The organism is Tessaracoccus yangjingae (genome assembly GCF_055326235.1).
On the sequence record NZ_JBUZNN010000001.1, the window covers coordinates 509999 to 566381 of the forward strand.

Below are 56383 nucleotides of genomic sequence, written 5' to 3' on the forward strand. Positions count from 1 at the left end.
GACGAGGGGGTCCTCGTCGAGGTGGTGTACTCCGACCTCAACTACAAGGACGCCCTGGCCGTGACCGGCAGGCCCGGGGTGGTGCGGCAGCGGCCGCTCATCGCAGGCATCGACATGGTGGGCCGCGTCGTCGAGTCGCCGGACGAGCGCTGGAACCCGGGCGAATGGCTCGTCCTCAACGGCGCCGGCCTGTCCGAGAGCCGGCACGGTGGTTACGCCGACCTCGCCCGCGCAGACGCGGACCTCGCCGTCCGGATCCCCGACGGGCTCACCCCGGAGCGGGCGGCCGCCCTCGGCACCGCCGGCTACACGGCCGCGTTGGCCGTGCTGCGGCTCGTCATGGAGGGGGTCACCCCGGACGCCGGGCCGGTGCTGGTGACCGGGGCGACGGGCGGCGTGGGGTCGATCGCGACGATGCTGTTGGCGTCGGCGGGATTCGGGGTCGCGGCGGTCACCGGGCGCCCCGACGAGCTGGGCGACTACCTGCGTGAGCTGGGGGCGGACACTGTCCTGCCGCGCGAGGCCCTGGCGGACCCGGGCCGCCCCGTGCAGAAGGCCGTCTACGGCGGCGTGATCGACTCGGTCGGCGGCCAGACGCTCGCCAACGCCATCGCGCAGACCCAGCCCCACGGGGTGGTCGCCGCCTGCGGGCTGGCGGGCTCCGCCGAGCTGCCGGCCAGCGTGCTGCCGTTCATCCTGCGCGGGGTCACGCTGGCGGGGATCGATTCGGTGTGGGCGGACATGGAGGACCGTGCCGACGCGTGGCGTGTGCTGTCGCGGGGAGTCGACGTGGACCTGCTGGACGCGATGACCACCCGGGTCGGCCTCGACGGCGTGATCGCCGCCGGTGAGGACCTCCTCGCCGGACAGCGCCACGGCCGCACCCTCGTCGAGCTCTGAGCTTCGGCGGCCCTTCCCGCTGGTTGAGCCGCGCCGAGCCGCCTGCGGCTCCGCGCGTGTCGACTTGGGTTGAGCCGGGCCGAGCCGCGAAGCGGCCCAGCCCGCGCCGAAACCAACCGACGTACGCCTGTCCATGGACCGGGTCGCGGTTCCCGCTCCGGGTGCCGGGAGCCCTGAGTCGAGGCCCGTGCGGCCCGTGTCCACCGCCTGCTTGTCGGCCGCGTGCTGGGCTGTGGTCGGGTAGTTGAGGCCGCCCGGGCCTCGTCTCACGTCTCCCGTCACTCGTCTGCCCATGGCGTGGTCCCCTCCGGGCGTGCGCCGGCAGGGCGGCCCTGGCTCAAGCCTGCTTCAGGCGGGTTCCTCTGGGTGCCCCTCGGGCTGGGCATCCCTGCGCCTAGCCGCCCTCCCGTCACCCACCCTCCTGCGCACCTCGCGCATCCCTGCGCGCAGCCGCCGTCATGGGTGGGAGTGGCTGGGAGAGAACGCGCCGGCGAGGGGTCGAGGTTCAGTCGGTCTGAGCGTGGAGCTCCTGGTCCGACTTGAGCTTCGCCGGCCACCACACAGCTGGGCCGATGTCGTAGGCCAGGGCCGGCACCAGCAGCGTGCGCACCAGGAAGGTGTCGATGAGCACGCCGAACGCCACGATGAAGGCCAGCTGCAGCAGGAACAGGATGGGCAGCACGGCCAGGGCCGCGAAGGTCGCGGCCAGCACCAGGCCGGCCGACGTGATCACGCCGCCGGTGACGGCCAGGCCGCGCTTGATGCCCTCGCGGGTGCCGTGGATCAGCGACTCCTCCCTGACGCGGGTCATCAGGAAGATGTTGTAGTCGATGCCCAGCGCCACCAGGAACACGAAGCCGTAGAGCGGCACCGACGGGTCGGCGCCCGGCAGGTTCAGCACGTGGTTGAACACCAGCGCGGCGGTGCCCAGGGCGGTGCCGAAGGACAGCACGGTGGTGAGGATCAACAGCACGGGCGCCAGGATGCTGCGCAGCAGGATGATGAGGATCACCAGGATCACCAGGAGCACGATCGGGATGATGACGTTGCGGTCCCGGATCGACGTGTCGCGGGTGTCGACGTTGGTGGCGGTCTCGCCGCCGATCTGGGCGGCGCCGTCGAGCTCCGCGCGGAGGTCGCGCACCGTCTCGGATGCCTCGTCGCTGTCTGCGGCGTCCGTCAGGGTGGCGAGCAGCATGACCTGGCCGTCGCTGACGGTGGCGGCGGGGGCGGGCGTCCCGGGCGGGCCGAGCGGCTGGATGCCGTCGGCCGTGACGGGGGCGGTGCCGGCGGGGGAGTCTGCCGCGACCACGGAGACGGAGTCCACTCCGTCGTTGGCCAGCAGGAGGTCGGTGACCTCCTGGAGCCGGTCCTCGTCGGTCAGGACGCGGGCCGGGCTGCCGGAGCCGGCGGGGAAGTGCTCGGCGAGGGCCGCCTGGCCGTCGCGGGCCTCCGAGGCGCCGAGCACGAACTCGCTCGGCGGCACGCCGTCGGCCTTCAGCGTGGGCACGAACGCGGCGCCCGCGGCCAGGGCGATGGCGCACACGATCCACACCGTGCGGGGACGCCGCGACACCAGACCGGCCGCCTTGGCGTAGATGCCGGTGGTCATCTGGGCGTCGTCGCCGCGGTTGGGGTCGAAGCGGGGGCGGCGCGGCCAGTAGGAGGCGCGGCCCATGAGGAACAGCATGCTGGGCAGCAGCGTGAGCGCGCCGAGCATCGCGAAGATGATGCCGATCGCGGCGACGGGGCCAAGCGAACGGCTGGAGCCGAGGTCGCTCAGCAGCAGGCACATCAGGCCGGCGATGACGGTGCCGCCGGAGGCCAGCACCGGCTCGATCACGCCCTTGAGTGCGGCGCGCGTGGCGTCAGCCTTCGAGGCGCGCCGCTTCAGCTCCTCCGCGTACCGCGCGGTGTACAGCAGCGAGTAGTCCGTGGCCGCGCCGATGACGAGGATGAACAGGATGCCCTGCGTCTGCCCGGTCAGCGTGACGATCTCTGCCTTGGCCAGCCACCAGTTCGCCAGAAGCGCGACGGCGAGGGCCGAGACGCTGGTGAACAGCACGGCGAACGGCAGGATGAGCGAGCGGTAGACCACCAGCAGGATCACCAGCACCACGGCCAGTGTCACGGCCAACAGCAGGCCGTCGATGCCGCCGAAGGCCGCCGTGATGTCCGCGGTGAACCCGGCCGGGCCGGTGACGAAGTGGGTCAGGCCGTCGGGCAGGTCTGACTCCAGCTCGGCGCGTAGTTCCTCGACCACCTCGGCGATCGGTGAGTCGGAATCGACGCCGGCGAACGCCTGGGCGGCCTTGCCGTCCTCGGACTCGATCAGCGGCGAGACGCTCTCGACCCCTTCGATGTCGGCCAGGGAGGCGGTCTTCTCGCCGAGCGCCGTCAGGTCATCCGGGGTCAGCGCCTCGTCCGACGTGAAGATCACGATGGCCGGAATGGTCGAGGTGTCGACGAAGTCCAGGTAGCGCTCGCCCACCACGGTGGCCTCGGCGTTGGTGGGGAGGAAGGTGGCCTGGTCGTTCGTGGCCACCTCCTCGATGCGGCCGAAGTAGGGGCCGCCCACGGCAGTGCCGGTGAGCCAGATCAGGATGAGGGCGACGGGGATGAGGATGCGCGCGAGACGGGTCTTTGACACGGGGCAATCCTAGGGACGCGATTCAGGCAGTGGAGTGTCGCGGGGTCCGTCGAACGGTTGATGCCGGGGGTGCATCCAAACACGGCAGTGGCCCCCGCCCCTGCGGTGCAGGAACGGGGGCCACTGTCTCGGCTGGGCTCAGAGCGCGTAGTACAGCTCGAACTCGTGCGGGTGGGGGCGCATCGCGATGGCCTGGATCTCGGCGCGCTTGAGCTCGATCCACGTCTCGATGAGGTCCGGGGTGAACACGTCGCCGGCGAGGAGGAACTCGTGGTCCGCCTCGAGGGCGTCGAGCACCGAGCCGAGCGAGCCGGGAACGGTGGGAACCTGCGCGTGCTCGTCCGGGGGCAGCTCGTAGAGGTCCTTGTCGATCGGGGCCATGGGCTCGATGCGGTTCTGGATGCCGTCGATGCCGGCGAGCAGCATGGCCGCGAACGCCAGGTACGGGTTCGACGACGGGTCGGGGCAGCGGAACTCGATGCGCTTGGCCTTCGGGTTGGAGCCCGTGATCGGGATGCGGATGCAGGCCGAGCGGTTGCGCTGCGAGTAGACCAGGTTGACCGGGGCCTCGAAGCCGGGGACCAGGCGGTGGTAGGAGTTCACCGACGGGTTGGTGAACGCCAGCAGCGCCGGGGCGTGCTTGAGCAGGCCGCCGATGTAGTAGCGGGCCATGTCGGAGAGGCCGGCGTAGCCGTTCTCGTCGTAGAACAGCGGCACGCCCTCGTTCCAGATGGACTGGTGGCAGTGCATGCCGGAGCCGTTGTCGCCGAAGATGGGCTTCGGCATGAAGGTGGCGGTCTTGCCGGCCTGCCAGGCGGTGTTCTTGACGAGGTACTTGAACTTCATCACGTCGTCGGCGGACTTCAGCAGCGTGTCGAAGCGCCAGTTGATCTCGGCCTGGCCGGCGGTGCCCACCTCGTGGTGCGCGCGCTCGACCTCGAGGCCCGCGGCCTCCATGTGGCGCACGATGTCGTCGCGGAGGTCACCGAAGTGGTCCACGGGGGCAACCGGGAAGTAGCCGCCCTTGTAGGTGACCTTGTAGCCGCGGTTGCCGCCGTCCTCGACACGGCCCGTGTTCCAGGCGCCCGCCTCGGAGTCGATGTGGTAGTACGACGAGTTCGACGAGGTCTCGAAGCGGATGTCGTCGAACACGTAGAACTCGGCCTCGGGGGCGAAGAAGGCGGTGTCGCCGATCCCGGTGGAGGAGAGGAACGCCTGCGCCTTGCGCGCGATGTTGCGCGGGTCGCGGGAGTAGGGCTCCTTCGTCAGCGGGTCGTGCACGAAGAAGTTGACGTTGATGGTCTTCGACTTGCGGAACGGGTCCACGTAGGCCGTCGTCGGGTCGGGGAACAGCGACATGTCCGACTCGTGGATCTTCTGGAAGCCCGTGATCGACGAGCCGTCGAAGTTGAGCCCGTCCTCGAAGACCTCGCGGCCGAAGGCTGAAGCCGGAACGGTGAAGTGCTGCATGACCCCGGGCAGGTCGCAGAAGCGGACGTCGACTGTCTCGATGCCTTCTTCCTTGATGTAAGCCAGCAGGTCGTCTGCGCCTTGGAACATGGGCGTGTCATTCCTAACGTGTCGATGTGGTGAGGCACACGCTACGGGTAGATCTTTGCCCGGCAGTTGCCGGAAGGTAACAGCGCTGTTACAGCTTTTCCGGACGGGACCTGGCCGGGGGACTCAGCGGGTCTGCCGGGGCATCGACGCGGACGCCAGCACGAGCATCCCCACGACGAGCGCGGCCAGCAGGCCGATGCCCACCCAGGTCTGCGAGGACACCTCGGCGTTGGCGGTGATGTCCAGGACGGCGTCCGCGGCCCACGTCATGGGCAGGATGCGGGCGAACGCCGCCAGCGCGTCGGGCATGTGGTCGACGGGGGCGAACAGCCCGCACAGGAAGATCTGCGGGCCGATGAACAGCGGCATGAACTGCACGGCCTGGAACTCCGTGCGCGCGAAGGCGCTGGCCAGCAGCCCGAAGGACACCCCCACCAGGGCGTCGAGCAGCGCGACGACGAGCAAGGCCCAGATGGGCCCCTCGATGTCCACGCCGTAGACCCCGAGCACGAAGGTGGCCAGCAGGGAGGCCTGCGCCACCCCGAGCAGGCCGAACACCAGGCCGTAGGAGGACAGCAGGTTCCAGCGACTGAGCGGCGTGGTGAGCAGCCGTTCCAGCGTGCCGGTGGTGCGCTCCCTCAGCATCGCGATGGACGTGACCAGGAACATCAGCATCATGGGCAGCACCGCGAGCATCGTGGGGCCGATCTGGTCGAACGCGGGGTCCTGCCCGGGCGGGGTCGGCAGATCGATCATCACGAAGTACAGCAGCGAGATGAAAACCAGGGGGAGGAACATCACCAGGCCGATGGTGCGCGGGTCGGCGTGCAGCTGGGCGAGGATCCGGGCGACGGTGGCCAGCGGTGCCACCCGGCCGCGGTCGACGGCGTGCCTCGGGGCGCCCGCGCCGTGCGCCGGCCTGACTGCCGCGGGGGCGACCTCGATCGGGGCGCCGGCATGCAGGGGCGCGCTCATGCCGCCGCCTCCCGCCGGACGAGCGTGAGGAACGCCGCCTCGGGCGTGGCGGCGCCGGTGGCCGCCTGCAGGTCGGCCATGGGGCCGCTGGCGAGGAAGTGGCCGTCGCGCATCAGCAGGACGGAGTCGCAGCGGCTGGCCTCGTCCATCACATGGCTCGAGACCAGCAGCGTGGTCCCGCCGCGGGCCAGCGCCCGGAAGTGCTCCCAGAGCGACTCCCGCGTCAGGGGGTCCAGCCCCACCGTCGGCTCGTCGAGGATCAGCACCTCGGGCCGGCCGACCAGGGCGCACGCCAGCGACGCCCGGCTCGCCTCGCCGCCCGACAGCGTCTCCACGCGGCGGTTGGCCAGCGGGGACAGCTCCACGTAGGCGATGGCCTCGTCGGCGTGCGCGTCGGGCATGCCGTGCAGGCGGGCGAACAGGAGCACGTTCGCGCGGACCGAGATGTCGCGGTAGATGCTGAGCGACTGGCTGGTGTACGAGACCCGACGGCGGAGCTGCGGGTGCCCGGCGGGCAGCCCCAGCAGGGTGAGGGTGCCCGACGTGATCCGCTGCACGCCCACCATGGCGCGCATCAGGGTGGTCTTCCCGCACCCGGACGGGCCGAAGAGCCCGGTGACGGAGCCGGGCGGAAGGGTGAGGTCCACGCCGTGCAGGATCTCGTTCCTGGCCCGGTGGACGACGAGGCCGCGGGCCTCTGCGGCTGGATGCGCCATGGTCTGGAATCTACTCCCGGCCGGGTGGTCGGGGGCCCGGGGGCGGGCAGACGCGCCGACGCCCCGCGCCTCGGGGGAGGGCGGGGCGTCGGAGGGTGGGATCAGGCGCTGAACACGGGCTCGGCGTCGTAGGTGTCCTGGTCGAGGATGCCCTCTCGCTTGCCGACGATCGCGGCCACCAGCGCCTGGCCGGTGACGTTGAGCGCGGTGCGGCCCATGTCGACGATGGGCTCGACCGCCAGCAGGAGGCCCACCCCGGCCAGCGGCAGGCCGAGGGTGGACAGGGTCAGCGTGAGCATCACCGTCGCGCCGGTGGTGCCCGCGGTGGCCGACGAGCCCAGCACGGCGACGAACGCGATGAGCAGGTAGTGGGTGACGTTGAGGTCGATGCCGTAGAACTGGGCCACGAAGATCGCGGCGAGCGCCGGGAACACCGCGGCGCAGCCGTCCATCTTGGTGGTGGCGCCCAGCGGCACGGCGAAGCTCGCGTACTGGCGGGCCACGCCGAGGTTCCGCTCCACCACCTGCTCGGTGACCGGCATGGTGCCCATCGACGAGCGGGTCACGAAGCCGAGCGAGATGGCCGGCCACACGTTGCGGTAGAACTGGCGGACCCCGAGGCCGTTCAGCTTGAGGATCGCGGGGTAGACCACCAGCCAGACGATGATCAGCCCGATGTAGAGGGCCACCACGAACGCCCCGAGCGAGGCCAGGGAGCTCCACCCATAGGTGGCCACGGCCTTGCCGATGAGGGCGGCGGTGCCGATGGGGGCGAGGCGGATGATCCACCACAGCACCTTCTGGGTGACGGCCAGCGCCGACTCCATGAAGCCCACCAGCGGTGCGGCCTTGTCGCCCACCTTGACCGCCGCGATGCCGAAGAGGATCGAGATCAGGAGGACCTGGAGCACGGAGAAGTTCGCGGCGGCTGTGAACCCCGCCTCGGCGTCGCCGGAGACCCGCACGCCCAGTCCGAGGAAGTTCGAGGGGATCAGGCCGAGCAGGAACGCCGACCACGAGCCGACGCGGCTGGGCTCGGCGGCCGCCTCGCCGTTGACGCCGGCGGTGAGCCAGGGTGCGGAGATGAGGCCGACGGCGATGCCCACGACCACGCTGGCGAACGCGGTGATCGCGAACCAGACCAGGGTCTGGACGGCGAGCCGGGCGGCGTTGGCCACCTCGCGGAGCCGGGCGATGGAGGAGATGACGGCGGTGACGACGAGCGGCACCACGAGGAGGGTGAGCAGGCTGACGTAGGCGTTGCCCACCTCGTAGAGGAGGGTGGCCAGCCAGTTGCGCTCCTCGCCGGCGGGGCCGATGGCGACGGCGATCAGCCCGAGGATCAGGCCGACGACGAGGCCCACGACGATCTGGAAGCTGAGCTGGGTGTAGAAGGGCTTGCGCGGCTGCGGCGTCGCCTCGACGGCGCGTTCGGACGTGGCGGTAGACATGAGGGTTGCGTTTCCTTTGCTGGGGGGTGGGAACCGGACGGGCGCGGTCAGCGACAGACGCCGGCCTGGACGCGGCAGAGGTCCACCCACAGGCGACCGACGAGCAAAGGCATGGCTCCACCCTGTCATGCGGCTGCGGCAACGGCCAAAACCGTTCGCCGACGGCAGACTCCCGGGCCGCTGCTAGGCTCGCGGCCGTGACCACCACCCCCGCTGAGTACCCCGGCTCCTCGATCGGCCTGCCCGTGTCCGGGGCCGGATCCCTGGCCTCCTGGCGCGCCAGGGTGGCGGCCATGATCGGCGACTGGGCCGCCAGCATGATCGTGGCCATCGCCCTGTTCGGGTTCGACGTGATGACCGGGTCCGGGTGGGAGTCGTTCATGATCCTGGCCGTCTACTTCGTCGAGGCCAGCATCCTGACCGCGCTCACCGGCGGCTCATTCGGGCAGCTCATCGCGCGCATCGGCATCACGCGGTTGGACGGCCAGCCGCTGGGCTGGTGGCGCCCCGTCGTCCGCACCGCGCTCAAGTGCCTCGTCATCCCCGCGCTGGTGGTCGGCGCCGAGCGCCGGGCGCTGACCGACATCCTGCTCGGCACCGTCGTCGTCAACCGGCGCTGACGCTCAGCGCCGGCCCCACTCCCACGGCGGCCGGCTGAGCAGCCCCTGCCCCTCGACGACCGTCTCACCCAGGTCCTTCAGCAGCTCCACCACCTCCAGATCCTCCCCGGGGACCGCGGCGGAGAGCTCCTCGACGAGGGCGAGGGAGTGCGTGACCACGACGATCTGCGTGTCCGCCGACGCGCGGGCGATCAGCCGGGCGAGCGGCGGGATGAGGCTGGGGTGCAGGCTGTTCTCCGGCTCGTTGACCGCCATCAGGGGCGGCCGGACCGGCGCCAGGAGGGCGGCCAGCCACATGAGGTAGCGCAGGGTGCCGTCGGAGAGCTCCGCGGCGCGCAGCGGGCGCAGCATCCCCGGCTGCTGGAGGGTGAGCTCGAACACCCCGTCGCGCACCTCCACCGCCATCCGGCTGCCTGGGAACGCGTCCGCGATGGACTCGGGCAGCCGCTCTTTGCCGCGCTCGATGATGGTCTGGAGCGCGGCGGCCACGTCCGAGCCGTCGGAGGCCAGCGCCCAGGTGCGGGTGCCGACGCGCGGCTGCCGGGAGGGTGCGTCGGCGTCCGTGCGGAGGGCGTCGTAGAACCGCCAGGCGGCGAGGTCGTCGCGGAGGGGGCGCAGCTCGGGCACGTCCGCCAGCATCGAGGCGTGCGGGGCGAGGGTGAACGGCAGCTCGGCCCAGGGACCGTCGTCGCGGACCAGGGCGGCGGCCCGGAGGCGCTTGGCGACCATGGTGCCCGGGCGCATCACGGGCCCGGCCCAGGCGGCCTCGCGCTTGATCTCGGGGTCCCTGTCGAAGGCCGAGTTGCCCGGCACTGGCAGCCCGAGGTCGATGAGGTAGGACAACGCGTCCGAGCCGATGCCCAGCCGCAGCGACACCGGACCAGCGCGACGCGTGCCCTCCACCGGGTTCCCCCGGCGGGCGCCGGCCAGCGACTCGGGCCCGGCCCACAGCGCCGAGCTGAGGCCGCCCTCGCGGGCAAGCGAGCCGACGGCATCCCCGAGCGCGCAGCCCGCCAGCAGCCTGAGCGACCGGTACAGGCTCGACTTGCCGGACCCGTTGGACCCGGTGACGACGGTGACACGGCCGAGCCTGACGGACAGGTCGCGCAGGGAGCGGTACCCGGCGACGGCGAGGGTGCGGTACATGGCCGCCACCCTAGGGGCGCCCTCCGACAGACATCACCACAGTTGCGACCGGCCGATGTGGAGAAGTTGAGCCGATGGATGGGTTCGACGGCAGCCCCACGCGTGACCCGAGCGCAACCCGCGCCGCGAACCCATCCATCGGCTCAACGCGAGACCCGGGCGACGGGTCAGTCGGCCGTCTCGAGCCAGGCTTCCTCGAGGCGCTCGTTGCGGGTCTCGGCGTCCCTCAGCTGACGGTCCAGGTCCGCCAGGCGTGCGAAGTCCGTGGCGGCCTCGGCCATCTGGGCGTGCAGGCGCTCGATCTCGGCGGCCACCTTCTCCAGCTGGCCCTCGATCCGCGTGAGGTCCTTCTTGCGCTGCCGCTCCGCCGCCGCGTCCGGCCTCGGCGTGTCCGCGGAGCCGACGGCGGCCTGGGCGCCGCCCGAGCGCCGCGCCTGCGCCGACGCGGCCTTCGACCTGGCCCGGCGCTCCAGATACTCCTCGACCCCGCCCGGGAGCAGGGCGCAGGACCCGTCGCCCAGCAGCGCGTAGGTGTAGTCGGTGATGCGCTCGAGGAAGTAGCGGTCGTGGCTGACGACGATCAGGGTGCCCGGCCAGCTGTCGAGGTAGTCCTCGATGATGGTGAGGGTGTCGATGTCCAGGTCGTTGGTGGGCTCGTCGAGGATCATCACGTTGGGCTCGGCCAGGAGCAGCCGCAGGAACTGCAGCCGCCGCCGCTCGCCGCCGCTGAGGTCGCCGATGCGGGCCACCAGCTTGTCCCCGGTGAATCCGAACTCCTCCAGCAGGGACGACGCGCTGGCGTCGCGCCCGGTGGCGAGCTTCGTCTCCTCCTTGAGCCGCTTGACCGAGTCCAGCACCCGGTCCTCGTCGTCGAGCTCGCCGACGGTCTGGGACAGGTACGCCAGCCGCAGCGTCTTGCCACGCTTGATCTTTCCGCCCTGCGGCTCCCGGTCCCCGGAGAGGAGGTCCAGCAGCGTGGTCTTGCCTGCGCCGTTGACGCCGACCAGCCCGATCCGGTCTCCAGGCCCGATGGACCACGTCAGCCGGTCCAGCAGCGTCCGGTCCTCGACGGCGTAGCTCACGTTGATGAGGTCGAACACGTCCTTGCCCAACCGGGTGACCGCGAACTGCTGGAGCGCCAGCTTGTCGCGCGGCTCCGGCTCGTCGGCGATGAGCACGTTGGCCGCGTCGATGCGGAACTTCGGCTTCGACGTGCGCGCGGGGGCGCCGCGACGCAGCCAGGCGAGCTCCTTGCGGGCCAGGTTCTTGCGCCGCGACTCGTTGGCCGCGGCCTGCCGGTTGCGCTCCACCCTGGCCAGCACGTAGGCCGCGTAGCCGCCGTCGTAGGCGTCCACCACGCCGTCGTGCACCTCCCAGATCCGGGTGCAGACGGCGTCGAGGAACCAGCGGTCGTGGCTGACCACCAGCATGGACAGCCCCGCCCGGGTGCGTGCCTGCAGGTGGGTGGCGAGGAACGCGATGGCCTCGACGTCGAGGTGGTTGGTGGGCTCGTCGAGGACGATGAGGTCGTGGTGGCCGAGCAGCACCGCCACCAGCCCGACGCGCCGCCGCTCCCCGCCTGACAGGGTGTCCAGCCGGCGGTCGAGCTCCATGTCGGCGATCAGGGCCTCGACGACGGCGCGCTTGTCCGCGTCCGCCGCCCACACGTGGTCCGGCTCGCCGTCGACGATCCAGTCCCGCACCGTCTGGGCGTCGTCGCCGACGGTGGCCTGCGTCAGCACGCCGATCGAGGCGTTGGTGGCCACCGTGACGCGGCCCGCATCAGGCACAAGGTCCCCGGTGAGGATGCGCAGCAGGGTGGTCTTGCCGTCCCCGTTGCGGCCCACCACGCCGATCACCTCGCCGGCGCCGAGGCCCAGTGAGACGGAATCGAGCAGGATGCGCGTCCCGAAGCCGTGCGTGACGGCCTCGAGGTTGACCAGATTCGCCACCCGTCAGCGGCCGCGCATGGCGGACCGGGCGCCCTTCGTCTGGATGGGGCCCTTCGGGATGGGGGCCTTGGGGCGCATCGCGTCGAGGGCGCGGATGCGCTGGTTGACCTCGGTGATCTTGGCCGGGGTGAGCTTCTTGGGCAGCTTCTTGATGGTGGTCGCGAGCTGGTCCAGCGGCACCTGGCCGGCGTTCTTGCCCATCTGGATGACGGTGACGTCGACGCCGTAGGCCACCTGCTCGTGCTTCTTCTTCTCCGCGGCCAGCAGCGGCTTCAGCCGGCCGGGCTCGCCCTCGCCGATGAGGACCAGCCCGCCGGGGCCGAGCGTGCGGTGCACGGCGTCGAGGCTCCTGGTGGCGGTGATGACGGGGGTGGAGATCCACCCCTTGGGCAGCATCTGCAGCGCCACCTCGGCGGAGCCGGCCTGGCCCTCGAAGCGGCGGTAAACGGCCTTGCGCGCGCGCCAGGTGAACACCGACAGCGCGCCGAGCAGGCCCGCCGAGATGCCGACCATGCCCCAGATCAGCCAGGCGTTGAGCACGAAGCCCAGGATCAGCAGGGCGGCGAAGGGGACCAGGAAGCCGGTCAGCATCAGCCAGGGCAGCGCCTTGTCGTACTTCACCGTGACCTTGTAGGTCTCCCGCAGCTGCTTCCACCAGCCCCAGTCCTTGGGGTCCGTGGAGTTCTTCTTGGCCGCCTTGGCGGCCTTCAGCTCGGCCTTCTGCTTCTCAGCTAGCGCCTTGGCTCTCTCGCTGGCCATGTCTGGTTCTCCGTCTCAGCCGATAGTGATGCGGGCGTCCGCGCCGCGGGCGTCCATGGCCGTCCGGTACAGGCGGCCCGCCCGGTACGACGAGCGGACCAACGGCCCGGACAGCACGCCAGAATATCCGATCCCGCGGGCCTCCTCCGCCAGGTCCTCGAACTCCTCCGGGGTGACCCACCTGTCGATGGGGTGGAGGGTGGCGTTGGGGCGCAGGTATTGGGTGATGGTGATCAGTTCGGTGCCCGCGTCGTACAGGTCTCGCAGCGCCTGGCTGATCTCCTCGCGGGTCTCGCCCATGCCGAGGATGAGGTTGGACTTGGTGACCAGGCCCGCCTGCCGCGACATCGTCAGCACGCGCAACGAGCGGTCGTAGCGGAAGCCCGGGCGAATGCGCTTGAAGATCCGCGGCACCGTCTCGACGTTGTGCGCGAACACCTCGGGGCGGGCGTCGAACAGCTGCTGCAGCAGCTCGGCCTTGCCGGAGAAGTCCGGCGCCAGCATCTCGACGCCGACGCCCGGGTTGAGGGCGTGGATCTGTCGGATGGTCTCGGCGTAGAGCCAGGCGCCCTCGTCCGGCAGGTCGTCGCGGCAGACGCCGGTGACGGTGGCGTAGCGAAGCCCCATCTTCTTCACCGACGCGGCCACGCGCAGCGGCTCGGAGGGGTCGTAGTTGTCCGGCTTGGCGGACTCGATCTGGCAGAAGTCGCAGCGACGGGTGCACTGGTCCCCGCCGATGAGGAAGGTGGACTCCCGGTCCTCCCAGCACTCGTAGATGTTGGGGCAGCCCGCCTCCTGGCACACCGTGTGCAGGTCACCGGTCTTGACGATGTTCTGCAGGTCCGTGTAGTTGGGGCCCATCTTGGCCGTGGTGCGGATCCAACTGGGCTTGCGCTCGATCGGGGTCTCGGCGTTCTTCGCCTCCACGCGGAGGAGGCGGCGTCCATCTGGCTGCACTGCGGTCACCCGGCCCAGCCTACCCGCTGCCGCCCGGGGCGCCGTCGTCGGCGGGATAGGGTGAGCAGGTGCTCACGGCTCCCGCCCACCCGGCCGCAGGCGTCGTGGCCCTGGTGGTCGCCGGAGTGGCCTGGGGCACCTCGGGCACCCTCGGCACCCTCCTGACGGCCTCCTCGGGCCTGGGATTCCTCGCGGTCGCCGGCTACCGGATCCTCGTGGGCGGCCTGCTCCTCCTCGTCGCCGTCGTCCTGACGGGCCGCGTGCGCCGGCCGCGGTCGCGGGCCGGGTGGGGCAGGGTCGCGGCGATGGCGGCCTGCTCCGCGGTCTACCAGTTCGGGTTCTTCAGCGCGGTGGGCGTCCTCGGGGTCTCCGTGGCGACGCTGATCACCGTCGGGTCCGCGCCCGTGATGGTGCTCGTGGTGGACCTGGTGACGGGCCGGCAGCGGCTCACGCGCTCCCTGGCCGCAGCGCTGGCGTGCACCGCCGTCGGCCTGCTGCTGTTCATGGGCGCACCGCCGGCGGGCGTCTCCCCGGCCGCCGCGCTGCAGGGCGCGGGCCTGGCGCTGCTGGCGGGCGCCGCGTTCGCGGTGATCAGCCTGCTGGGTGCCCGGCCGGTGGGCGACTACCACGACGCGACCGGCTCCGCGCTCGCCTTCCTCCTCGCGGGTGCGGCCGTGCTGGCGTTCGCGCTCTGGCGCGGCGAGCCGGTGTGGTTCGAGCCGACGCCCTCCACCGTCGCGCTGGTGACCGCGCTCGGGCTCATCCCGTCCGCCGTGGCCTACCTCGCCTACCTGCGCGGGCTGCGCACGCAGAGCTCGACCATGGGGGTGATGGTGGCCCTGCTGGAGCCGGTGACCGGGGCGCTGCTGGCGTTCCTCGTGCTGGGGGAGCGCCTCGGGCCGGCCGGGCTGCTGGGCGGAGCGCTGCTGCTGGGGGCCGTGGTGCTCTCGTCGTGGCGGGCGGGTGCCCCGCAGCACGCCGTGGAGTGATCAGTCGAGGATGGGCTCCAAGGCCCGGGCGAGGTGGGGGCGCAGGTCGTCGGCGACACCCTTGACGCTCCACCGGCCGTCCAGCTCCTCGACGATGGAGGTCACGCCCGCGTCGGTGATGCCGCACGCGATGATGTTGCTGAACCGCTCTGCCGAGCTCAGCACGTTGAGCGCGAAGCCGTGCATGGTGGTGCGCTTCGCCACCCGGACGCCGATGGCGCAGATCTTCCGCTCGGGCCTACCCGCGGAGGCCGGGAGCCACACCCCGGTGCGGCCCTCCACGCGGCCGCACTCCAGGCCGTATCCGGTGAGCAGGTCGATGATCGCCGTCTCGAGCGCGCGCACGTAGTCCACGACCCCCACGCCCTCGCGCAGCCGCACGATCGGATACCCGACGAGCTGGCCCGGCCCGTGGTAGGTGATGAGCCCACCTCGGTCCACGTCGATGACCGGCGTGCCGTCCTGGGGCCGCTGCTCGGGGGTGGTGCGCCGCCCCGCGGTGTAGACGGGAGAGTGCTCCACGTAGAGGACGCACCCCGGAGCGCCGGCGGAGACCTCGTCGTGCATGCTGCGCTGGAGATCCCAGGTCTGCCGGTAGTCCGCCAGCCGCTCGCCCAGCCCGTGGTCCTCGAACGTGATCATGCCCGCGATGCTAACCCTCAGAACAGGGTGGCGGTGAGCGAGACCAGCGGCGGCGCGAGCAGCAGCGCGGGCAGCAGGTCCCCGACCGGGATCTGCTTGAGGTTGAGCAGCCGCAGGCCCAGCGCGAGCAGCACGACGCCGCCCGTGGCCGTCAACGCGTCCACCTGGGCGGTGCTCAGCACGTCTCCTGCGAAGTAGCCGACGGCGGTGAGCGAGCCCTGGATGAGCGCGACGGCGCCCGCGGAGGCGAGCACGCCCCAGCCCAGCGTGGAGGCGAAGGCCATGGCCGCGAATCCGTCGAGGACCGACTTCACCAGCAGTTGCTCCGCGCCCCGGCCCAGCCCGTCGGACAGCGAGCCCAGGATGGCCAGGGGGCCCACGCAGAACAGGAGCGTGGAGGTGACCATGCCGTCGACGAAGCGTGCCGCGTCGCCGGAGGCGGTGAAACGGCCGCGGAGCCAGGCGGCCCCCTGCTCGAGGCGGTCCTCGACGCGCAGCCAGGACCCGAGCAGGGCGCCGACCAGCAGCGAGGCCAGGACGATGAGCATCGCGGCGCCGTCGACCTCCACCTGAAGGGCGTCCGATCCCATGGCCACCACCGACAGGCCGCCGAGCACCATGGTGACCAGGCCGAGCACGGAGGTGACGGTGTCCTTCGTCTTCTCGGGGATCCGGTTGCCGAGCGCGATGCCGACGAGGGCGCCCACCACAACCGTGATGACGTTGACGACCGTCCCGAGCCCGATGAACACGCGGCCATCCAATCAGATCGGCGCATCGTCGGCGCCATGGGGCCTGCCCTGGCAGAGTCGGGAGGGACCCCTCCGCGACTTGTTCAAACTTTGTCTAACCTTTAGGCTGGGGGAGGCCGGAGAAGGAGGGTGACGTGCGCCGATTCATCGACGAACCGCGTGCCTTCCTGGCCGCGGCCCTCATCAACCCCGTCGAACGCGTCCGGACCGAGACGCCCGCAATGCGCCGCCGGCGCCGGATCGTGGTGGGCGTGACGGTGGCGGTGGGAGCGGTGGCGCTCGGCCTGGCGCTCGACATCCGGCCCGGCGCCCCCGAGTTCTACGCAGCGACACTCGGCGTGGCGGGTCTGTGGATTCTCGGCGCCCTGGCGTCCGGCCCCCTCTATCTCGGTGAGGGCCGCACGCGCGACGGCGGCCGCAGTCGGGGGGTGCTGCAGGGCTTCCTGCTGGGCCTGATCCTGCTCGCGATCTTCGTGGCGGGCGCGCTGGTCGTGGTGCGCATCCCCCTGCTCGCCGCGCCGGTGGAGGACCTGCTCGACCACGCCCGGCTCGGCACGCTGTGGCTGGTGGCGCTCATCACCGCCGTCAACGGGGTGGCCGAGGAGCTGTTCTTCCGCGGCGCGGTCTATGCCTCCCTGGACCGCCGGTTCAACGCCATCGGCTCCACGGCGCTGTACGCGGCCTCCACCCTGTTCACCGGCGTGCCGCTGCTCACCTTCGCCGCCGTGTGCCTCGGCACGCTCACCGCCGCCCAGCGACGGGTCACCGGTGGGGTCCTCGGACCCATCACCTCCCACCTGACCTGGTCACTGGGCATGCTGTTCCTGTTGCCGCCGATCCTCTCCCTTGGAGGCTGACATGCCCACCCGTACCGCGCTCGTCACCGGGGCCACCGGCCACGTCGGCGCCCGACTCGTGCCCGCACTCCTCGACGCGGGGTGGACCGTGCGCGTCCTGGCCAGGCGGCCGGAGCGGCTGGACCAGTCCTGGCGCCACCGGGTGCAGGTGGTCTCCGGCGACGCCAGCCACCCCGACGACGTGCTCAGCGCACTCGACGGCGTCTCCGTGGCCTACTACCTGCTCCACTCGATGGACGGCCACGGCGACTACCGGCGGCGGGACCGCGAGCTGGCCGCGACCTTCGCCTCCGCCGCCCGGACCGCCGGCGTGGACCGGATCGTCTACCTGAGCGGCCTCCACCCCGAGGGTGAGCTGTCCGAGCACATGGCCTCGAGGGTGGAGGTGGGGGAGATCCTGCTCGGCTCCGGCGTGCCGACGGCGGTGCTCCAGGCCGGCGTGGTGCTGGGGGAGGGCTCGGCCTCGTTCGACATGCTGCGCCACCTCTCCGAGCGGCTCCCCGTCGCAGTCGGGCCGAAGTGGCTGCGCAACCGGATCCAGCCCATCGCCGTCGACGACGTGATCCACTACCTCGTCCGCGCCGCGGAGCTGCCGCCCGAGGTCAACCGTGCCATCGACGTGGGCATGGACGAGGTGCTCACCTACGTCGAGATGATGCACCGCTACGCCACCGCCACCGGGCTCCAGCCGCCGTTCGTGGTCACCCTGCCGGTGCTGACCCCGCGGCTCGCCTCCCTGTGGGTGGGGCTGGTCACTCCCGTGGATTCCGGGATTGCGCGCCCGTTGGTCGGTAGCCTCATCCATGACGCCGTCAAGCGCGACGACGACGCAACGGACCTTCTCGGGGACCCGCCAGGGGGGCGGACCGGCTTCGACGAGGCCGTCCGGAAGGCCACCGCCCAGGTGGATCCGGCGCGTCCCCGCCGCACCTACGCCCGCCTCGGCGTCGCCTTGGTGGTCATCGCGCTCGCGTTCACCGCCGTCAGGACCATGACCCGTCTCGTGAAGGGAGGCCGCCAGAATGCATGATCACTATCGCGCCGGAAGCGTGACCACGACGGAGGCGTTCGACCGCGGCGCCGGCCACTACGACCTCATGGTGGCCCTCAACCCTGGCTACCATCGCGAGCTCCGCCGGGCGGCAGGCACGCTCGTCGAGCGGGTGGGAGACGGGCGGGGCCTCAGCTTCATCGACCTCGCGTGCGGCTCCGGCGCCTCGACGCGGGCGCTGGTGGGCGCTGCCCCGGTGGACGCCGAGATCCTCGGCCTCGACGCCTCCTCCGGCATGCTGGCCGAGGCCCGCGGCAAGGAGTGGCCGGCGGGGGTGAGCTTCGCGCAGGCCGTGGCCGGCTCCCTGGACCTCGACGCCGTCGGCGGGGACCGCGACGGCATCCTCACCTGCTACCTGTTCCGCAACGTCCCCCCGCTGGCCCGGGACCGCGCCGTGGCGGAGGTGTTCGCCCTCCTGCGGCCGGGCGGCTGGCTGGTGGTCCAGGAGTACTCCGTGGCCGGCGACCGGCGTGCGGAGCGCGTCTGGGACGCGGTGTGCCGGGGCGTGATCATCCCGCTGGGCGCCGTCGTGGACCGCGACGTGGACCTCTACCGCTACCTCTGGCGCAGCGTGACGGCCTTCGACTCCGTGGACCGCTTCTCCAGCCGTCTCACCCGCGCAGGATTCACCGACGTGGCCCACCGCACCGCCTCCGGATGGCAGCGCGGCATCCTGCACACGTTCGTCGCCCGCAAGCCAGAGGAGCATGCATGACTCAGCGCCAGTACCCCGGCCGCGACCCTCGAGCCGTCCGGCACCCCGGGCCCGTGGGATCGGCGAAGGTGCGCGACCAGCGGACCGCCGCCGTCGTCGGAGGGGGGATCGCCGGCATCGCAGCCGCGGCCGGACTCGCCGAGCGGGGGGTCCAGGTCACCCTCGTGGAGGCCTCAGACCGGCTCGGCGGCCGGGTGGCGGCGTGGCCGCTGGGCGACGGCCGCACCATGAGCCGCGGCTTCCACGCCTTCTTCCGGCAGTACTACAACCTGCGGGGCCTCCTGCGCCGGGTGGACCCGGAGCTTCGGCACCTGGTGCCCATCGACGACTACCCGCTCCAGCGGCCCGACGGCATGCGCGACTCCTTCACGGGCCTGGCCACCACCCCGCCGTGGTCGGTGATGCAGTTCGTGATGCGCAGCCCCGCGTTCACCGCGAGGTCGCTCGCGAAGGTCAACGTCCCGGCGGCGGTGGAGCTGCTCCGGGTGAAGTTCCCGGAGACCTACTCCGCCTACGACGGCGAGTCCGCCGCCGCGTTCCTGGACCGGCTGCGCTTCCCGGAAGAGGCGCGCGCCCTGGCCCTGGAGGTGTTCGCGCGCTCGTTCTTCGCGGACCCGTCGCAGTTCGGCGCGGGCGAGCTCGTCGCCATGTTCCACACCTACTTCATGGGCTCCGCCGAGGGGCTCCTGTTCGACGTGCCCGACGACGACTACGACACCGTCCTGTGGGCCCCGCTGGGCAGGTACCTCGAGGGCCTGGGCGTCCAGGTGACCACCGGCGCCCACGTCGAGGCCGTCGGCATCGGGCAGGCCGCCGCCACCGTCGTGGTCGACGGCGAGGCCACCCCCGTCGACGCCGTCGTGCTGGCCGCGGACCCCCGCACCAGCCGGCAACTCATCACCGACCTGGCCGGGCCCACGCTGGGCAACTGGCAGCGCCGCGTGGCGGGCACCGTCAACGCGCCGCCCTTCGTGGTGGTGCGGCTGTGGCTGGACCGCCCGGTGGAGGCGTCGCGGCCGGCGTTCGTCGGCACCTCCGGATACGGCCCGCTGGACAACGTCTCGGTGCTGGAGCGCTTCGAGCGCGGCGCGGCCGACTGGGCGCGGGAGCACGGGGGCTCCGTCGTCGAGCTGCACGCCTACGCGGCGGACCCGTCGACCGTGGTGGATGTCGCGGCGGCTGACGGTGTCGCGGCCAGGCTGGAGGCGGAACTGCACCGGATCTTCCCGGAGACCGCCACGGCGGGGGTGCTGCACCGCGAGGTGCTGGTGCGCGACGACTGCACGCTCATCGGCCCCGAGCGCTGGAACGAGCGGCCGGGTGTGCGCACCCCGTCGCCCCGGCTGGTGCTGGCGGGGGACTGGGTGCGCTGCGACTACCCGGTGGCGCTCATGGAGCGGGCCGCCACCACCGGCTTCCTCGCCGCCAACGCGCTGCTCGAGGGCTGGGGTGCCGAGGGCCACGACCTGTGGACCGTGCCGATGGAGGGCCTTCTGGGCCGCTGGCCCCGTCGCTGAGGCCTGGGGAACGTGAGCTGACAAGCTACGTTCCTAGGCTTTCGAGGCTCGTCGCTTCGCTCCTCGACCCACACCCGCTGGCTGAGGTGCCGCGCAGCGGCCTCGAAGCCTAAGAAACGCTGGCCGACAAGGAACGTTGTCCACGCCGGACGGGGTCGGCCCCTCAGCCCGCGGCGGGCGCGACCCGATCTGCGAAGCTGACCCTCGGCAGCGACCCCGCAAGCGCCCGCAGAGCGACGCCCAGCTTCTCCCGGCCCGGCACCCGGATCCGGCCCGAGAACACGTCGTAGTCCGCCGCCTCGATCCGGTCCAGGATCCGGCTGTACAGCACCAGCGCCGTCCCGACGCATCGCCGCGACGCCGGGGGAAGCATGTCGAGCCCACGCAGCCCCTCGGCGTACAGCTCCCGGTTCCGGGCCACCTGCTCGGCCATCATCGCGCGCCACTCGGGGGTGACCCGACGGAGCCACGGGTCCGCGCCGTGCCTGGCCAGGTCCTCCTGGGGGAGGTAGACGCGGCCCCGGTCCAGGTCCTCGTCGATGTCGCGGAGGAAGTTGGTGAGCTGGAACGCCTGCCCGAGCGCGCGCGCCGGGCCCTTCGCCTCGGGGGTGAGGGGCTCCAGCACGGGCAGCATCATCTCGCCGATCACCGCCGCCGAGCCCTCCATGTAGCCGTCGCGCAGGTCCTCCCACGTCGCCCACGTGTCGCGGGTGAAGTCCGAGGCCATGGCGTCGAAGAAGCGCTCGAAGCACTCCGGGTCCGTGCCGCGCCGGTTGATGCTCTCCACGATGGCGGCCATCACCGGCTGCTCCGCCGTCCCGCGCCTCAGGGCCTCGAAGAACGAGGACCGGAAGGCGGCGAGCCGCTCGTCCGGGGTCCCGTCGCGGGGGACGGAGGCGTCGTCGGCGTCCACCTTGTCGGGCTCGTCGACGATGTCGTCGGCCAGGCGGCACAGCGCATAGACGGTGTAGACGTCCTTGCGCTGGGAGCGGGGCAGCAGCAAAGCCCCCCAGTAGTAGGTGGTGCCGTACTCGCGGGTGAGCTCGGCGCACCGGCGGTAGCCCGCCTCCAGCGACGCGCTCATCGGCCCATCTCCGCGACGCGGGCGGCCGCCAGCTTGCCGGAGACCAGCACCATGGGGATGCCGACGCCCGGGGTGGTGCCCGAGCCGGCGAACACCAGCCCCGGCACCCGCCGGTCCACGTTCTTCGGCCGGAAGGGCCCGGTCTGCGGGAACGTGTGCGCGAGCGCGAACGGCGTGCCGGCCGCCATGCCCTGGCGCTGCCAGTCCACCGGCGTGACGAGCTCCTCGGTGACGATGTCGGTGGGGTAGCCCATCTCCTCCAGCGAGCGGAGCATCCGCTCGCGCAGCCGTGGGCCCTCGACGTCCCAGTCGAGCCGCCCCACCTGGAGGTTGGGCACCGGCTCCAGGTAGTAGAGCGTGTGGCAACCCTCTGGGGCGGCGCCCGGATCGTGGATGGAGGGGACGGACAGGAAGCGGGACGGGTCCGTCATGGCCGTGCCGGCGTCGAGCAGCTCGCGGAACGACTCGTCCCACGCCTTCCCGAAGTAGATGTTGTGATGGCCCGCAGCCTCGGGAAGCTCACCGCGCACGCCCACGTGCCACACCAGCGCGCTGGGGGAGTACCGCCCCGTCCGCGCGACCCTGGGTGCGGGCACGCCGGGCAGCAGCCGCTCGTAGGCCACGGGCAGGTCCGCGGTGACCACGACGGCGTCCGCCGCGAGCACCTCGCCCCCTGTCAGGCGCACGCCGGCCGCCGAGCCGTCGGCGCGGCGCTCCACCCGCTCCGCGGGGCTCGAGTAGCGGAACTCGACGCCCGCGTCGGCGGCCGCCGCAGCCATGGCCCGGGGGACGGCGTGCATGCCGCCCTCAGGGAAGAACACGCCCTCGATGGAGTCCATGTAGGTGATCACCGCGTACAGCGCCAGCGCCTTGGCGGGTGCCAGCCCCGCGTACATCGCCTGGAAGCTGAACACCCGGTGCAGGCGCTCGTCGTCGAACCGGCGGGCGACGGCGGGGCCAAGCCTCCCGAACCCGCCGAGCCGGATCAGCTCGGCCGCCGCGAGCGGCGAGCGGAACAGGCTCAGGGGGGAGTTGAAGTTGGCGTCGATGAAGTGCGGGAGCTCGACGTCGTTCAGCCGCTTGAGCCACGCCACGAACTTGTCGAACGCGGCCGCGTCCTTCGCCCCGCTCTGGGCGGCGATCTCCGCCCGCATGGCCTCATGTCCCGGCCGCACCAGCATGGTGGAACCGTCGGGGAAGTGGGCGTGGTAGGCCGGGTCGAGCAGCGTCAGGGCGACGTAGTCCTCCACGCGCTTCCCGACGGCGTCGAACGCCTCCTGCAGCAGGGAGACCATCGTGAACACGACGGGGCCGGTGTCGAAACGGAACCCGTCCTTCTCCAACGAGCCGTTGCGGCCGCCGGGGATGGCCTCGCGTTCCAGCACCGTGACGCGGTGGCCCGCGCCCGCCAAGTGCATCGCCGCGGCGAGCCCGGACAGGCCGGCGCCGACGACGGCGACGTGCTTCGGCGATCCGCCCACGTGGGGGGTGCGGCGCCCGCTCATGCGTCCCTCCAGGCGAGGGCAGAGGCGGCGTCGCGCAGGCCGGCCACGCCGGCCGCCGACAGTGGTGGCGCCTTGAGGCAGTCCAGGCCGGCGTCGACGGCGTCGGCGATCATCGCCTCCAACTCGGCGGCGACGCCCGAGTCCCGGATCGCGGCGGCGAGGCGGTCCACGTCCGTGGGGCCCAGCTCCGGCGTGCCGAGGCGCGCGATGAGGGCGGCGTCGTCGCCGGTGAGGCGATCCTCCGCGAGTGACAGCAGCACGGTGGCCTTCGCTTCCATCAGATCGTCGCCGGCGGGCTTGCCGGTGACCTCGGGGTCTCCCCAGACGCCCAGGTACTCGTCGCGCAGCGCGAACGCGCGGCCCAGGTGGTCGCCGCAGTCCATCAGCGCGCTCACCACGGAGGGGGAGGCCCCTGCCGCCGTCGCGCCCAGCTGCAGCGGGCGCGCCACGGTGTAGCGGCCGGTCTTGGCGCGTCCGATGTGCTCGGCGTGCGCTCGGTCGCGCCGGCCGGCGGCGGCGCCGGTGAGGTCCGCCCGCTGGCCGGCGATCAGCTCCACCGACAGCGCGTACCAGACCTCGCGCAGGGGGGCCGGGAGGCCGTCGACGAGGCGGTCGGCGACGGTGTGCGCCAGGTCCCCCAGGAGGATCGCCATGTTGCGGCCGAAGACGTCGGCGTCGCCGTAGCCGCCGCAGTCGCGGTGCCAGCCGGCCGCGGCGACGTGCGCGGACGGGCGCCCGCGTCGGGAGTCCGACTCGTCCATCACGTCGTCGTGGATGAGCGCGAACAGGTGGAGCGTCTCCAGGGCCGCGGCGGCGCGGATGAGGTGTCGGTATCCGGTGGAGCCGTGGGTGCCGCCGGCCGCGATGAACCCCCAGTAGGCCAGCGCCACGCGCAGGCGCTTGCCGTGCCCGACGAGCAGCCCGCCCAGCCAGCGGGGGAGGTCGGCCTCGAGGATGTCGAGCTTGAGGTCACCGGCGTAGCTCTGCCACTCGACGGCCAGGGTGTTGCCCTCGGCGCTCAGCAGTGCGTCCACGTCCGCGATCGCGGCACCCACGTCGACGGTGGGAGGGGCCGGCCGCCACGCCGCGTCCGGGTGCGCCGTCGCGATCTGCGGGACCTGGAGCGAGGCCCACGGGCTGTAGACGTGCGGGGTGGCGGTGATGGCGGCGGTGAGGTTCTCCCAGGGCACCCATGCCCACTCGGCCACCTCGTCGGGGTTGGCCACCGGCTGCTCGTCCGTGACGAAGGCGGCGAACACTGGGCAGATCTCGTTCTCGACGATGCCCGAGGCGTCGACGGCGCGGTAGCGGAACTCGGGGAGGAGGCTGACCAGCGGGCCAACGCTCATGCCCAGTTCCTCGCGGATGCGACGGCGGGCCGCGTCCTCGAGCGACTCGCCGGGCTTGGGGTGGCCGCAGCAGGAGTTGGTCCAGACGCCCGGCCACGTCTTCTTTGCCAGCGCGCGGCGGGTGACCAGCACCTCGCCGCGGGCGTTGAAGACGTAGGTGGAGAAGGCCAGATGCAGCGGCGTGTCCGTGGTGTGGACGCGCACGCGGTTTGCGGTGCCGATGGGCATGCCATCCTCGTCCAGGAGGACCACCTCGTCGGGCGGTGCGGCGCGGCCCCGCAATCTCGGGGAGCTGTGGTCAGCGATCATGATTGTCCAATGTTTGTCTAACCTTTGAGTCGACGATAGCGTCTCGTCCGTCGTGACGCAACGCCTTGCACAAGGTTTGTCCAATGTTTGCTACCGTAGGTCCAGGCCCATCGCCGGGAGGATCTTCGATGTACACAGTCAAGCAGGTGGCCACGCTCACCGGGGTGGCTGAGGCCACCCTGAGGGTGTGGGAGCGCCGCTATGCGGTGGTCAGTCCTGCGCGCACGCCCGGCGGCTACCGGCTCTACGACGACAACCAGGTGGAGGCGCTGCGGGAGATGGCCTCGCTCGTCGAGGCCGGGGTGCCCGCGTCCCGGGCCGCAGACACCGTGCGCGGGCTGCCCGGATCCGGGGTGGTGGGGTCGCCGTCGGCGTCGGCCGGCCCAGTCGGGTTGGGCGAGAGGCCCGGTGCCGACGAACTGGTCGCCGCGGCCGCCTCGCTCGAGCCGGCCCGGCTGACGGAGGTGCTCCGCCGCGCGTTCGCCAGCGGAAGCTTCGAGGAGGTGGCCGACGGATGGCTGCTGCCCAGCCTGGTCCGCATCGGAGAGGCCTGGGAGGCCGGAGAGCTCACCGTCGCGCAGGAGCACTTCGCCAGCGCCGGCCTGATGAGGGCCATCTCCGCGACCTTCGACGCCGCGCCCGTGGCCGCCACTGGCCCGACGGTGCTCGTCGGCCTCCCCCCGGGGGACCGGCACCAGATCGCGCTGCTCACCTTCGCCACCTGCCTGCGCCGTCGCGGGGTCAACGTGGTCTACCTCGGCTCTGACATCCCCGTCGAGGAGTGGGTGCGAGCGGCCGATGGTCGTCGCGCCCGGGCGGCCGTGCTCGGTGTCACCTCGGAGCGGTTCGTCGAGCGCGCCCAGGAGGTGGTGGACTCGCTGGCGCAGGTGACGCCGCCGCTGTCGGTGTGGGTGGGAGGCTCGCAGTCCGCAGCGATCGCGGGGGTCCACCACCTCCCCGACTCCGTCGCGGAGGCCGCCTCCCTCCTGCACGTCAGCCTCGCCGCCGGCCGCCTCTGACGCTTGGCCCCGTTGAGCCTGACTCGCGTCTGGTTGGCCTGCGTTGAGCCTGACACGCGTCTCGACGGCGTGGGTTGAGCCTGAAACGGGCATCAACCGCAGGATTGCGCGTGTTGAACGATCAAAGGCATCGCGACATGGATTTCCGGCTCAACTGGATGCCCAGTACGCGACGAGGGGCGCCACCCCCGCAGGATGGCGCCCCTTCGTCGTGGCGGTCAGACGGCTCAGACGCCGAACTCTCCTCCGAAGTCGCCCTCTTCCAGGCGCTCCTTCACCGCGGAGAGGAACCGGGCCGCGACCGCGCCGTCGATGAGGCGGTGGTCGTAGCTGAGCGACAGGTACATCATGTGGCGCACCGCGATGGACTCGTTGCCGAAGCGGTCCTCCACCACGACGGGCCGCTTGACCAGCGCGCCGGTGCCGAGGATGGCCGCCTGCGGCTGGTTGATGATCGGCGTGTCGAACAGGGTGCCCGCCGAGCCGTAGTTGGTGATGGTGAACGTGCCACCGGACAGCTCGTCCGGCATCACCTTGCTGGCGCGCGTGCGGGCCGCGAGGTCCGCGATCTTCTTCGCGAGGCCGGTGAGGTTGAGGTCTCCGGCGTCCTTGAGGACGGGCACCAGCAGGCCCTTCTCGGTGTCCACCGCGATGCCGATGTGCTCCCCGTCGGCGTAGGTGACGGTGCCGGCCTCGGTGTCGATGGTGGCGTTGACGATCGGGAACTGCTTGAGCGCCTCGACGGCGGCCATCGTGATGAACGGCAGGTAGGACAGCGAGGCGCCCTCGCGCTTCTTGAAGTCGTCCTTCACCTGGGAGCGGATCCAGCTAACGGCCGTGACGTCCACCTCGACGGTGGCCGTGAGTTGGGCCGAGACCTGCAGCGACTCCACCATGCGCGCCGCGATGGTCTTGCGCAGCCGCGACAGCTTCTCCGTGGTCCCGCGCACCTGGGCGGCCGCGGGGGCAGCCTTCGGGGCGGCGGCCGCGGGGGCTGCCGGTGCGGCGGCCGGGGCAGGTGCGGCCTTCGCGGCCTCGGCGGCCTCGATCACGTCCTGCTTGCGGATGCGACCGCCGACGCCGGTGCCCTTGACGCTGGCCAGATCGACGCCGTGCTCCTTCGCCAGCTTCCGCACCAGCGGGGTGACGTAGGTGCCGTCCGCGGACGCCTCGGCCGCGCGTCGTGCGACGGCGGCCTCGACGGCGGCGCTGTGCTCCGGCTTGGGAGCGGGAGCGGGCTCCTCCTTCGGCGCTGCCGGGGCGGGAGCGGCCGGGGCAGGCTTGGGCTCGGGCTTCGGGGCGGGGGCGGGCTCCGGCTTGGGGGCGGGCTCGGCCTTCGGAGCGGGCTCGGCCTTCGGGGCGGGCTCGGGCTCGGGGGCGGCCTCCGCGGCTGAGGCCTCGCCGATGATGGCCAGGACGGCGCCCACCTCGGCCACCTCGTCCTCCTTGAATCGGATCTCGAGGAGCGTTCCGGCGGCGGGGCTGGGGATCTCGGTGTCAACCTTGTCCGTGGAGACCTCCAGGAGCGGCTCGTCGGCCTCGACCGTGTCGCCGATCTCCTTCAGCCACCGCGACACTGTCCCCTCGGTGACCGACTCACCCAGGGCGGGGAGCGTCACCTCGACGCCTGCCGACGACGCGGCCGCGGACGGCGCGCTGGGCGCGGGGGCGGCGGGAGCCTCCTCGGGCTCGGCCTCGACGGGTTCCTCCTCCGCGTTCTCCTCGGCGGGGACCGGCTCGGGCTCAGGCTCAGGCTCCTCGGCAGGGGCCTCGGCGGCTGCGCCGCCCTCGCCCGCCTCGCCGATCACGGCCAGCACGGCGCCGACCTCGGCGACGTCGTCCTCCTGGAAGCGGATCTCGAGCAGGACACCCGCGGCGGGGCTGGGGATCTCGGTGTCAACCTTGTCGGTGGAGACCTCGAGCAGTGGTTCGTCGGCTTCGACGGTGTCTCCGACTGCCTTCAACCAGCGGGAAATGGTGCCTTCCGTGACGGATTCGCCCAGCGCCGGGAGAGTTACTTCGGTTGACATGTGAGATGGCTCCTTTGCAGACCGCGATTTGGCCCCAGCCTATATGCGATTCAGCCGTGCATGTGCAGTGCTCGCCCGGCCAGTGCCCAGTTCGCTTCGGCGATCGCCTCGCTCAGGGTCGGGTGCGGGTGGACGATCCCGGCGAGGTCCTCGGGCGTGGCGTGCCACCCCACCAGCAGGCCGCCTTCGGCGATCAGCTCGGCCGCTTCGTCGCCCACCGCGTGCACGCCGACGATGGCGCCGCCCGGGCGCCGGACCAGCCGCACCACCCCGGTCTCGCGCTCACCGGGCGCCCGCAGGATCTGGGCGCGGCCATTGCCGGTGAGGTGGTAGTCGATCACCTCGGCGTCGGCGCCCGCCTGGTCCGCGGTGAGGCCCACCGAGGCCACCTGGGGGGTCGAGTAGGTGATGCGCGGGATGTCGGTGTCGCGGGGGAGGGTGGGCCGCTCAGGGTGCCTGCCCTGCAGGTGGGCGATCCGCTCCGCCACGAAGATCCCGTGCGAGTAGCCGCGGTGGGCCAACTGGGGCCCCTCCACGACGTCGCCGGCGGCGAAGACCCCCTTGACCCGGGTCTGGAGGGAGTCGTCGACCACCACATGTCCGCCGGCGGTCAGTTCGACGCCCGACTCCGCCAGTCCCAGGCCGTCGGTGCTCGGCCGTCGGCCGACCGCCACGAGCAGCAGGTCGGTGGTCAGGGTCTCGCCGCCGATCCGCACCGCGACCCCGTCGGAGGTGGTCTCCGCGGACTCGACGGCGGCGCCGAGCCGCACGTCCACCCCGCGGCCCTTCAGCGCGCGGGCCAGGATGCGCGAGTGCCCGGGTTCCTCGGACGGCAGGAGCCGGTCCGTGGCCTCCACCAGCGTCACCGCGACACCCAGGTCTGCCCACATCGACGCGAACTCCACCCCGATCACCCCTCCGCCGAGCACGACGGCGCGCTCCGGCAGGGCGTCGAGCCTCAGGGCGTGGTCGCTGGTGATGATCCGCGTCCCGTCGACGGGGAGGTCCAGCGTCACCGGCGCCGCCCCCGTCGACACCAGGACGGCGCGGGCCCTGTGCACCACGGCGCCCGTCTCGATGCCCGGACCCCGCTCGTCGACGGTGAGCGTGCCCCGTTCGCGGATCACCGTGATCCCGCGCTGGGCGATCAACCCCTCGAGCCCTCGGTGCAGGCCGCCGACTACGCCGCCGGCGTAGCGCCTGATCCCGATCGGATCCGTGTCGCCGAGGGTGGCCCCGATCCCGAACGACGGGGCCTTCGCCACTGTCCGCCGCACCTTCGCCGCCTGCAGCCACGCCTTGGTCGGGATGCAGCCGCGGTGCAGGCAGGTGCCGCCCAGCGGGGTGTCGTCGATCAGGACGACCCGCAGACCCAGTTGCGCGGCGCGCAGCGCGCAGGCGTAGCCGGCCGAGCCGGCGCCGAGGATCGCGACGTCACAGGGGTCAGTCATGCGGCCAAGTCTCCCACGGGCCACTGACCGTGAGGCCGCCCGCCGTTGCCCCGGCGGCGGCGTTCAGGCCCGGGCGTTTCGCCCGGCTCGGCATAATTGGCCCGTGGGTTGGTTTCGACGGAGGCAGCGCGAGGCACAGGTGGCGCGGGAGCAGCGCCAGGTGCCCGACGCGCTGCGCGAGCACCTGACCCACTTCGTCGCCACGCGGCGCGGCGTGGAGGCGTGGGTGGAGCAACCCACGTCGTTCAACAAGCCCTCGCTGCTCCTGGTTGCCGCCGACGGCGAGTCCACGCGCCGAGGGGTGCCGAGCGCCGCCTACGGCTACGACTTCGCCGCCCGCTGCAACATCCCCTGCTACGACGCCGGCGTCGTCCCCTATCCCAAGCGCATGCGCGAGTACGGCCTCCGCGCCAAGCGCGCCCGCCAGTAGCCCAGTCGCCCCACCACTGCCGGGGCGGGGCGCAGCGGGCCCCATCGTTGGCTGAGGTGCCGCGTATCGGCGTCGCCCCTCCGCTGGCTGAGGTGCCGCGCAGCGGCCTCGAAGCCTAAGAAACGAGAGTTGACTAGGGGCTTGGCCCGGTCCTGGATGCAGTTTCTGTGGCTGGGTGGGGCGGTGGCTGGGTGTGGCGGCGTGTGGTGGTGGCCGGGCCGCCCATGATGCCGGTCGGCGGCGCTTCGCGCTGCGCGTACCGTCATCAACGCCCACCCAGCCTGCCCCGTCCCCCACCACCCCCGCCCTCGATCGCTGGCTGAGGTGCCGCGAAGCGGCCTCGAAGCCTATGAAACGTGAGGTGACTAGGGATTTGGATCCCCTGCCGTCGTTTTCTTGGGTGTCGGGAGCTGTGGTCGGGTGCGGGGGCACCGAGGTGCGATTCGTGCGGGGTTTCGTGCCATGGGTCTCGGCCAGCGGCGGTGGTGCCTGTCGCTCCTGCGGGGAGCCGTCGACGGGGGTGTGGGGTGTGCACGAATCGCCGTCGGGATCGGTGGTCGGGTGCGTGTAGGGCGCCGAGGTGGGATTCGTGCGGCGTGTCGTGCCACCGGTATGGGGCCGCGGTGTCGACGGCGACGGCGACGGTGACGGCGGGACGTGAGGTGTGCGCGAGGGTGGGGGACGGCAGGGCGGCTGGGCGCAGGGATGCCCAGCACGAGGGGCACCCGGAAGAACCCGCCTGAAGCAGGCTCGAGCCAGGGCCGCCCTGACGGCACCCGCCCGGAAACGACCACGCCACAGGCAGACGAGTGCAGGGAGACGTGAGACGAGGCCCGGGCGGCCTCAACTACCCGGCCACAGCCAAGCACGCGGCCGACAAGCAGACGGCGGACAAGGGCCGCACGGGCCTCGTGTCAGGGCTCCCGGCACCTAACAGCGGCACCCGGGTCCCTGGACAGGGGCACGACGGTTTCGACACGCGCTGAGCCGCAGGCGGCTCGGCGCGGCTCAACCAGCGGGATGGGGCCCGGCTCAACCCAAGTCGACACGCGCGGAGCCGCAGGCGGCTCGGCGCAGCTCAACCAGCGGGAATGGGCAGCTGAACCAGGGTTCCCGGCACCTGCCCAATGCCCGTATCCAGGGCGGTCGACGCCGCAGCCGGAACTCAGCAGGCTGGCGGGTCAGCGCTCCAGCAGGCCGGCCAGCGACACCAGCGTCCGCACCCCGGCGCCCGTCCCGCCCTTCGGCACGTAGCCGTAGGCCGCGTCCGGGTTCTCGGCGGGGCCGGCGATGTCCAGGTGGGCCCAGGCCACGCCGTCGGGCACGAAGCGCTCGAGGAACGCCGCCGCCACGAGCGCGCCGCCCCAGCGGTGCCCTGCCCCGGACTTCATGTCCGCGACCGTGGACTTCAGCTGCTCGCGCGTGTGCTCCGTGATGGGCAGCTCCCAGAAGTCCTCGGCGGCCGCCTCCGCGGCGTCGAGGAGGAGGTCCGAGGTGGCCTCACCGTTGGTGAGCAGGCCTCCGGTGCGCATCCCCAGCGCCACCATGCAGGCGCCGGTGAGTGTGGCCACGTCGACGATGAGGTCGGGCTTGTCCATCCCGGCGCGGGCTATGGCGTCGGCCATGACGAGGCGGCCCTCGGCGTCGGTGTTGAAGTTCTCCACCGTCTGCCCGTCGAACATGGTGAGCACGTCGCTCGAACGGTACGAGCTGCCCGATGGCATGTTCTCCGCCAGGGCCGCGTAGGCGGTCACCTTCACCTTCATCCCCAGCGCGGCGATGGCCCGCACGGCGGACACGACGGCGGCCGCGCCGGACATGTCGAACTTCATGCCCGCCATCTGGCCCGCAGGCTTGATGTCGAGGCCGCCGGAGTCGAACGTGATGCCCTTACCCACGAGCGCCAGGTGCGCCTCGGCGCCGCGCGGGTTGTAGGAGAGCCTCACCAGCCGCGGCCCGCGCGCCGAGCCGCCGCCGACGGCGAGGATGCCGCCGTAGCCTCCGCGCTCCAGCGCCTTCTCGTCGAGGATCTCCACCGCGATGCGCTCGTCGCGCACGTAGGTGCGGGCCGCCTCGGCGAAAGTCTCGGGGTAGAGCAGGTTGGGGGGTGAGTTGCCCCAGTCGCGCGCCTGGCACACGGCCTCGGCGGTGGCCTTCGCCCGCGACACCGCGTCCTTCTGATCCGAGCCCAACAGCGACGACACCAGGGCGATCGACGCCACCGCCGCGGGCTTGTCGGCGGCGGTGATGGGTTCGAAGCGGTAGGCGCCGAGCAGCGCGCCCTCGCCGGCGGCCTGCAGGAGTTCGCCGTCGGTCAGCTCCAGCGACACCGCGACCGCCAGGCCTGCCACGTCCGGCAGCTCCGCGATCCTCCGCAGCGCGGCCCCCACCGCGACCCTCACGCCGTCGGGCGTGACATCCGCGTCGCCGAGCCCCACCACCGCGATCCGGGCGCCGTCGACGGCGGGCAGGAGCGTGACCTCCTCGCGCTTGGTCGACGCGCCGAGCGCCGCGGCGAGTTCGGCCACGCCGCGCCCGTAGGTCTTGGCGCATGACTTGTCGAGGTCGCCGACGAGTCCGACGAGGGCCTTGTCGGCCTCGTTGATGGTCACCAGGCCGAGGAGGACGACGTCGGTCCCCTTTGGCAGCGACTTGGTCAGGGTCAGGTTCGGGTTGATCCGGGTCACCCGGTCAGCCTAGTAGCGAAGTTGGGGCCTCCGGCACGCCCGGGTACCTTTGCCCGCATGATCAAGCGGGTGGGCCTGTGGGCGTTCATCGTGGCCGGGGTCGCCGTCGCCGCGTGGGGAGTGGTGTCGTGGGCCGCCCCGTCGACGTCCTGCCGGGGGATCGAGATGGGCCCGGGCGACACCTGCGAGTACTCCAGCCTGACCAACGAGCGCGGCGGCAAGGTGCAGCGCTACGAGGACCGGATCGCGGTGGCGCGCGAGCAGGCGCCGTTCGCCGTCGCGGCGGGGCTGGGGATGGTGGCCTTCGGGGCCGTGCTGGCGCGGCGCCCGGTCACGGAGCCAGAGACATCGGACCGTAGATGAGCCGGTCCTCCTCGTAGAGGCTCACCTCCGCGACGCCCTGCTCCAGAAGCTCCCCGTAGAACAGCCCCAGCCACTCCTCGGCGGCCGACTGGTCCTCGAACCGGTGCAGCAGGCCCACGGCGTTGAGGTCCCCGACGGAGAACGACCCCGTCTCCGGTTTCCAGTGGTACATCAGATGGCGTCGCCGCGGCTGATCCGCGCGGCGGGCTGGCGGAACCGTCGGATCATGAGGGACCGGTTGAACATGTAGATCAGCAGGCCCCGGGTGGAGGCGTCTGGGTAGCGCTCGGCCAGCAGCTTCTTGAAGCCGCGCCACATGATGCCCACGTTGATGAGCGTGAAGCCCAGCAGCACCCACAGGCTCATCGAAATCCAGCTGGAGACCACCACATTGTTCATGGTGACCATCACGCCCGCCATCACGAGGATCATCGCCGGCAGCATGAACTCGGCCACCGTCCACCGGGTGTCGACGTAGTCGCGGAGCAGCTGGCGCTCGGGGGACTTCTCGACCCGCTCCCAGGCCTCGTTGCGCGCGCGCGACTTGGACTGCGCGTCCGCCTTGCGCTGCTCCTTCGGCGTCAGGGTTGGGTGCAGGCGCTCCATCCGGGCGGCCTCGGCGGCGCGACGGGTGGGGGTGGCGCCCTCCTTCTTCCGGACCACCTGCTTCGGCGCGGCCGCGGCAGCGGTGTCGACGGCGGGCTCGGCCGCGACGGCCGGCTTCCCCGACGCCTTCGCCGCCGCCTTCTCGCCCTTGGGCGTGAGCGTCGAGATGTGATCGGTTGAGCTCGACTTGTCGTTGCGCTCGTAGGGCCGGAACAGTGCCACGGTGGTGTCCTTGTGCGGGGGGCGGGTACGGCCGCCCATTCTACCCGAGCCGGGTCAGGGTCAGCTCAGGGGAGCGATCGACTCCGGGCGCACCGGCGCCGCGCTAACGTGGATGCGCACACAGCTCGTTGTCGTGGAAGGACACCCCGTGGCCAGCATTTTTGAACGCATCGCCCTGGTCTTCAAGTCGAAGGCCAACAAGACGCTCGACAAGTACGAAGACCCCCGCGAGACCCTCGACTACTCGTACCAGAAGCAGCTGGAGCTGCTGCAGAACGTGCGGCGCGGCGTTGCGGACGTGGCCACCAGCCGCAAGCGCGTGGAGCTGCAGGCCACCAAGATGAACCAGGAGGTGCAGCGGCTCCAGTCGGCCGCGCAGCGCGCCCTGGAGTCGAACCGTGAGGACCTGGCCCGCGAGGCGCTCACCCGCAAGGCGGGCCTGCAGACCCAGCTCGACGAGCTGCAGGCCCAGCACGCCCAGCTCCAGGGCGAGGAGGAGAAGCTGGTGCGCGCCAGCTCCCGCCTGCAGGCCAAGGTGGACGCCTTCCGCACCCGCAAGGAGACCATCAAGGCCACGTACTCCGCGGCCGAGGCGCAGACCCGCATCAACGAGGCGTTCACCGGCATCTCCGAGGAGATGAGCGACGTCGGCCTCGCCATCCAGCGCGCCGAGGACAAGACCCTGCAGCTGCAGGCGCGCGCGTCCGCCGTCGACGAGCTCCTCGCCTCCGGGGCGCTCGAGGATCCCACCGGCATGGTCAAGGACGACATCACGCGCGAGCTCGACGCCCTGGCCTCGGACTCGACGGTGGAGAACGAGCTGGCGGCCATGAAGGCGCAGCTGACCGGCGCCCCCGCGCCGCGCGCCGAGATCTCCGCGCCGTCGAACGGCACCACGGAGGCGCCGGCCGCCCCGGCAGACGTCCAGCAGCCGGCCGCGCCGTCGCAGGAGTCGCAGGCATGATCGTGCGGATCATGGGCCAGGGCCAGTGGGTCCTCGAGCCGGAACACCTGATGGAGCTCAACGAGCTGGACCGAACCTTGGAGGAGAGGGTCGCGGCCGGTGACGAGGTGGGCATGCGCGCCGCGCTGCACCAACTGGTGGAGGGCGTGCGCACCCGCGGCATCGAGGTGCCGGAGGACGTGCTGGCCGAGTCAGACCTCGTGCTGCCCGACGACGACGTCACCCTCGACGAGATGCGCGGGCTGCTGGACGAGATCAGCGAGTACTACGGTCTGATCCCGGACGCCCACGACGAGTTGAACGAGGCCGACGCGGAGTCCAGCGAGCTTTGAGAGTCGTCGTTGCCTCCGACGCCCTGGCCGGGCTGAGCGCGGCCGCCGCGTCGGAGACCATCGCCCACGCCTTCGCTGGGCGCGGCGCGCAGGTGGTGGTGGTCCCGTTGGGGGTCACCGGCCCGGCGCTGCGTGAGGCCGCGCGGGGTCTCGGACTCGCTGTGGACCCGCTTGTCGGAGACGCCACCACGGCGCCCGGCGCTACCGGAGGCGTGGAGCGGCACGAGGTCCGGCACGGCGCGCCGGGGGCGAGGCTGGTCGTGCCCGCCGACGCGACGGAGCTCGGCCGGGTCCTCGCCGAGGCCGAGGCGGACCTGGTGGTGGACCTCACCTCCTGCCACATCGCCGACCTGGCCAGGGAGGCGCTCGACGCCTTCGACCCCTCGCCCGTCCACGCGCTCGAGGTGGCCAGGGAGGCGTGGGCAGGGCGCCGGCTCGTCGCGCTGGTCCCCGAGGGTCAGCCCGAGCGGCCGCTCACCGGCCTGACCGGCATGGCGGCGACGGAGGGCCGGGAACGCGGCGCGGACCTCGCGGCCGTCCTCGCCGCGGACTCCGTCGCCGGGCGCTGGGCGGAGCACCTGGGCCTCGCCCCCGAGCCGGGGGCGGGGGCCGCCGGGGGAGCCGGGCTGCTGATCCAGGGGATGGGTGGCGTGGTCACGGACCCGCTGACCTTCCTCGAGGACAGCTACGGCCTTCCCGCCACGTTGGCGCAGGCCGACGTGGTGGTCACCGGGGCGGAGTCGCTGGACTTCCACGCCGTCGGCGGGCCCGTCGTGAAGCGCGTGGTGTCGCTGGCGGGGGAGGCCCTGCGGCCGGTGATCGCCGTCGTGGGCCGCAACTTCGTCTCCGCCAGGGAGCTGCGGCTCGCGGGCCTGGAGGCCGCCTACCCGCTGACCCCCGGGGCCGACGGCGAGGCCACCCCTGAGCAGCTCGCGGACGTTGCGGCCAGAGTGGCCACCACCTGGTCCTGGTGACAAGGACCTACGCCCTCGGCGATACGGGGATGGGGTTTCTTGAGGTTGCGGCGTAGAATCGTGGAACATCCATCCCAGACAACGACTTGGAGCCAAGCGTGACCGATACCCAGACCCAGACCGGCGTCGTCCTCACCGACGTGGCCGTGCAGAAGGTCCGCGCCCTGTTGGACGCTGAGGGCCGCACAGACCTCTCCCTGCGCATCGCGGTGCAGCCCGGCGGCTGTTCGGGCCTGCGCTACCAGCTGTACTTCGACGATCGCACGCTCGACGGCGACGTGGAGACGGACTACGACGGCGTCATGGTCGTCACCGACAAGATGAGCGCCCCGTACCTGGGCGGCGCCAGCATCGACTTCGTCGACACCATCGAGAAGCAGGGCTTCACCATCGACAATCCCAATGCCCAGGGTTCCTGCGCCTGCGGCGACTCGTTCCACTGAGAATGGGCTGAAACTTCCTACTCTAAGCCACCCCCGCGGAGAGCTCTCCGCGGGGGTGGCTTTTTGCGTTAAGGTGGGCCCCAGCAGTGGTGTCCTGTGAAATCCAGCGCGGAGAATCGCAGGCCAGTGGTCAACGGAAGGGCAACTTGTGAGTGGCAATCCTGCGCCATCGCGTCGGCGGTTGGTACGTGGCTCCCTCCTGGTCGGGGTCCCGCTCTCGCTGATGGGATTGACGGCGTGCTCGGGACAGGGCGCGCGGTTCGGGCTTCCCGAGGCGGCAACCGAGCAGGCACCCATCATGGGCAACGTGTGGGTGGGCGCCTGGATCGCCTCGCTCGTCATCGGCGTGCTCGTGTGGGGTCTCATCGGCTGGGCCGTGATCCGCTACCGCCGCAAGGACGGAGACGCCCCCGCGCCCCGGCAGACCACCTACCACCTGCCCCTCGAGCTGCTCTACACGCTGGTGCCGTTCCTCATCATCGGCGTGCTGTTCTTCTACACGGTGAAGGCCTCCGACGCCGTGCTCCAGAAGTCCGATGATCCTGATGTCACCATCAACGTCATCGGCCAGAAGTGGTCCTGGACCTTCAACTACATGGAGGAGGACAACCCGGACATCGGCACGAACGCCCACGAGATCGGCACGCTCGAAGTCATTCCAGACCTGTACCTCCCCGTCGATCAGACCGTGCGGTTCAACCTGCAGTCGGCTGATGTGATCCACTCGTTCTGGGTGCCGTCGTTCTACTTCAAGATGGACGTCATCCCCGGACACCCCAACTCCTTCGAGGTGACGCCCAACAGGCTTGGCACCTACGACGGCAAGTGCGCCGAGCTCTGCGGCCAGTACCACGCGCTGATGCTGTTCAAGGTGCACGTGGTCTCGCAGGAAGAGTACGCCGCGCACGTCAAGGAACTCGCCGCCAACGGCAACGCGGGCGAGCGGGAGCTGCAGGAGGCCATCCAGGCCGTTCTGCCCACGGAAGCACCGGAGGAGCACCAGTGAGCAGCGCAACCATCACCGAGCGCACCGCACTCCAGCAGGAGACCAAGGCCGAGCCCCACCGCCTCGGCGAGACCGTCATGAAGTACCTGACGACGACGGACCACAAGGTCATCGGCAACATGTACTTCGTCACCGCCTTCTTCTTCTTCGGCTTCGGCGGCCTCCTGGCCCTGGCCATCCGCGCTGAGCTCGCCGCCCCGGGCATGCAGTTCGTCAACTACGAGACGTTCAACCAGTTCTTCACCATGCACGGCACCATCATGTTGCTGATGTTCGCCACGCCGATGTTCGCGGGCTTCGCCAACGCCATCCTGCCGCTGCAGCTGGGCGCCCCGGACGTCGCGTTCCCGCGCATGAACGGCTTCTCGTTCTGGCTGTACGTGTTCGGCTCCTCGATGGCCTGCGCCGGCTTCCTCAGCCCCGACGGCGCCGCCAGCTTCGGCTGGTTCGCCTACGCCCCGCTGTCGAACGCCATCCACTCTCCCGGCATCGGCCACGACCTGTGGCTCATGGGCCTCTACCTGCTGGGCCTGTCCACCATCCTGGGCTCGGTGAACTTCGTCACCACGATCATCACGATGCGCGCCCCCGGCCTCACGATGTTCCGGATGCCCATCTTCTCGTGGAACATCCTGGTCACCTCGCTCATGGTCCTCATCTGCTTCCCCGTGCTGGCCGCCGGCCTGCTCGTCCTCGAGGCGGACCGCGTGCTGGGCTCGAAGGTGTTCGACCCTGCGTCGGGCGGCCCCGTCCTGTGGCAGCACCTGTTCTGGTTCTTTGGCCACCCCGAGGTCTACGTCATCGCGCTGCCGTTCTTCGGCATCATCACCGAGGTGCTCAGCGCCTTCAGCCGCAAGCCGGTGTTCGGCTACTACGGCCTGGTGTTCGCGACGCTGTCCATCGGCGCGCTGTCCATCTCGGTGTGGGCGCACCACATGTTCGTCACCGGCGCGGTGAACCTGCCGTTCTTCTCGTTCATGACGTTCATGATCGCGGTGCCCACCGGCGTGAAGTTCTTCAACTGGATCGGCACGATCTGGCGTGGCTCGTTGACGCTCAACACGTCGATGACGTTCGCCATCGGCTTCCTCACCACGTTCCTGTTCGGCGGCCTGACGGGCATCATCCTGGCGGCGCCGGCCCTGGACTTCCAGGTCTCGGATACCTACTTCGTCGTGGCGCACTTCCACTACGTGCTGTTCGGCACCGTGGTGTTCGCGATGTTCGCCGGCTTCTACTACTGGTGGCCGAAGTTCACCGGCAAGATGCTGAACGAGACGTGGGGCCAGGTGCACTTCTGGACCCTGTTCGTCGGCTTCCACACCACCTTCCTCGTGCAGCACTGGCTGGGCGTCGAGGGCATGCAGCGGCGCATCGCCGACTACGGCGCCTGGGAGGGCTTCACCTTCCTCAACCAGGTCTCCACGTTCGGGGCGTTCCTGCTGGGCGTGTCGATGCTGCCGTTCCTGTGGAACGTCTGGATCACGCGGAAGGCGCCGCTCGTCGGCGTCAACGACCCGTGGGGCTGGGGCCGCTCGCTCGAGTGGGCCACGTCCTGCCCGCCGCCGCGGCACAACTTCGACTCCCTGCCGCGCATCCGCTCCATGAGCCCTGCCCTGGACCTGTCGCGTCCCGAGCTGGTCGAGAGCGCCAATCTGCACGCTGAGGACCCAGGCGAGTTGCTGGACAGGGTCAACCCCATCGTCGAGCCGGAGGGCACCAAGCAGTGAGAGCCGAAAAGTACGTCTTCTGGTTCATCTTCGTCTTCTTCCTGATCGTCACGCCCATCTACTGGTTCATGGCGCGGGAGATCGCCGGCACGTTCGTGCTGGGCTTCACCGGACTGCTGGGGCTGATGATCGCCGGCTACCTCACCCTGACGGCGCGCAGCTTCGACCCGCGCCCGGAGGATCGCCAGGACGCAGAGGTGATCGAGGGGGCCGGCACCATCGGCTTCTTCGCGCCGAAGAGCATCTGGCCCTTCTGGGCCGCGGTGACGGTGATGATCATCTTCCTCGGCCCGGCTTTGTCGCAGCCCTGGATCAGCCTCGTGGGCTTCGGCATCGGCATCTGGTCGGCCAGCGGGTGGATCCTTGAGTTCTACCGAGGCGACTACAAGCACTGACTCAGTGCTGTGAGGGGACCCGCCCTTTGGGGCGGGTCCATTCGTTGCCGTGCGCGAGTGGCCCGCGAATGACGCGCTGCCGGGCTCTGCGTCGACCTGGGCGCCCGCACCAACTGATCCCGTGCCGTCGGGGCCGACGAGCATGACACGCGACTCAATGACCGCCGACGAGCATGACACGGAACTCGGCTCCCCATTGTGCCAAATTTTAACGTTCAAATTGGTGACGAGTCCTGGTTTGCTCATCGACGGCCCCGGGTTCTCCTGGATCCTCGAGTCCATGACTCATCAGCAGGATCATCGCGATGCGTGTGTCACTGCGTCGGGATAAGCGGCTGTCTCGACGGCTCCGGCGGGGTGTTCGCTCAGGACCGGGACGACATCGACCTGCGGACCCAACTGCGCTTGCCATATCGGAGCCAGTGTGCGCGTCGTCTCACGGCCGGGGGCGGAAGAGGATACTCACAGCAAGAGGACGGGGCGTTCTGCGGACAGAGCCCGTAACGTCACCTATGTGCCATCGAGTCTGCGGAGACTCGCGTCAGGTCTGGGGATGCGGACATAGTCACCAAGGACCTGGCCGATCGCCGGATTCATTCCCACACCAGCGTTGGGAACATGGCCTCTGTGCGCCGAATGAGGTCGACATACTTCGAAGACGCTGACTGCGGCGACACAGTGATCTCCTTGTTAAAGGGCGACTCCACCCACGAGATTTTGCAGAAGTGGGTCCCATCCTCGGTGACTTGGCCGGCGTTGTGGAAATATGGTTTGGAGTCCCACGCTGCTACGTCATGGTTCGCCCAGTGAAAATCCAGCGCGGGGCTGGCGATGGGTGTGAAGCCCGCCCGCACCGTGATGAACTGCTGCATGTACATTTCAGCACACCACGCCTGGATGGGGTACTGGTGCCCCTCCGGGTGGTAGCGTTCCGCTGTCTCGACCATGTGCTTGAAGGCCCGGACGGAGGCCTTCTCCACATCTGACCAGAAGTCGGCGCCCGCGTCCTTGATGAAATACTGGGCACCAATGGAGTTGTGATCGTGTGCGAGCACGTCCCCGGGATCTGCCCCTGCGATGTCGCAAAGATCGAGAAAGAGCTGCTCGCCCTTCTCGCGGATGTACTGGGCCCCGGTGTAACTACGCGTGTCGGAGCCGTACCAGCATCCGTCGTGAGCCTCGTACGGACTGAAATCCATGGGCCCGGTGAACATCACGTCGGGATCGAGGTAGTTGAAGACCATGCCCTCCGCTTCGGGGAACTGGCCATAGAACTGACCGAGTAGCCACGGCTTCATCGACGCGCTATAGCTCCTGTCCTCCCGACTATCCGGGTAGGCGTGGATGTAGCACTTCAAATCCTCGGACTCAAAGAAGTCGCGGAGGTGAATGGACGGCGGATCGTTGTAGGCCACCAAGTAATGGACGTCCTCCTCGTGACCGATCTCACGAAAATGTGTGATCTGGACGAGCATCTGCCAAAGGTAGTACTTGTTATCCGGGACGGGAATGAGAAACTTCATGGCTCCTCAAGGCCTGAGAAGAGCGAGGCCCGCGAGGATCTTCCTCGCGGGCCTCGCTCCTCGGATTAAGGCTGGACCGTGGTGGTGGGGGCGACCGTGGTAGTGGGGGCGACCGTGGTAGTGGGGGCGACCGTGGTAGTGGGGGCGACCGTGGTAGTGGGGGCGAGGCATGTGTTCACCTGGGGCGCCGCGCAATCGGTGGGGGGCGCCTTGACGCTGAAGAGCAAGTCGTTTCCACTGTAGGCCTCAATGAACGCGGCGCTGCTTCCCGAGCCGTCTGCGTTTGCGGACGAGAAGTCGCCCAGAACGATCTTCGCGCACTTACCTGGTTCAATCTTCTCGTTGATCGTGATCGGGAGCGTCGTCCCCCCGCAATCACGGAAGACCTTGTTGCTGTTGTTCTGCAGCCTGTCGATTGTGAACTTGACGGTCTGTTCTGTTGTGCAGTCGTTGCAGATTTGGAGCACCAAATAGTAGGACCACAGGTTGGGATCGCCAGGCCACTTGCAGGCTTCGTTGGCGAACGAGTACTTGAGGCACTGCGGCAACGTGGTCGTCGGTGACACGGCGTAGGCCGGCGCAGCCCCCGCAACGGCGAGTACGGGGACGCTCCAAGCGGCGCCCTTGGCAATAGTGCGGCGTGTGATGCCAGACTGAGTGGGTTCGGTCATGGTGGTCCCCTTTGGTAAAGCCTGTTCTGGAGGCCAATGTACCAGCGCTATCTCGGTTTCGCGCAACCGCCCAGTGATTGGGATGTTCGCGCACCGGTGGATGGGGTCCGACGTCCCCTCGACCCCAAGGGCCCCGCGCCCAGGAATTCAACGACGTCCGAGCCCACGGTCCGCAGCGCCGGCGCTTGAGGGAGTTCTCCGGGCGACCCTCCCGACTTCGAGGTGCGTATCCGCGCGCCGGCAAGTGGCGGATGGCCGCGATGCAGATCGTCTTTGCCGCCATCCCGGCCTGATCTACGTCGCAGAGAAGTTTCCGCAAGCTCGCACTCGCCATCACGATCGGCACGCTCGTTGCGATCACCGCATCTGCAGAGCCAGATCTTCCGCCCGACCACGGGGCCTCTCAACGTGGGGGCCCAGTGGATCAGCTCGAGGGTCCTACTCAGGGCGACGAACGAATTCCACCTACTGCGCCACGTCCTCATCCGCCTGAGCGACCCCAGCGACCGACATACCGGCTGATGACCGAGGGCCAGGAAGACGCAGGCTCGCAGGGGAGGTCAGGGAACGTGTGCATAACGTCAGGGTCTCGGTCCGGCTGGCCCCTTCCGTTTCCAGTGATCTCGTCGTGCGTCGCCATCCGGACCGGGCCCCCTGCCGCTCGGACTGATCAGCGTTCCTCTCGGACTGCGAGCGGGGTGCGAGGCATGCCAGTCGCCGACGGCAACTTACCGTGGAAGCAGGATCGGCTTGATCTCGTTCACGACGTGGACCGTGCCGCGGGTCACCCGCAGGCTCGTGTCGACCGACACGGTCAGGATGCTCGCGATGACCGCCAACGGCAACGGGTACCGGAACCATGAGAAGCTCTCGATGAGGTCAGCACCGACGGCGATGAACGCGCCGCGCAGCACCAGCGCCCCGAACCCCAGGCGTCAGGCTCTGCGTAGGGCGTCCTTCCAACTCGGCACCGAACCGGTTTGGAGCAACCCGCGGCGGTAGATCGTCGACCAGACGGCGACCGCGAGGGCCATGAAGCCGACGGCGACGGCGAGCGCGAGGAGCTCGTCGACCCACCCGGCCTCGCACGAGAACGGGCGCCTAGGCATCATCACCGTGGGAGGCGATCGGCAGTTAGCTGGCGACCGTCGCCACGGTGCCGGTGGCGAGGAGCTCCACCATGTAGACGAACATGATCAGCATCGTGAGCGGCGTGGTGGTCTGGCTGAGATCCTGCGTGCGGGTCGCCATCGCGCCGGCCGCGGCCCACAGGCAGGCCAGCGCCGCGAAGCCGACCAGGAAGAACAGGATGAACCAGCCGGCCACCGGCACCACCATGCCGATGAGACCGCGGTACTCGGTGAACCGCAACCCGACCAGAGCCACCACCACGAAGAGGATGACCTGCCCAAGCGCCATGATCGTGTTGCCGACGATCTTGCCGATGAGCAGTTGCCGGATCGGGATGGTGGCGGCGAGGATCTTGACGATCCGCGACTCCTTCTCAGTGACCACCGACTGCGCGATTTGCATGCCGTAGGTCATGGCCTCGCCATCAGGAACAGCACCGCGAATGCGAGAGTCGCGACGAAAACGGCCGTGCCCGGTTGTCGGCGGTGAGCGGTGTCATCGTGAGGGCGGTGGCTAGTACCGCGGCGGGGTAGACGCCCAAAGCCTCCGCGTTGTGCTGACCTGTCACGCCTCAACCAGGCGGCACGGATGGTGGTCAACCGGCACACCGCCTCCTCGAGTTGCGCCCCGTCCGCCATGCCCATGCTGGGTGCGATCAGCATCTCCCAGCCGCCGGCTCCCCGGTGCAGGGCGGCGGAGGCGCGATCGTCGAGGACCGCGTCGCGGAGCTCGGCCTCGCCAACGCGGACCGCTCGACGTTCTGACCGGAGGCTGCGGCCATCGCGATCACGCCGGCGGCGTCGTCGGCGAAGGTTTGGCCGATGGCGAACGTTCCCCTCGACCCCGCGTCAGCCCCTTATCGCCGCCTGGCTCACCAGCTCTGGTCGAGCGGACGACCCTCCTCGTACCCCGACCCGGATTGGACCCCGACAACCGCCCGGTCGGCGAACTCGTCGAGGCTCCTGGCGCCCGCGTAGGTGCACGACGACCGGACGCCCGAGGTGATCCAGTCGATGAGGTCCTCGACGCCCGGCCGGCGCGGATCCAGGTACATCCGCGACGACGAGATGCCCTCCTCGAACATCGCGGCCCGGGCGCGGTCGAACGCCGACTGCTCGCGGGTGCGCTGGCGGACGGCACGCGCCGACGCCATGCCGAAGGACTCCTTGTACACGCGGCCCTGGTTGTCTGCCAGCTGGTCACCGGTGGACTCGTGGGTGCCCGCGAACCAGGACCCGATCATCACTGACCCGGCGCCGGCCGCGAGCGCGAGGGCGACGTCGCGGGGGTGGCGGACCCCGCCGTCGGCCCAGACCGCCTTGCCGCGCTCCCTGGCCGCGGCGGAGCACTCCAGCACGGCCGAGAACTGGGGCCGGCCAACCCCGGTCTGCATCCGCGTGGTGCACATCGCGCCGGGCCCGACGCCCACCTTGAGGATGTCGGCGCCGGCGTCGATGAGGTCGTCGCAGCCCTCCGTCGTCACCACGTTGCCGCCGACGATGAGGACACGACGCCCCGTCTCGGCCTCGAAGACGTCGCGCACGTCGCGGGCGATGGCGAGCGCGGACAGCATCTTCTCCTGATGCCCGTGGGCGGTGTCCATGACGATCACGTCCGCGCGGCCCTCCAGTGCGGCGCGCACCTTCGATTGGATGTCGCCGTTGATCCCCACCGCGACACCCGCGCGCAGCCGCCCCTCGTGGTCGACGGCGGGGGAGTAGATCGCGGTGCGCAGCGCGCCCTTGGGCGTCATGAGACCGACGAGCCGCTGGTCTGCGTCGACGGCGAGCGCCACCTTCTGGTGCTGCTCGCTCAGCACGGCGAACACCTGCGCGGGTGTGGTGTCGGCTGAGACGCGGGTGACGTCGCTGGTCATGACGTCCTTGGCCTGCGCGAAGCGGTCGGAGTCGACAGCGTCCTGAGGGGTGACGAGGCCGAGGATGCGGCGATCCTTGTCCACCACGACGGCGACGCCGTGCGCGCGTTTCCCGATCAGGCTGAGCGTCTCGCCGACGGTGGTCGTGGGGGAGACCGTCACGGCGGTCTCGAAGACGGGGTGCGCGGCCTTGACCTTGTCGATGGACCTGGCCACGACCTCGCTCGGGATGTCCTGCGGGAAGATGGCCAGTCCGCCGCGGCGGGCCATGGTCTCGGCCATGCGGCGTCCGGAGACCGCCGTCATGTTGGCGGCTACCAGGGGCGTGGGTGTGGCGAGGCCGTCGGTGGAGGTGAGGTCCACGTCGAGGCGGGAACTGACCCCCGAACGGGAGGGGACCATGAAGACGTCGCTGTAGGTCAGGTCGTAGCTGGGGTCGCCGTGAAGGAATCGCACAGCGTGTCAGTCTACCCGCAGCTCCCAGCTCGGGGTCCCTGCACGCGCACCACCGATCCCGACGACCCCATCCCTGTGCGAACCACCGATCCGACGACGCGCACCGCACCGATCCCGACAACACAACCGCGCGCCCCCCCATCGGCCACCCACCCCCTGTGCACGACACGCCGTCGCAAGCGGCTCCCGGTGTTGCCCTGGGCGTCGAGGCCCGGGTCAGGCTGCTATCCGTGCCCGGCGCCCGACGATGACCCCCTGTGCACGACACGCCGTCGCACACGGCTCCCGGGGTTGCCCTGGGCGTCGAGGCCTGGGTCAGGGTGCTATTCGTGCTCGAACGTCGACGTGGCAGCTGCGAGGACGCTATCTGATAGTGAAGTAACGACTAGCCACAGTTGCGTCTGAGGCGCTGTCTCGATGCGCTGACTCCGATGCGCATCCGGCATGCTGTCCCCGGCACGCGACGTGCCCTTCTGACAGACGGAGCCCCCCACCGTGCCGGACACCACCCTCATCGCCACATCTGTGCGCCCGATCGCCGAGATGGCACTCGGGCTGACGGTCATCATCCCCGCCTACAACGAGGAAGCCTCGGTGACGGAGACCGTCCGAAGCGTCCTCACCCAGACGACCCCGCCGGGCCGCGTCATCGTCGTCGACGACGGCTCCACCGACCGCACCGGCGAACTCGCCGAACTGGCCGGGGCGGAAGTGATGCGCCCCGCGAAGAACACCGGGTCGAAGGCGGGCGCGCAGAACCTGGCTCTCACCCTCGTCGAGACGCCCTGCGTGATGGCCATCGACGCCGACACGACGCTCGCTCCCGACGCCATCGAGACGCTGCTCGCCGCTCTCACCGACCCGGAGGTCGCCGCCGCGTGCGGTTTCGTCGTGCCCCGGCATGTGGGGAGCATCTGGGAGCGGGGGCGCTACGTCGAGTACCTCATGGCCTTCACGTTCTACAAGCCGATCCAGGACTACTACGGCAAGCCCATGATCTCCTCCGGGTGCTTCTCGGCCTACGACACCGTCAAGCTCAAGGCGGCTGGGGGATGGTCCGAACGGACCCGCGCCGAGGACATGGACCTGACCTGGACCTTCCACGCGCAGGGTCACAAGGTGCGGTTCGTCCCCGAGGCGGTCTGCTATCCCATCGAGCCCCACGACTTCACCTTCATGGGCAAGCAGCTGAAGCGCTGGTCTCACGGGTTCGTCCAGAACGTCCGCCTGCACTGGAACGACATCCTGCCCTTGCCGATGCTGAGGAACATCGTGGGCGTCGCGATGTGGGATGCCGTGATCGCCTCGTTCGTGTACCTGTTGCTGTTGCCGATTCTCGCCGTCGTCCTGCAGAATCCCTGGCTGCTGCTTGCCTACGTCTTCGATCTGCCCGCGCTTCTGGTCCCCGTTCTCACCAAGGCGTGGGGCCGAGGCGAGGTGTGGCGGGCGCTCGCCTCCATGCCCAGCTTCTTCGTGCTGCGCACCGTCAATGCGGTCTACATGCTCGAGGCCATCGTCACCGAGGTCGTGCTCCGCAAACCACTCCTGGTCTACGAGAAGGGACACTGACATGAACAGCGCCGGACTTCCCGGGACTGGCCTCGGAGGACTCCTGTACATCCTGCTTGCGTTGCTGATGCCGTTCCACGAGCTGTACCTCACGATGCGGGGCCGGAGCAGTCGAGAGAGGTGGAAGGTCGTCGCGAAGCAGTTCGCGATCGCCTGCGGAATTCTGGTGGGCGTCGAGCTGTCGTTCTCGCTGCTTGCCCGCGCGGGCGCGATCCCGCAGATCGGCACGGGAACGGTGATGATCGCGCCGATGTTGTTGACTCTCGGCCTGCTCCTGGCTGTCCTGACTGTGCTGTGGATCTGGGCTCTCGTGGTCCGCCTCAGGAAGCCTCGCCTGAGCTGAGTGCTCACGGGGCCTCGAGCCCGCGGCACCCCGCCATCTGACCGCGCCCGCCCCACGGGCACGACACGCCGTCGCAGCTGCACGTCGTGGTTGCAGCTGTGGTCGGGGGTGCTCGGAGGCGGCTGTTCGGGCACGCGTCTCGACGACGACGCCGTGGCGACCGCGCCGGCGGGTAGCGTGGAGCCAGTTCCGAGGGAGGCGCCATGAGCAACGTCGAGGCTTCACCGCAGTTCGTCGACTGCGAGCACCACAACCATCCGCCCACCGAGGTCCAGCACCTGTCGCCGAAGCTCGTCGCGCTCGGTGAGGGGCCGGACGCCATGACGGTCCGGCGCACCCTCCCGCAGCTTGAGCGCTCCTTCGTTGGCGCCTGGTGCTTCGCCGACCACTACGGACCCAACCTTGTCGAGGCCACCGGCGGCATGGACGTCGCGCCCCACCCGCACACCTCCCTGCAGACCGTCAGCTGGCTGTTCGACGGCGAGATCGAGCACCGCGACTCCGGCGGCGTGCACGACCTCGTCCGCCCCGGCGAGGTCAACCTCATGACGTCCGGCCACGGGATCTCCCACTCGGAGGTCACCACCAGGCAGACCGGCTACCTGCATGGCGTCCAGCTGTGGGTGGTGCTGCCCGAGCACGCCAAGGACGCCCAGCGCGGCTTCCAACACCACCGGCCCGACGTCGTCGACATCCCCGGCGGGACGGCGAGAGTGATGGTGGGGGAGCTGGCGGGGGCGTCGTCGCCGATCACCACCGAGACCGGACTGCTGGGAGCGGAGCTCATCCTCCGGCCGGGCGCGGAGTGGGAGTTCGAGGTGGACCCCGGCTTCGAGCACGGGCTGCTGGTGGACATCGGCGCGGTCGAGATGGACGGAGTGCTGATCGAGAAGGACGCCATGGGCGTCCGCGACGCCGGCCTCGGCCACCTCCGTCTCCGCAACCCCACGGACCGCGACGCCCGCCTCATGCTGCTCGGCGGCGAGCCGTTCGAGGAGGGGATCGTGATGTGGTGGAACTTCATCGGCCGCAGCCATGAGGAGATCGTCGAGCTCCGCGAGGCGTGGCAGGCCGGCGACGAACGCTTCGGCGACGTCGAAGGCTACAAGGGAGCGACGAGGCGGCTCGCCGCCCCGCCCCTGCCGACGGCGAGGCTCAAGCCCCGCTTCCGCCGTCGTCGCTGACTAGACCCCAGCCGCGCGCCGCGCTGTGTCGAGCCCCGTCTGGATGAGGTGCGCCACCCTTCCCTTCACGCGCAGGTCGTCCCAGGTCCATCGGACGACGATGTAGCCGTGAGCGCGCAGACCGTCCTCGCGACGCTTCTCCTTCATGAGGGCAGCCGTCGGGTCTGGGCCTGACATGTCGATGCCGTACTTGACGGCGCCGTCGAACTCGCCGATGAGACCGAACTCGGGCCACAAATAGTCCACGCGGACGTCCTCGTCCCAGGACTTCAGTACCACCTGCAGCTCGGGACGAGGCAGGCCGCCCTCGTGGATGAGCAATCGGCTCAGCGACTCTCCGGGGCTCTCCGAACGGGCATCCAGGAAGCCTGCCGCGAATCGTGCCCTCCGGAGCCCGGGACGGTGGACAGCACGGTGCAGCTGAGTTGAGATCTGGTCTGTGAGCTCCTCCGCTGAGGCTGCCGCGCGAAGTGCCGCGTCTCCGGTAGCGATCGCCCAACCGAGCGGCTCGTGCCGTCCGAGATCGACGACGGTGCGCGCGACCGTCGTGACCGGGAGTTCGCCGACGAGCTGGACCTCGTCGGGCCTGAGCGGACAAGCGTAGACATGCACCCCGGGATCGGCGCGGCCGCCGCCTCGGCGGCTTCGCGTCACGTGAACCGAGTCCATGGCCGCCCGCCTGACCGGGAGCCCGTGCAGCCAAGCCGCAGTCGCGTGGCTCAGGACGGCCTCCGGGCTGCAGGCATCCTTGGTGGCCAGGATGACTTGGCGCGTCTTGTCGTCGGCCCCGCTGTAGTAGCCGCGACGGAGTCGATTCAGCTCTCCGGTGCGCATCGCTGTGCTGAGGTTGTGTGCTGTCCAGCCGAGCTGGTCGAGCTCGGCGCGTGTGATGAGTTCCTGCACGGGCCCATAGTCGTGAACGGGTTCGTGGTTCTCGCGGACGCGAGGGGTGGTGTGGACAGCTTCGCGCCCCTGGAGATTCTTCTGTGGATTGCGGGAAGGGCCGCTCCCACCCTGGGGCCTCGAACAACTCTGCACACTCCGTCGCAGCGGGCCGGGCTGGCCTCTTCGCATACCTGACGACGGTTGGTGGCGTACTTCGCACAGCGTTGCCGTCTTTGCATCCCGTATACGGGATGCAAAGCGGGCCGCCGTGTGCGAAGAAGTGCCAACAGGGTCGCACGGTATGCGAAGAGGCGTCGACGGGGGCGCACGGTATGCGAAGAGGCGTCGACAGGGTCGCACGGTATGCGAAGAGGCGTCGACGGGGGCGCACGGTATGCGAAGAGGTGCCGACGGCGAGACTCAAGCCCCCTTCCGCCGCCGCACAACGCACGGAGGGCGCCGTCCGCAGACGACGCCCTCCGACCCACCAATCCTTAGTGGTGCAATCCCGCCTTATCAGCCCCGGCGCCGACACCGGCCTCAGAGCCGTGACGCGGCCCGTCCAGCTCGTGGCCGTCCACGCCGTCGACGCCGTCGCCGTTGAGCGAATGCCCGTGCCCATGCGAGCCGTGGGCGCCGTGGTGCGACGCCGCCGCCAGCTCACCGGCCGTGGGCTTGGCGATGTCGTGACCGAGGTACCACCGCGACAGCCGCGCCCGCAGCTTCGACACCCCGCCCTTGCGGCGAACGCCCGCGGCGTCCGTGTCGGAGCCCACCTCCAGCGGCTTGTGCTGCAGGTGCTGGGTGAGCAGGAACTGCTCGTCGTGCGGCAGCGCGACGTGCGCCTCCGAGTAGCCGCCGGCGGGGGAGCGGACGATGACGCCGTCCTCCGAGCCGTGCAGGGCCCGCTCACGGTCCGCCCGCTGGAGGCTGAGGCAGATCCGCTTGGTGACGATGAACGCGATCACCGGCGCCACGAACACCGCGACCCTCATGACCACGGTGATGGCGTTGAGGTCCAGCGAGAAGCGGGTGGCGATGATGTCGTTGCCGCCGGCCAGCCAGAACATGGCGTAGGACGCCATCCCCGCGACACCGAGCGCCGTGCGGGTGGGCTGGTTGCGCGGACGGTCCAGCAGGTGGTGTTCGCGCTTGTCGCCGGTCAGCCAGGCCTCGATGAACGGCCAGAGGCCCAGCGCGGTGAACAGCACGCCCATCAGCCCGACGCCGGGCAGGAACACGCTCCACGTCCACGTGGTGCTCCCGAGGTGCCATTCCATGGCCGGGATGATGCGGATGGCGCCCTCGACCCAGCCCATGTACCAGTCCGGCTGCGAGCCGGCGGTGACCTTCGCCGGGTCGTACGGGCCGTAGACCCACACCGGGTTGATCTGGAACAGGCCGCCCATGAGCACCAGGAAGCCGAACACGATGAAGAAGAAGCCGCCCATGTGGGAGATGTAGACGGGGAACATCGGGTATCCGACGACGTTGTTCTCGGTGCGGCCGGGGCCGGGGAACTGGCCGTGCTTGTGGTAGACCATCAGCGCCATGTGGGCCGAGATCAGGCCGAGCAGGATGCCGGGCACCAGCAGGATGTGCACCATGTAGAGCCGCGGGATGAGGATGCTGCCCGGGAACTCGCCGCCGAAGACGAAGAACTCCGCCCAGGTGCCCACGATCGGGATGGACCGGATCAGGCCGTCGACGAACCTCAGGCCGGTGCCCGAGAGCAGGTCGTCGGGCAGGGAGTAGCCCGCGAAGCCCGCGATGAGCGACAGCGAGAGCAGGCCGACGCCGATCAGCCAGTTGACCTCACGCGGCTTGCGGAACGCGCCGGTGAAGAACACGCGCAGCATGTGCACGGTGGCCGCGGCCACGAACAGCAGCGCCGCCCAGTGGTGGATCTGGCGGACCAGCAGGCCGCCGCGCACGTCGAACGAGATGTGCAGCGTGGAGGCGAACGCCTCCGACACCGGGAGGCCCTTGAGGAGCTGGTAGGAGCCGTCGTACTCGATCTCCGCCATCGACGGCACGAACCAGATGGTGAGGAACACACCGGTCAGCAGCAACACGATGAACGAGAACAGGGCGATCTCGCCGAGCATGAAGGACCAGTGGTCCGGGAAGACCTTGCGCAGCAGGACGCCGCTGAGCTTCGACAGGCCGACGCGGTCGTCGGCCCAGCGGACGCCGCCGGGGACCGTCGGGTTGCTCGTGGGAGCGACCTTCGCCTCGACCGCCGGCGACGACGGGGCGACAGTGGTGGGATCTGCCATTACTGGTCACCATCCTGGAAGTCGTTCCTCGAGTCACGCTCGAAGTAGCTGGGGCCGACGGGGACGGTGAAGTCCCCCTGGGCGACGAGGTAGCCGTCGGCGTTGACCTTGATGGCCAGCTGCGGCAGGGCGCGGGCCGCGGGCCCGAACACCACGACGCCGCTGTTGCCGAGGTCGAACGTGGACTGGTGGCACGGGCACAGCAGGTGGTGCGTCTGGCGTTCCCACAGCGAGATGGGGCAGCCCACGTGCGTGCAGATCTTGGAGTAGGCGAGGATGCCAGAGACCTGCCAGTCCTTCCGCGACTCCGGGATCTTGATCGAGTTCGGGTCCATCCTGACCAGGATGAGCGACGACTTGGCCTTGGCCACGTGCGCCTCCACCCCGTGCAGGTCCCTCAGCGTGGCCGGCTGGGCGTTGACCAGCTGGCCCACCTCGAGCATCTCGGGGCGGATCGGCAGCCAGTTCTCGTCGTTGAGGATGAGCACATCCTCGGCCCAGATGGTCTGCTCGATGGTCTCGGCGCGCACCGCCTTGGTGGGGTGCGGGCCCATGTCGGCGAGCAGGATGATGTTGGGCACCACCGCCAGGCCGACGGCGCCACCGAGGGCGCCGAGGATGAGCTTGCGACGGCGGATGCCGGACTGCTCGACGCCGTCCTCCCAGCCCTGCATCATGGCGCCGAGCTGTTCCGGGCTGGAGGAGGCGCTGTGGCGCATCTCCACCATCTCGCGGTCGTCCATGATGAGCTTGGCCCACTGGATGACCGAGACGCCGATCAGCACCGCGGACAGGCCGCCGGTGAGGCCGAAGCCTACGTTCTGCGCGTTGGCGGTGAGGATGCCGAAGTCGATGTACATGTCGCGCGGGACGGCGAAGTAGATGACGACGAACGCGATGGCCAGCAGCGGCACCGCGCCCAGCATCATCAGGATGCCGCGGTAGGCGCGGTCACCAGCTGCCTTGTCGACGTCGACGTACCTGGGGGCTTCCTCCTCGAGGCCGGGGTTGGCGACGCTGTGCCCCAGATCGGGGTCCTTCACCGGCAGATTGTCGTGGCTCATCGGGCCCGGGCCCCCTTCTTAGCGATCCAGGTGGCGACGATGGCGAGGCCACCGATGCCGAGAACGAAGGCCCAGAAGCCCTCGGACACGGGGCCGGCGTCGCCCATGGTCAGTCCGCCGTAGTTGGGCTGGGAGTGCGACTCCTCGAGGAAGCCGACGATCTCACGCACGCTCTGGTCCGGCATGACGTCCTTGGAGAAGGTGGGCATCTGCTGGGGGCCGGAGCGCATGGCCTCGTAGATGTGGACCGGTGCGGTCTCCACGAGCGAGGGAGCGTACTTTCCGTTGGGCATCGCGCCGCCACCGCCGACGATGCCGTGGCATGCGGAGCAGTTGGCGCGGAACAGCGCGCCGCCGCGGGCGATCTCCTCCTCGGTCAGGCCCTCGGGGGAGTACTGGTCCTCCGTGGGGATCGACGGCCCGGCGCCGAGGGTGGCCACGTACGCCGCGACAGCCTCGATCTGCTCCTGGGTGTAGTTGACCTGGCGTGCAGGCAGCTGCGCCTGCTCCCGAGCCGCCGGCATGCGGCCGGTGCCCATCTGGAAGTCGACGGACGCGGCGCCGACGCCGATCAGTGACGGGCCCTGCGAGGTGCCCTCGCCGCCCAGGCCGTGGCAGGACGAACAGGTGAGGTCGAACAGGGCCTTGCCCTCCTCGATCTGCTGCGTCATCTCGGTCTCCGCGGACGAACGCTGGGGGCTGACGACGCTGTAGCTGAGCCCGACGACGAGGAGGGCCAAGATCAGCAGCAAGGGACGCGCAACCGCATGCCGCCTGAGGTTGGTCAGAAACTTCACGGTGTCTCCAGGTCTATTCGGTCAGCGGAGGAAGTAGAGGACGCCGAAGAGCAGGATCCAGATGACGTCGACGAAGTGCCAGTAGTACGACACGACGTGGGCGCCGACGGTCTGCTCGTGGGTGTGGGTCTGAGTCATGTAGGAGCGCGCCAGGACGAACCAGAAGGCGATGATGCCGCCCAGCACGTGGAGGCCGTGGAATCCGGTGGCGAGGAAGAACACGGACCAGTACTGGTTGGTGGAGATGGTGAAGCCCTCGCCGAAGAGGGTGAAGTACTCCCACACCTGGCCGGCGATGAAGACCGAGCCCATGATCGCGGTGACGATGAAGCCCTGCCGCATGCCCCACTTCAGCGGGTTCAGCCAGGAGCCGGTGACGCGGCCGGCCTCGGCGGCGTTGGCGGCGAGCTGGCAGGTGACCGACGACATCACCAGGATGGCCGTGTTGATGGCCGCGAAGGTGATGTCCAGGTGCGCGGAGTTGGTCTCCCACATCGACGGCACCCCGGCGGCGGCCGCGGCGTCGTTGGTGATGTTGCGGATCCAGAAGTAGGCGGCGAACAGCGCCGCGAAGAACATCAGCTCGCTGGCCAGCCACACGATCACCCCGACGGAGACCGTGTCCGGCCTCCCCATGGGCTTGTTGAGCCGGGCGGAGGGGATCGGATGGATCGCGCCCGTCGGCAACTGCGTCGGTGCGGTGAGGGTGTCATGATTCGTCGCCACGGGGTCATTATTGCGGTAAAACCCGTTGAGGTCACGCCGCCGACCGGAATAAGGCCACCCCCCTCGTAACCGGCGGGAGGGGCGTGCCATAATCCGCCCATGTTTCCCCGGGTTCTGGCCGCTCTTCCGATGCACGCCAAACCCGACGACGACATCGTCGCGCTGGTCGGAAGCCGCTATTTCACGGCCTGGGAGTTCCCGCCGCTGCCGGTGATCGTGCTGCTGCTGGTGGGCGGCCTCTACCTGTGGGGGGTGCGGGTGCTGCACCGTCGGGGGGACCGGTGGCCGGTGATGCGGACGGTCTCCTTCGTCGGCCTGGGCCTCGGCACCCTGGCCGTTGCGCTGTTCAGCTTCCTCGGCGTCTACGACACCGTGCTGTTCCACGTGCACATGATCCAGCACATGCTGCTCAACATGATCGCCCCGGTGTTCCTGGTGTTCGGCGCGCCCGCCACCCTGGCGCTGCGCACGCTGCCGAAGAAGCAGCGCGGCTGGCTGCTGGCGGTGCTGCACTCGCGGGTGGCCAAGGTGCTGCTCTTCCCGCCGCTCACCACCGCGCTCATGGTGGCCAGCCCCTTTGTGCTCTACATGAGCGGCTGGTACGAGATCACCCTCCAGAACGATTTCTGGCACGACTTCCTGCACGTCTATCTGGTCACCGTCGGATGCCTGTTCTTCTTCCCGCTGCTGGGCGTGGATCCGGTGCCCATCAAGATGCCCTATCCCATCCGCATTCTCCTGTTCCTGCTGACCATGCCGTTCCACGCGTTCCTCGGCGTGACGATCATGGGCTCGACGCGGCTGATCGCGGAGGAGTGGTACCTGTCGTTCGAGCGCTCGTGGGGCCTCTCGCCGATGGAGGACCAGTCGTGGGCGGGCGGCCTGATGTGGGCCACGGGCGACATCACCATGTTCGCCGCCATGATCACGATCTTCGTCCAGTGGATCCAGGACTCGAACCGCGAGGCGAAGCGGGTGGACAGGGCGCTGGACCGCGAGGAGGCCCAGCGCGCCAGGCAGGCGGGTCTTGGCTACGATGACGGGAAAGACAACGCGAAGGAATGACCTCATGAGCGAAGCCACCGTGAAGGTGCTGGTGTTCTCCGACGACCGCACCGTCCGCCAACAGGTCCGGTTGGCGCTGGGCAGCCGCGTCGCGCGGGACCTGCCCGAGATCGAGATCCTCGAGGTGGCCACGCAGGGCGCGCTGCTGCGCACGCTGGACGCCGGCACGGACTACGCGCTGATGATCTTCGACGGCAACGCCCAGCCGTCGGGCGGCTTCGGCCTGGCGCACCAGGTCAAGGAGGAGTACGCCGACTGCCCGCCGGTGATGCTGCTCGTCTCGCGTGAGGCGGACGCCTGGCTGGCCTCCTGGTCCCGCGCCGAGGCCGTGGCGCCCTTCCCGATCGATCCGGTCACCCTGCCCGTGCAGGCCGCCAACCTCATCCGCGCCCGGCTGGCGCAGGTGGGCTGATGTCGGGCTACACCTGGCCGGACATCCTCACTGGCCTGGTGCGGCGCGAGGGCCTCGAGGCCACCGCCGCCACCTGGGCGCTCAACGAGATCTTCGCGGGCCGCGCCTCTGACGTGCAGATCGCGGCCATGCTCACCGCGCTGCGCGCCAAGGGCGAGTCCGAGGACGAGATCTCCGGGCTGGCGGACGCGATGCTCGCCAACGCGCTGCCCATCGCGCTGGACCCTGATGCGGTGGACATTGTCGGCACCGGAGGGGACCGCGCCAACACCGTCAACGTCTCGACGATGGCCGCCATCGTCGCGGCCGGCGCGGGCGCCAAGGTGGTCAAGCACGGGTCGCGGGCGGCGTCGTCGATGGCCGGCACGGCGGACACGCTCGAGGCGCTGGGCGTCAGGATCGACGTGGAGCCCGCCCTGCAGGCCGGGATCCTCGACGAGGTGGGCCTGGTCTTCCTCTTCGCGCAGAAGTACCACCCGGCCATGAAGAACGTGGCGGGGGTGCGCAAGGCGCTGGGCATCCAGACCACCTTCAACTTCCTCGGCCCGCTGGCCAACCCGGCGCGCCCGCGGGCGATGGCGCTGGGCGTGGCCAACGACGACGTGGCCCCGGTGATCGCCCGGGTGCTGGCCGAGCGCGGCACGCGGGGCATGGTGTTCCGCGGCTTCGACGGCCTCGACGAGCTGACCACCACGTCGGAGTCGGACGTGTGGATGATCGCCGAGGGCCGGGTGCACCGGACGGTGCTCAACCCGGAGGAGCTGGGCCTCGAGCCCGCCGCCCCCCACGATCTCCACGGCGGGGACGCGGAGCACAACGCGCAGGTGGCCCGCGACATGCTGGCCGGCAAGCCCGGCCCCGTCCGCGACATCGTCGCCCTCAACGCCGCCGCCGCGCTCCTGGCATACAGGGGGATCTCGACGGTGCTGCCGTTGGTGGACCAGATGCGCGAGCCGCTGCGGGCCGCCCAGGCCGCGATCGACACCGGCGCCGCGGCGTCGACGCTCGAGAAGTGGGTCGCGGCGACGACCCGCTAGCCGCTCGTCCCTCGACACCTCGTTGAGCCTGACACGGCTTTCGCTGGGGTGCGTTGAGCCTGACACGGCTTTCGCTGGGGTGCGTTGAGCCGGATCTGGATCTCAACGACGCGAGGATCGATCAAATCAGACTATTGACGCGTCCAGATCGATTTCCGGCTCAACTTGCCCTCACCCGAGCGGTCAGGCCGACGACACCACCGCCGCGACCACAAGGCCCAGCCACAGCGCGGGCTCACCCGCTGGCTGAGGTGCGA

The 56383-nt window shown here is 70.3% G+C and carries 54 protein-coding genes and 1 pseudogene (1 of these 55 only partly in view); 24 read left to right on the forward strand and 31 right to left on the reverse strand.

Features of this window, described 5'->3' with window-relative positions; genetic code table 11:
• Positions 1–900 carry the 3' portion of an MDR family oxidoreductase gene (locus ACZK5D_RS02405; RefSeq protein ID WP_463664104.1) on the forward strand. It extends 66 nt beyond the left edge of the window, so 900 of the gene's 966 nt are visible here — the last part of the coding sequence; its start codon lies beyond the left edge, outside the window; it ends in the stop codon at positions 898–900.
• 505 nt (positions 901–1405) lie between these two features.
• Here ACZK5D_RS02405 and ACZK5D_RS02410 read toward each other — a convergent pair.
• From ACZK5D_RS02410 to ACZK5D_RS02430, 5 genes are all read right to left on the reverse strand, one after another.
• Positions 1406–3550, reverse strand: coding sequence for an MMPL family transporter (locus ACZK5D_RS02410; protein ID WP_463664105.1), 2145 nt, complete (start codon positions 3548–3550; stop codon positions 1406–1408).
• A 138-nt stretch (positions 3551–3688) separates the two neighbouring features.
• On the reverse strand, positions 3689–5110 hold the full coding sequence (gene glnA / locus ACZK5D_RS02415; RefSeq protein WP_458994456.1) for a type I glutamate--ammonia ligase: 1422 nt from the start codon (positions 5108–5110) through the stop codon (positions 3689–3691).
• Between the two features lie 123 nt (positions 5111–5233).
• Positions 5234–6085 (reverse strand): ABC transporter permease, encoded by an 852-nt coding sequence (locus ACZK5D_RS02420; RefSeq protein ID WP_458994455.1) that lies wholly within the window; start codon positions 6083–6085, stop codon positions 5234–5236.
• Entirely contained in the window at positions 6082–6801 is a 720-nt protein-coding gene (locus ACZK5D_RS02425; protein ID WP_463664106.1) for an ABC transporter ATP-binding protein, read from the reverse strand. Before ACZK5D_RS02425 ends, ACZK5D_RS02420 begins: the two co-directional genes overlap by 4 nt.
• Positions 6802–6902: 101 nt before the next feature.
• Positions 6903–8252 (reverse strand): dicarboxylate/amino acid:cation symporter, encoded by a 1350-nt coding sequence (locus ACZK5D_RS02430; RefSeq protein ID WP_463664107.1) that lies wholly within the window; start codon positions 8250–8252, stop codon positions 6903–6905.
• 197 nt (positions 8253–8449) lie between these two features.
• Between ACZK5D_RS02430 and ACZK5D_RS02435 the strand changes: the two genes are divergently transcribed.
• A complete protein-coding gene (locus tag ACZK5D_RS02435; RefSeq protein ID WP_458994452.1) occupies positions 8450–8872 on the forward strand; it encodes an RDD family protein in 423 nt (140 codons plus the stop codon).
• Positions 8873–8875: 3 nt separating this feature from the next.
• Here ACZK5D_RS02435 and ACZK5D_RS02440 read toward each other — a convergent pair whose 3' ends face one another.
• The 4 genes from ACZK5D_RS02440 to ACZK5D_RS02455 all read right to left on the reverse strand — a co-directional run bounded on the left by ACZK5D_RS02440 (position 8876) and on the right by ACZK5D_RS02455 (position 13695).
• Positions 8876–10018 carry an AAA family ATPase gene (locus tag ACZK5D_RS02440; protein ID WP_463664108.1) on the reverse strand — a complete coding sequence of 381 codons (1143 nt, stop codon included), beginning with the start codon at positions 10016–10018 and terminating at the stop codon, positions 8876–8878.
• Between the two features lie 167 nt (positions 10019–10185).
• The gene (locus tag ACZK5D_RS02445) at positions 10186–11970 is read right to left on the reverse strand and encodes an ABC-F family ATP-binding cassette domain-containing protein (protein ID WP_463664109.1); all 1785 of its coding nucleotides are present in this window, start codon (positions 11968–11970) and stop codon (positions 10186–10188) included.
• A gap of 3 nt (positions 11971–11973) precedes the next feature.
• Positions 11974–12729, reverse strand: coding sequence for a DUF4191 domain-containing protein (locus ACZK5D_RS02450; protein WP_458994449.1), 756 nt, complete (start codon positions 12727–12729; stop codon positions 11974–11976).
• A gap of 15 nt (positions 12730–12744) precedes the next feature.
• Positions 12745–13695, reverse strand: a complete 951-nt coding sequence (locus tag ACZK5D_RS02455) for a lipoyl synthase (RefSeq protein WP_458994448.1) — start codon at positions 13693–13695, stop codon at positions 12745–12747.
• Positions 13696–13754: 59 nt separating this feature from the next.
• Here ACZK5D_RS02455 and ACZK5D_RS02460 point away from each other — a divergent pair, with 59 nt between their 5' ends.
• On the forward strand, positions 13755–14675 hold the full coding sequence (locus ACZK5D_RS02460; protein ID WP_463664110.1) for a DMT family transporter: 921 nt from the start codon (positions 13755–13757) through the stop codon (positions 14673–14675).
• Here ACZK5D_RS02460 and lipB read toward each other — a convergent pair whose 3' ends face one another.
• On the reverse strand, positions 14676–15317 hold the full coding sequence (gene lipB, locus ACZK5D_RS02465) for a lipoyl(octanoyl) transferase LipB (RefSeq protein WP_463664111.1): 642 nt from the start codon (positions 15315–15317) through the stop codon (positions 14676–14678).
• A 17-nt stretch (positions 15318–15334) separates the two neighbouring features.
• Complete coding sequence (locus ACZK5D_RS02470) at positions 15335–16069, reverse strand: DUF554 domain-containing protein (RefSeq protein WP_463664112.1); 735 nt, start codon at positions 16067–16069, stop codon at positions 15335–15337.
• Between the two features lie 134 nt (positions 16070–16203).
• Here ACZK5D_RS02470 and ACZK5D_RS02475 point away from each other — a divergent pair, with 134 nt between their 5' ends.
• From ACZK5D_RS02475 to ACZK5D_RS02490, 4 genes are read left to right on the forward strand one after another with little or no spacing between them, the layout of a single operon-like run.
• Positions 16204–16926, forward strand: coding sequence for a CPBP family intramembrane glutamic endopeptidase (locus ACZK5D_RS02475; protein WP_458994444.1), 723 nt, complete (start codon positions 16204–16206; stop codon positions 16924–16926).
• 1 nt (position 16927) lies between these two features.
• A complete protein-coding gene (locus tag ACZK5D_RS02480; protein WP_463664113.1) occupies positions 16928–17956 on the forward strand; it encodes an NAD(P)H-binding protein in 1029 nt (342 codons plus the stop codon).
• The gene (locus tag ACZK5D_RS02485; RefSeq protein ID WP_458994442.1) at positions 17949–18692 is read left to right on the forward strand and encodes a class I SAM-dependent methyltransferase; all 744 of its coding nucleotides are present in this window, start codon (positions 17949–17951) and stop codon (positions 18690–18692) included. The genes ACZK5D_RS02480 and ACZK5D_RS02485 overlap by 8 nt, the downstream gene beginning before the upstream one ends.
• Entirely contained in the window at positions 18689–20209 is a 1521-nt protein-coding gene (locus ACZK5D_RS02490) for an FAD-dependent oxidoreductase (protein WP_463664114.1), read from the forward strand. The genes ACZK5D_RS02485 and ACZK5D_RS02490 overlap by 4 nt, the downstream gene beginning before the upstream one ends.
• Positions 20210–20372: 163 nt before the next feature.
• Here ACZK5D_RS02490 and ACZK5D_RS02495 read toward each other — a convergent pair whose 3' ends face one another.
• From ACZK5D_RS02495 to idi, 4 genes and pseudogenes are all read right to left on the reverse strand, one after another.
• Positions 20373–21293 (reverse strand): phytoene/squalene synthase family protein, encoded by a 921-nt coding sequence (locus ACZK5D_RS02495; RefSeq protein ID WP_463664115.1) that lies wholly within the window; start codon positions 21291–21293, stop codon positions 20373–20375.
• The gene (gene crtI / locus ACZK5D_RS02500) at positions 21290–22798 is read right to left on the reverse strand and encodes a phytoene desaturase family protein (protein ID WP_463664116.1); all 1509 of its coding nucleotides are present in this window, start codon (positions 22796–22798) and stop codon (positions 21290–21292) included. The genes ACZK5D_RS02495 and crtI overlap by 4 nt, the downstream gene beginning before the upstream one ends.
• Entirely contained in the window at positions 22795–23853 is a 1059-nt protein-coding gene (locus ACZK5D_RS02505) for a polyprenyl synthetase family protein (protein ID WP_463664190.1), read from the reverse strand. The genes crtI and ACZK5D_RS02505 overlap by 4 nt, the downstream gene beginning before the upstream one ends.
• 33 nt (positions 23854–23886) lie before the next feature.
• A pseudogene (idi, locus tag ACZK5D_RS02510) lies at positions 23887–24456 on the reverse strand (isopentenyl-diphosphate Delta-isomerase); the annotation flags it as partial.
• A gap of 128 nt (positions 24457–24584) precedes the next feature.
• Here idi and ACZK5D_RS02515 point away from each other — a divergent pair.
• A complete protein-coding gene (locus tag ACZK5D_RS02515; RefSeq protein ID WP_463664117.1) occupies positions 24585–25475 on the forward strand; it encodes a MerR family transcriptional regulator in 891 nt (296 codons plus the stop codon).
• A gap of 227 nt (positions 25476–25702) precedes the next feature.
• On the opposite strand, the gene sucB is transcribed toward ACZK5D_RS02515, so the two are convergent.
• Both sucB and ACZK5D_RS02525 read right to left on the reverse strand, forming a co-directional pair.
• Complete coding sequence (gene sucB, locus ACZK5D_RS02520) at positions 25703–27505, reverse strand: 2-oxoglutarate dehydrogenase, E2 component, dihydrolipoamide succinyltransferase (protein WP_463664118.1); 1803 nt, start codon at positions 27503–27505, stop codon at positions 25703–25705.
• 50 nt (positions 27506–27555) lie between these two features.
• Positions 27556–28956: an FAD-dependent oxidoreductase gene (locus tag ACZK5D_RS02525; protein WP_463664119.1), complete on the reverse strand. Its 1401-nt coding sequence runs from the start codon at positions 28954–28956 to the stop codon at positions 27556–27558.
• A gap of 103 nt (positions 28957–29059) precedes the next feature.
• Between ACZK5D_RS02525 and ACZK5D_RS02530 the strand changes: the two genes are divergently transcribed.
• Both ACZK5D_RS02530 and ACZK5D_RS02535 read left to right on the forward strand, forming a co-directional pair.
• Entirely contained in the window at positions 29060–29386 is a 327-nt protein-coding gene (locus tag ACZK5D_RS02530; protein WP_463664120.1) for a hypothetical protein, read from the forward strand.
• 821 nt (positions 29387–30207) lie between these two features.
• On the forward strand, positions 30208–30372 hold the full coding sequence (locus tag ACZK5D_RS02535) for a hypothetical protein (RefSeq protein WP_463664121.1): 165 nt from the start codon (positions 30208–30210) through the stop codon (positions 30370–30372).
• A 195-nt stretch (positions 30373–30567) separates the two neighbouring features.
• Here the strand turns inward: ACZK5D_RS02535 and ACZK5D_RS02540 are convergent, their stop codons facing one another.
• The gene (locus ACZK5D_RS02540) at positions 30568–32073 is read right to left on the reverse strand and encodes a leucyl aminopeptidase (protein WP_463664122.1); all 1506 of its coding nucleotides are present in this window, start codon (positions 32071–32073) and stop codon (positions 30568–30570) included.
• Between the two features lie 57 nt (positions 32074–32130).
• Between ACZK5D_RS02540 and ACZK5D_RS02545 the strand changes: the two genes are divergently transcribed.
• Entirely contained in the window at positions 32131–32436 is a 306-nt protein-coding gene (locus ACZK5D_RS02545) for a hypothetical protein (protein WP_463664123.1), read from the forward strand.
• Here ACZK5D_RS02545 and ACZK5D_RS02550 read toward each other — a convergent pair.
• Both ACZK5D_RS02550 and ACZK5D_RS02555 read right to left on the reverse strand, forming a co-directional pair.
• Positions 32405–32608: a hypothetical protein gene (locus tag ACZK5D_RS02550; protein WP_463664124.1), complete on the reverse strand. Its 204-nt coding sequence runs from the start codon at positions 32606–32608 to the stop codon at positions 32405–32407. The genes ACZK5D_RS02545 and ACZK5D_RS02550 overlap by 32 nt on opposite strands.
• Entirely contained in the window at positions 32608–33264 is a 657-nt protein-coding gene (locus ACZK5D_RS02555; protein ID WP_463664125.1) for a DUF3043 domain-containing protein, read from the reverse strand. The genes ACZK5D_RS02550 and ACZK5D_RS02555 overlap by 1 nt, the downstream gene beginning before the upstream one ends.
• Before the next feature lie 148 nt (positions 33265–33412).
• On the opposite strand from ACZK5D_RS02555, the gene ACZK5D_RS02560 reads away from it, so the two are divergent.
• The 7 genes from ACZK5D_RS02560 (at position 33413) to ctaF (ending at position 39108) form a co-directional block, all read left to right on the forward strand.
• A complete protein-coding gene (locus tag ACZK5D_RS02560) occupies positions 33413–34228 on the forward strand; it encodes a PspA/IM30 family protein (RefSeq protein ID WP_463664126.1) in 816 nt (271 codons plus the stop codon).
• Positions 34225–34560, forward strand: coding sequence for a PspA-associated protein PspAA (gene pspAA / locus ACZK5D_RS02565; RefSeq protein ID WP_463664127.1), 336 nt, complete (start codon positions 34225–34227; stop codon positions 34558–34560). The genes ACZK5D_RS02560 and pspAA overlap by 4 nt, the downstream gene beginning before the upstream one ends.
• Positions 34557–35534: a glycerate kinase gene (locus ACZK5D_RS02570; protein WP_463664128.1), complete on the forward strand. Its 978-nt coding sequence runs from the start codon at positions 34557–34559 to the stop codon at positions 35532–35534. Before pspAA ends, ACZK5D_RS02570 begins: the two co-directional genes overlap by 4 nt.
• 86 nt (positions 35535–35620) lie before the next feature.
• Complete coding sequence (locus ACZK5D_RS02575) at positions 35621–35977, forward strand: HesB/IscA family protein (RefSeq protein WP_463664129.1); 357 nt, start codon at positions 35621–35623, stop codon at positions 35975–35977.
• Positions 35978–36125: 148 nt separating this feature from the next.
• On the forward strand, positions 36126–36983 hold the full coding sequence (ctaC, locus tag ACZK5D_RS02580) for an aa3-type cytochrome oxidase subunit II (RefSeq protein WP_463664130.1): 858 nt from the start codon (positions 36126–36128) through the stop codon (positions 36981–36983).
• Positions 36980–38713, forward strand: a complete 1734-nt coding sequence (ctaD, locus tag ACZK5D_RS02585) for an aa3-type cytochrome oxidase subunit I (RefSeq protein ID WP_463664131.1) — start codon at positions 36980–36982, stop codon at positions 38711–38713. Before ctaC ends, ctaD begins: the two co-directional genes overlap by 4 nt.
• Positions 38710–39108 carry a cytochrome c oxidase subunit 4 gene (gene ctaF, locus ACZK5D_RS02590; RefSeq protein ID WP_463664132.1) on the forward strand — a complete coding sequence of 133 codons (399 nt, stop codon included), beginning with the start codon at positions 38710–38712 and terminating at the stop codon, positions 39106–39108. Before ctaD ends, ctaF begins: the two co-directional genes overlap by 4 nt.
• 593 nt (positions 39109–39701) lie before the next feature.
• Here the strand turns inward: ctaF and ACZK5D_RS02595 are convergent.
• The 6 genes from ACZK5D_RS02595 to ACZK5D_RS02620 form a co-directional block, all read right to left on the reverse strand.
• The gene (locus ACZK5D_RS02595) at positions 39702–40631 is read right to left on the reverse strand and encodes a hypothetical protein (RefSeq protein ID WP_463664133.1); all 930 of its coding nucleotides are present in this window, start codon (positions 40629–40631) and stop codon (positions 39702–39704) included.
• Between the two features lie 65 nt (positions 40632–40696).
• Positions 40697–41302, reverse strand: a complete 606-nt coding sequence (locus ACZK5D_RS02600; RefSeq protein ID WP_463664134.1) for a hypothetical protein — start codon at positions 41300–41302, stop codon at positions 40697–40699.
• Between the two features lie 728 nt (positions 41303–42030).
• Positions 42031–42216: a hypothetical protein gene (locus tag ACZK5D_RS02605; RefSeq protein WP_463664135.1), complete on the reverse strand. Its 186-nt coding sequence runs from the start codon at positions 42214–42216 to the stop codon at positions 42031–42033.
• A gap of 21 nt (positions 42217–42237) precedes the next feature.
• The gene (locus tag ACZK5D_RS02610; protein WP_463664136.1) at positions 42238–42417 is read right to left on the reverse strand and encodes a hypothetical protein; all 180 of its coding nucleotides are present in this window, start codon (positions 42415–42417) and stop codon (positions 42238–42240) included.
• Between the two features lie 19 nt (positions 42418–42436).
• Positions 42437–42847 carry an ABC transporter permease gene (locus tag ACZK5D_RS02615; RefSeq protein ID WP_463664137.1) on the reverse strand — a complete coding sequence of 137 codons (411 nt, stop codon included), beginning with the start codon at positions 42845–42847 and terminating at the stop codon, positions 42437–42439.
• 457 nt (positions 42848–43304) lie between these two features.
• Positions 43305–44765, reverse strand: coding sequence for a GuaB1 family IMP dehydrogenase-related protein (locus ACZK5D_RS02620; RefSeq protein WP_463664138.1), 1461 nt, complete (start codon positions 44763–44765; stop codon positions 43305–43307).
• Between the two features lie 495 nt (positions 44766–45260).
• Between ACZK5D_RS02620 and ACZK5D_RS02625 the strand changes: the two genes are divergently transcribed.
• The 3 genes from ACZK5D_RS02625 to ACZK5D_RS02635 all read left to right on the forward strand — a co-directional run bounded on the left by ACZK5D_RS02625 (position 45261) and on the right by ACZK5D_RS02635 (position 47861).
• Positions 45261–46334, forward strand: a complete 1074-nt coding sequence (locus ACZK5D_RS02625) for a glycosyltransferase family 2 protein (RefSeq protein WP_463664139.1) — start codon at positions 45261–45263, stop codon at positions 46332–46334.
• 1 nt (position 46335) lies between these two features.
• A complete protein-coding gene (locus ACZK5D_RS02630) occupies positions 46336–46677 on the forward strand; it encodes a hypothetical protein (protein ID WP_463664140.1) in 342 nt (113 codons plus the stop codon).
• A gap of 203 nt (positions 46678–46880) precedes the next feature.
• A complete protein-coding gene (locus ACZK5D_RS02635; RefSeq protein ID WP_463664141.1) occupies positions 46881–47861 on the forward strand; it encodes a pirin family protein in 981 nt (326 codons plus the stop codon).
• Here the strand turns inward: ACZK5D_RS02635 and ACZK5D_RS02640 are convergent, their stop codons facing one another.
• From ACZK5D_RS02640 to ctaE, 5 genes are all read right to left on the reverse strand, one after another.
• Positions 47862–48764, reverse strand: coding sequence for a hypothetical protein (locus ACZK5D_RS02640; protein ID WP_463664142.1), 903 nt, complete (start codon positions 48762–48764; stop codon positions 47862–47864).
• A gap of 476 nt (positions 48765–49240) precedes the next feature.
• Positions 49241–51025, reverse strand: coding sequence for a cytochrome bc1 complex cytochrome b subunit (gene qcrB, locus ACZK5D_RS02645; RefSeq protein WP_463664143.1), 1785 nt, complete (start codon positions 51023–51025; stop codon positions 49241–49243).
• On the reverse strand, positions 51025–52089 hold the full coding sequence (qcrA, locus tag ACZK5D_RS02650) for a cytochrome bc1 complex Rieske iron-sulfur subunit (protein ID WP_463664144.1): 1065 nt from the start codon (positions 52087–52089) through the stop codon (positions 51025–51027). Before qcrA ends, qcrB begins: the two co-directional genes overlap by 1 nt.
• Positions 52086–52886 (reverse strand): cytochrome bc1 complex diheme cytochrome c subunit, encoded by an 801-nt coding sequence (qcrC, locus tag ACZK5D_RS02655; RefSeq protein WP_463664145.1) that lies wholly within the window; start codon positions 52884–52886, stop codon positions 52086–52088. Before qcrC ends, qcrA begins: the two co-directional genes overlap by 4 nt.
• Positions 52887–52907: 21 nt before the next feature.
• Positions 52908–53612 (reverse strand): aa3-type cytochrome oxidase subunit III, encoded by a 705-nt coding sequence (gene ctaE, locus ACZK5D_RS02660; protein WP_458994414.1) that lies wholly within the window; start codon positions 53610–53612, stop codon positions 52908–52910.
• 99 nt (positions 53613–53711) lie between these two features.
• On the opposite strand from ctaE, the gene ACZK5D_RS02665 reads away from it, so the two are divergent.
• Genes ACZK5D_RS02665 through trpD form a run of 3 tightly spaced genes read left to right on the forward strand, consistent with a single transcriptional unit; the run spans position 53712 to position 56126 of the window.
• The gene (locus ACZK5D_RS02665) at positions 53712–54677 is read left to right on the forward strand and encodes a cytochrome c oxidase assembly protein (protein WP_463664146.1); all 966 of its coding nucleotides are present in this window, start codon (positions 53712–53714) and stop codon (positions 54675–54677) included.
• 4 nt (positions 54678–54681) lie between these two features.
• Complete coding sequence (locus ACZK5D_RS02670) at positions 54682–55089, forward strand: response regulator (RefSeq protein ID WP_458994412.1); 408 nt, start codon at positions 54682–54684, stop codon at positions 55087–55089.
• The gene (gene trpD, locus ACZK5D_RS02675; RefSeq protein WP_463664147.1) at positions 55089–56126 is read left to right on the forward strand and encodes an anthranilate phosphoribosyltransferase; all 1038 of its coding nucleotides are present in this window, start codon (positions 55089–55091) and stop codon (positions 56124–56126) included. The genes ACZK5D_RS02670 and trpD overlap by 1 nt, the downstream gene beginning before the upstream one ends.
• Positions 56127–56383: the final 257 nt, after the last annotated feature.

Coding starts and splice junctions, on each gene's coding strand:
- sucB (WP_463664118.1), bottom strand. CDS start 27,505: ATGTCAACCGAAGTAACTCTCCCGGCGCTGGGCGAATCCGTCACGGAA.
- ACZK5D_RS02635 (WP_463664141.1), top strand. CDS start 46,881: ATGAGCAACGTCGAGGCTTCACCGCAGTTCGTCGACTGCGAGCACCAC.
- ACZK5D_RS02615 (WP_463664137.1), bottom strand. CDS start 42,847: ATGACCTACGGCATGCAAATCGCGCAGTCGGTGGTCACTGAGAAGGAG.
- ACZK5D_RS02440 (WP_463664108.1), bottom strand. CDS start 10,018: ATGTACCGCACCCTCGCCGTCGCCGGGTACCGCTCCCTGCGCGACCTG.
- lipB (WP_463664111.1), bottom strand. CDS start 15,317: ATGATCACGTTCGAGGACCACGGGCTGGGCGAGCGGCTGGCGGACTAC.
- ACZK5D_RS02490 (WP_463664114.1), top strand. CDS start 18,689: ATGACTCAGCGCCAGTACCCCGGCCGCGACCCTCGAGCCGTCCGGCAC.
- qcrB (WP_463664143.1), bottom strand. CDS start 51,025: ATGGCAGATCCCACCACTGTCGCCCCGTCGTCGCCGGCGGTCGAGGCG.
- ACZK5D_RS02670 (WP_458994412.1), top strand. CDS start 54,682: ATGAGCGAAGCCACCGTGAAGGTGCTGGTGTTCTCCGACGACCGCACC.
- ACZK5D_RS02450 (WP_458994449.1), bottom strand. CDS start 12,729: ATGGCCAGCGAGAGAGCCAAGGCGCTAGCTGAGAAGCAGAAGGCCGAG.
- ACZK5D_RS02525 (WP_463664119.1), bottom strand. CDS start 28,956: ATGACTGACCCCTGTGACGTCGCGATCCTCGGCGCCGGCTCGGCCGGC.
- ACZK5D_RS02515 (WP_463664117.1), top strand. CDS start 24,585: ATGTACACAGTCAAGCAGGTGGCCACGCTCACCGGGGTGGCTGAGGCC.
- ACZK5D_RS02545 (WP_463664123.1), top strand. CDS start 32,131: ATGATCAAGCGGGTGGGCCTGTGGGCGTTCATCGTGGCCGGGGTCGCC.
- ACZK5D_RS02665 (WP_463664146.1), top strand. CDS start 53,712: ATGTTTCCCCGGGTTCTGGCCGCTCTTCCGATGCACGCCAAACCCGAC.
- trpD (WP_463664147.1), top strand. CDS start 55,089: ATGTCGGGCTACACCTGGCCGGACATCCTCACTGGCCTGGTGCGGCGC.
- ACZK5D_RS02480 (WP_463664113.1), top strand. CDS start 16,928: ATGCCCACCCGTACCGCGCTCGTCACCGGGGCCACCGGCCACGTCGGC.
- ACZK5D_RS02630 (WP_463664140.1), top strand. CDS start 46,336: ATGAACAGCGCCGGACTTCCCGGGACTGGCCTCGGAGGACTCCTGTAC.
- glnA (WP_458994456.1), bottom strand. CDS start 5,110: ATGTTCCAAGGCGCAGACGACCTGCTGGCTTACATCAAGGAAGAAGGC.
- ACZK5D_RS02420 (WP_458994455.1), bottom strand. CDS start 6,085: ATGAGCGCGCCCCTGCATGCCGGCGCCCCGATCGAGGTCGCCCCCGCG.
- qcrA (WP_463664144.1), bottom strand. CDS start 52,089: ATGAGCCACGACAATCTGCCGGTGAAGGACCCCGATCTGGGGCACAGC.
- pspAA (WP_463664127.1), top strand. CDS start 34,225: ATGATCGTGCGGATCATGGGCCAGGGCCAGTGGGTCCTCGAGCCGGAA.
- ACZK5D_RS02600 (WP_463664134.1), bottom strand. CDS start 41,302: ATGACCGAACCCACTCAGTCTGGCATCACACGCCGCACTATTGCCAAG.
- ACZK5D_RS02430 (WP_463664107.1), bottom strand. CDS start 8,252: ATGTCTACCGCCACGTCCGAACGCGCCGTCGAGGCGACGCCGCAGCCG.
- crtI (WP_463664116.1), bottom strand. CDS start 22,798: ATGAGCGGGCGCCGCACCCCCCACGTGGGCGGATCGCCGAAGCACGTC.
- ACZK5D_RS02495 (WP_463664115.1), bottom strand. CDS start 21,293: ATGAGCGCGTCGCTGGAGGCGGGCTACCGCCGGTGCGCCGAGCTCACC.
- ACZK5D_RS02425 (WP_463664106.1), bottom strand. CDS start 6,801: ATGGCGCATCCAGCCGCAGAGGCCCGCGGCCTCGTCGTCCACCGGGCC.
- ACZK5D_RS02550 (WP_463664124.1), bottom strand. CDS start 32,608: ATGTACCACTGGAAACCGGAGACGGGGTCGTTCTCCGTCGGGGACCTC.
- ACZK5D_RS02485 (WP_458994442.1), top strand. CDS start 17,949: ATGCATGATCACTATCGCGCCGGAAGCGTGACCACGACGGAGGCGTTC.
- ACZK5D_RS02595 (WP_463664133.1), bottom strand. CDS start 40,631: ATGAAGTTTCTCATTCCCGTCCCGGATAACAAGTACTACCTTTGGCAG.